The sequence below is a fragment of the Paucibacter sp. B51 genome (genome assembly GCF_027863535.1).
Taxonomy (GTDB): Bacteria; Pseudomonadota; Gammaproteobacteria; order Burkholderiales; family Burkholderiaceae_C; genus Paucibacter_A; species Paucibacter_A aquatilis.
Map to the genome: position 1 here is coordinate 4,428,824 of NZ_JAPIVN010000001.1, position 57,671 is coordinate 4,486,494.

Consider the following 57,671-nt stretch of genomic DNA (forward strand, 5'->3'; position numbering starts at 1 on the left):
TCGGCGGCGCGGGCCTTGTCGATTTCGATCTTGGCCGAATCCAGGCCCAGGCGGGCCTTGCGCACCAGGGGGTGCTGCTCTTCGGCCTGCGCCACCCAGGGGTCCACGGTCAGCGGCGTCACGGCCGGCAGGGCCACGGGCACGGCCAGGGGCTTGGGCGTCACGCCGTTGCGACCGACCAGCTGATCCAGGGTCACGCTCTTGATGCGCAGGTCGTTCTCGGCCGCGATCTCGGTGGCCAGGGCCAGGTCGTAGCGGGCTTGCGCTTCGCGGGTGTCGGTGATGGTCTGGGTGCCGACTTCGAAATTGCGCTTGGCCGAGGCCAGTTGCTCGGAAATCATGGCCTTGCTGGCGCGGGCGGTGCCCAGCGCATCTTGCGCGCCCAGCACATCAAAGTAGGCCTGGGCCACGCGCACGATCAGATCCTGCTCGGCGGTTTCCAGATCGGCCTGGGCCACGGTCAGGCCCAGCTGGGCCTGCGAGATGGTCAGCTGGTTGCTGCGGTTGTAGAGCGCGTACTTGCCCTGCAGGCCGGCACTCAGCGAGGTGGCGCCGACACGGCTGAAGTTCGGCGGATCGGTCTCATCACGCTTGGCCGTGACGCCCAAACCCAGGCTGGGGCGGGCCAGGGCGTCGGCCTGGGCGGCCTTGTACTGGGCGGAATCGGCCAGGGCGCGGGCGGACAGGTACTGGGCATCGAATGCGCGGGCCGCGTCGTAGAGCTCCTGCAGGCTTTGCGCCTGGGCGCCGCCGGCCATCAACAAGGCCAGGGCCATGCCGATGCGGCTCAGGGCACGGCCCGGGTTGGAGGAGGAGTGGCGCGAATTCATTGCACGGGGGTCACGCATGAGCTTCCTTGTCAGCGATTAGCTTTTTGATTCCTGAGCCGCGATCCTAGCGGGATGCGCACTTGTTGGGTTTGGTCATCAGTAGCGGGGCACACCAGGGTCGACCTGCAAGGACCACGCATCAATGCCACCGGCGAGGTTATAGACGGAATCGAAGCCCTGGCGCTGCAGAAATGCGACGACTTGCAGACTTCTCATGCCGTGATGGCAATAACAGACGATGGACTGCAAGCGGTCCAACTCGTCCAGGCGCTCGGGCAGCTGGCCCATGGGGATCAGGCAGCTGGCCACCCCTTCGATGTCGATCCGGGCCAGCGCCGCTTCCCAGGGCTCACGCACATCGAGCAACAAGGGCGCCGCCAGCCCCGAAGCTGGCGCCGCCCCAGGTGCGTTGCGCGCACAGAGCTCGCGCAGATCGGTGACGCTCAGAGAAGGCAGCATCTCAGTGCAGGCACTCAGAACTGGAAGCTGCTGCGCTCGGCAAAGCCTTGCAGGCGCGGGGCCACGGTGTCGAAGAGCTCGGTCGTGCGGTAGTTCTTGTCGTCCACGCGGGTGATCAGCTGGGCGCGCATCACCGGCTCCTCGCCGACGATGGCTGCCAGACGGCCGCCGACCTTGAGCTGAGCCAGCAGTGCCGACGGCACCTCGGCCACCGAACCCGAGAGCAGGATCACATCAAACGGGGCTTCCTTGGCCAGGCCTTGCGAGCCGTCTTGCTCCAGGACCGTGACATTCAGCACGCCAGCGCGCTTGAGGTTGAGCGTGGCCTGGGCGGCCAGCTCGGGGTTGATTTCCAGGCTCAGCACGCGCTGGGCGCGGTGGCCCAGCAGCGCGGCCATGAAGCCGCTGCCGGTGCCGACTTCCAGCACCTTCTCATGGCGCGCCACCTTCAGCTCTTGCAGCAGGCGGGCCTCGACGCGCGGGGCCAGCATGCGCTGACCACCGGCCAGGGCCACTTCGGTGTCCATGAAGGCCAGGCCCTTGCTGGCCGGCGGCACGAAATCTTCGCGCTTGACCACGGCCAGCAGCTGCAGCACGCCAGCGTCCAGCACGTCCCAGGGGCGGATCTGCTGTTCGATCATGTTGAAGCGGGCTTGTTCGATGTTCATCTCAGTCAGTCTTTCCGTGTTGTGCTGTCAATCCGCGGCGGCGGCGTCGGCCGTGCCCGGTACAGCGGGAATTCTATTTCCTGTCCAGCGCCGTTTCGCCCAGCCGGCCAGATCGTCCAGATAGCAATAGATCACCGGCACCACCACCAGGGTCAGCAGCGAGGAGGTGATCACCCCGCCAATCACCGCCTGCCCCATGGGCGCGCGCTGCTCGGAGCCTTCGGTCAGCGCAAAAGCCAAAGGCACCATGCCGAAGACCATGGCCAGGGTGGTCATCAGAATCGGCCGCAGCCGCACATGGGCCGCATGCAGCAAGGCCGCCTCGCGCTCCATGGGTTCCTGATCCACCCCGTTGCCATGCTGGCCGGCCCGCGAGCGGATGGCGAAGTCGATCAACAGAATCGCATTCTTGGTCACCAGCCCCATCAGCATGACGATGCCGATGACGCTGAACATATTGAGCGTGGAGCGGAACAAGAGCAGGGCCAGGAACACACCCACCAGGGTCAGTGGCAGCGAGCTCATCAGCGCCAGCGGCTGCAAAAAGCTCTTGAACTGGCTGGCCAGAATCATGTAGATGAAGACCACGGCCAGGCCCAGGGCGCCCACGGCGTACTGGAAGGACTCGTTCATGTTCTTGGTCGAGCCACCAAAGCTGTAGCGGTAGCCGGGCGGGAAGGCGGTCTCGTCCAGCACCTTCTTGATGTCGGCCGACACCTCACCCGAGCTGCGCCCCAGGGCGTTGGCGTCGATGGTGATCTCGCGCGCCATATCGCGGCGGTTGATCTGGTTGGGCCCGGTCGAGGGGCGCACCTCGGCCAGCTGGGAAAGCGCCATCACCCGCGGCGCGCCGTCCGAGGCCGCCGGCAGATTGATGGGCATGCGCTGCAAGTCGGCCAGGGAGTCGCGGCTTTGTGGCCCCAAGCGGACCAGCACGTCGTAGTTCTCACCGTCCGAGGCGCGCCAGTTGCCCACCGTGGTGCCAGCCAGCAAGGTGCGCAACGTGCCCGCCAGGGCATTGACGTTGAGGCCGGCATCGGCCGCCACATCGCGCTTGACCTCGACCGAGACGGTCGGCTTGTTGGGCTTGAGCGTGGTGTCCAGGTCGACCAGGCCGGGGATCTTCTGCAGCCGCGCCACCACCTGCTTGGAGATGCGCTCCAGCTCGCCCAGATCGCTGCCCTGGATGGAAAACTGCAGGCTCTTGCCGCCGCCCAGATCGGTCTGGCCGATGTTGGTGACGGTGATGCCGGGCACAGTGGCCAGGCGCTGGCGCATCGGCTCGGCCAGATCGGCCACGCTGCGCTGACGGTCCTTGCGGTCGACCAGGCGCACGTAGATGGCACCGTAGATCTTGCCGGCGGCAAAGCCGCTGTTGATGGTGGCCACGGTGTAGCGCACCTCGGGCAGCTCGCGCAGCAAGGCGTCGATCTGCTTGGCGCGCGCCTCGGTCACCTCCAGGGCCGAGCCCACGGGCGTGTAGAAATTGATCTGCGTCTCGGACAGGTCGGCCTTGGGCACAAACTCCTTGCCCACGCCGGCCAGCAACACAAAGCTGGACAAAAAGGTCGCCAGCGCGATCAGCAGGGTTGCGCCCTTGTGGCGCAGCGACCAGGCCAGGATGCGCTGGTAGCCCGCCGACAGCCAGTTGGTGAAGCGATCGACCGCGCCGGTCAGGCGGCCCAGGGTCTTGTCGTACAGCGTCACCGGCGGCCCCCGGTGCACGCCATGCGCCTGCGGGTCATGCCAGACGCTGGACAGCATCGGGTCCAGGGTGAAGCTGACGAACATGGAGATCAGCACCGCCGCGACGATGGTGATGCCGAACTCATGGAAGAACTTGCCGACGATGCCGCCCATGAAGCCGATGGGCAGGAACACCGCGACGATGGACAAGGTGGTGGCCAGCACCGCCAAGCCGATCTCGGCCGTGCCGTCCAGCGCCGCCTGGCGCGGCGTGGCGCCCATCTGCACATGGCGCACGATGTTCTCGCGCACGACGATGGCGTCGTCGATCAACAAGCCCACGCACAGGCTGAGCGCCATCATGGTGATGTTGTTGATGGTGAAGCCGAAGGCGTACATGAACAGAAAGGTACCGATCAAGGCGATCGGCAGGGTCAGGCCGGTGATGACGGTCGAACGCCAGCTGTTCAGGAACAGGAACACGATCAGGATGGTCAGGGCCGCACCCTCGAACAGCGTGCGTTTGACATTGGCCACCGAGACGCGGATCGCGCGCGAGTTGTCGCGGTTGACCTCGACCTTGACGCCCGGCGGGGTCAGGTCTTGCGCTTCTTTGAGCGCGCGCTGCAAGCCATCCACCACCTCGATGGTGTTCTCGCCCTGGCTCTTCTGCACGCTCAGCAGCACCGTGCGCTGGCCGTTGTAGAGCGCCAGGCTCTCCACCTCCTGCGGGCCGTCCACCACATCGGCCACCTGCCAGAGCTTGACCGAGGCGCCGCCCTTGCGCGCCACCACGATGTCGCGGAAATCCTCGGGCCGCTTGAGCCGGGCATTGATCTGCACCACCCGCTCCTGCTCCAGCGAGCGCAGATTGCCCATGGGCAGCTCCTGGTTCTCGCTCCGCACGGCGGCCAGCACCTGGTCCACCGTGATGCCCAGCGCCTCCATGGCCTGCGGGCGCAGCTGCAGCTGGATCTGGCGCTGCAAGCCGCCCACCACGCTGACCGAGCCCACGCCGCGCACATTCTCCAGGCGCTTTTGCAGCACCTGCGTGGCCCAGGTGGTCAGCTCCTGGGTGTTCTTCTTGCCGTCTTCCGAGAGGATGGCCACATTGAAGATGGGCGTGCTCTGCGGGTCGAAGCGTGAAATGCGCGGGTCCTTGACCTCGTCGCGCAACAGCGGCCGCATCAGGGCCACTTTCTCGCGCACATCCTCGGCGGCCTTGCGGCCGTCGACATCGAGGTTGAACTCGATGATGACCACCGAGCTGCCCTCATACGAGCGCGAAGTCAGGGCATTGATGCCGGCCACCGTGTTGACGGCCTCCTCCACCTTCTTGGTGACTTCGCTCTCGACGATCTCGGGCGAAGCGCCCGGATAGTCCATCTGCACCACCACGGTGGGGAAGTCGATATTGGGGAACTGATCGACCGACAGGCGCTGGTAGCTGAACAGGCCCAGCACGACAAAAGCCAGCATGACCATGACGGCCATGACGGGGTTCTGGATGGAAACGCGGGTGAACCACATGGCGGCGGCCCGATCAGCGTGAGGCCGCTGAAGACGCTACAGCCGGTAAAGCCGGTACAGCTGGCGCAGCGGCCAAGCTCACCGCCGTGCCCTCCGGCACCTGGCCGGCCGACAAGGACAGCAGCAGCGCGCCGTCCGCCACGCCCGAGCGCAGCTCCTGCACCGCCACGCCGCGGCCCTGGATCAGCGCCTCGCCGCTGGCGCCCAGCTCCACCGTCTGGGCCTTGACCCGGCCATCAGCGATCTGCAGCACATAGGGCTTGGCCTTGTCCAGACGCAGGCTGGAGGCCGGCGCGACCAGGGCCTCACGTTCGTCCAGCAAGATGCGGCCGCGGGCAAACATGCCCTGGCGCAAGCCCGGCCGGCCCTCCAGGCGCAGGTAGACCATGACCGAGCGCGAGCCGCTCTGCGTGGCCGGGTTGATGCGTGCCACCGTGGCCGGCACTGGCTCGGCCAGGCCCTCCACCTGCAGCTGGGCCGCTGCGCCCGGCTTGAGGCCGACGCTGAGCTCGGGCGCCACGGCCGCTTCCAGCTCCAGCTGGCTCAGGTTGACGATTTCCAGCACCCGCGCATCCAAGGGCAGGCGCTCGCCCGGCTGGGCCAGGCGCTGCGCCACCTGGCCGGCAATCGGCGAGACCAGCTGGGCATCTGCCCGCGCCTTGCGGGCCAGGCCCACGGCGGCCTCGGCCGCTTGCAGGGTGGCACGGGCTCCGGCCGCACTGGCACTGGCGGTCTCCATGGCGGTGGAAGAAATAAAGCCCTGGGCCACCAGGGCGCGGTTGTTGTCGAGGTTGCGCTGCGCGATGTCCAGCTGCGATTTGGCGGCGGCGGCGTTCTCCTGGGCCTGGCGCAGGCGCAGGTCCACTTCGACCGGGTCGATCTGGCCCAGGGCCTGGCCAGCGCGCACGCTGTCGCCCTCGCGCACATCCAGGCGCTGCAGCTCACCGGCGACTTTAGCCTTGATCACCACCGACTCGCGGGCTTTCAAGCTGCCGCTAAGTTCCAGGGTTTGCGCAAAACGCAGGCGCTGCACCCGCGCCAGGTCGATCTCGGCCAGGGCCAGGGACACCGGCGCCTTGCTGGCTGCAGCCGGGGCAGATGCTGAAGCGGACGACCCCGCGGACCCACGCCCCTTCATCCAGGAGCCCGCCAGGCCCAGCAACACCAAGACACCCAGCACGGGAACGGCGATCTTCAACCAAAGCTTCATGCGATGAACACTCTTCTTTTCAGGCCTGATGCGGCCAGGACGCGCCAGGGGATGAACACAACAAGCGCCGCGCGCAAAGACAGCGGGCCCGAAGCGCCCTGCCCGCACACGCACTCATGTCGGACAAGCCACAGCCGGCGCCAGGAGCCCGCGCAGCATCAGATCAAGCTGCACTTCCAGGACCGCGGCGGGCTCGATTGTGGGCCCGCCACAGGCACAGGCCGCGAAGGAATGTTGGTAAAGAATCATGTGCAGGATGGGCCCGATCAGCACATGCACCGTCGCTTCCACCGGCACCGGGCGGAACTCGCCGCGCGCCACGCCGCGCTCGATCAGCCCCACCAGCAGGGCCTGGATGGGCAGGATCACCTCCTCGGTGTAGAAGGCCGCCAGCTCCGGGAAGTTGCGCGCCTCGGCCACCATGATCTTGGCGATGCCGCCGGCCGTGCTCTGCCCCACACGCTGCCACCAGGCCTGCAGCACCTGGCCCAAAAGCTCGGCCACGGGGCCCTGGTGCAGGGCACTGAGCGCGGCGGCCTCGTGAATCTGGGCCACCAGGCACTCGCGCACCACGGCCTTGAACAAATCCTGCTTGCTCGGGTAGTAAAGATAGAGCGTGCCTTTGGAGACGCCCGCGCGGGCCGCCACTTCCTCGGTGCGGGTCGCGGCAAAGCCTTTTTCCACGAACAACTCGAGCGCCGCGGCCAGCAGTTCCTGCGGACGCGATTGCTTGCGGCGCTGGCGCGCAGCCGGGCTCACCACGGCTGGCTCGGAACGCGAAACAGGAGGCGAAGATGGCGCAGCCATGGGGTGTAAACAGAGCGTTACTGACCAATGGGTCAGCAATATAGGCGGCGGCATCGAGCCAGGTCAATCGGGGCCGGCGAGCGGCACGCTCAGCGGGCCGTCATGACCCACCAGCTATCATCCGGCCCGTTTTTCCGACATTTTTGAGACTTTTAGCGACAGAGGGAGTGCCCTGCGTGGACATCGTTTTGCTGATCAAGGCCGCCATCATGGGCATCGTCGAGGGGCTGACCGAGTTCCTACCCATCTCGTCCACAGGCCATTTGATCCTGGCCGGCGCTTTGCTGGGCTTCGACGATGCCAAGAGCAAGGTCTTCGACATCGCCATCCAGACCGGCGCCATCTTCGCCGTCATCCTGGTCTACTGGCAACGTCTGCGTGAAGTGGCCACCGGCCTGGGCTCGGATGCCCGCGCCCGTCGCTTCACCCTCAATGTCGCCATAGGCTTTTTGCCGGCCGTGATCCTGGGCCTGCTGTTTGGCAAGGCCATCAAGGCGCATCTGTTCACGCCCACCGTGGTGGCCAGCACCTTCATCATCGGCGGCTTCATCATCCTCTGGGCCGAGCGCCGTCAACAAGCGGCCGTGCGCATCGCCCATGTGGACGATATGACGTCGCTGGACGCGCTCAAGGTCGGCCTGATCCAGTGTCTGGCCATGGTGCCGGGCACCAGCCGCTCGGGCTCCACCATCATCGGCGGCATGCTCATGGGCCTGTCGCGCAAGGCCGCAACCGATTTCTCCTTCTTCCTGGCCATCCCGACCCTGATCGGCGCCGGCGCCTACAGCCTGCTCAAGGAGCGCGCCCTGCTCAGCATGGACGATGTGCCCATGTTCGCGGTCGGCCTGCTGTTCTCCTTCATCAGCGCCTGGATCTGCGTGCGCTGGCTGCTGCGCTACATCTCCAGCCACAGCTTTGTGCCCTTCGCCTACTACCGCATCGTGTTCGGCGTGATCGTGCTGGTCACCTCTTACTTCGGCATCATCGTCTGGAAGGACTGAGCCCGACTCCGCTTCCAGCGGCTCCAGGCGCGACACAGCACCCACATCAGGCCCAGCACGCCCAGCCAGGCGCCATAGCAAACCCACAGCGAGGGCGCATAGCCGGCCGGCATGTGCGCCCCGTCGCTGGGCAAGGCGCCGTAGCGCAGCCAGTACCAGGCGCCCGCCAGCCCATGGATCAGGGCGATGTGCAACAGGTAGAAGAACTGCGCGTGGCGGCCGAACAGCATCAGCGCTGCGGGTGGCTGCAAGCGCCCACCCTCCATCGCGCGCTCCAGAAGGGCCAGCGCAGCCAAGGTGAAGGCCCCGGTGATGGCCAGGTAGAGCAGCGAGGGCGGGTATTTGTGCACGTCGATGAAGGCCAGGGCCTCGTGCCAGAACGGCCGCCCCTGGGCCACCCAGGGATGCGGGTCGCCGTAAAGACCCGTGGCACGCAGCAGCACAAAGCCCAACAGCAAGCCCAGGGCCGCCCGCAGCAGAAAGCGTTGACGCGGCGCCGCCGGCGCGCGCAGCAGCGGCCCGAGCGCATAGCCGGCCGCCATCCAGCCGATCCAGGGCATCAGCGGATACACCACCATCACCCCCGGCCCGGCGGCGGCCGGCTTGAAGTAGCCACCCTGGTGCCAGAGCATGAAGGCCCAGCTGGCGCCCTCGTCATGCCAGGCATCGAGCAGGTTGTGCGGCAGGATCAGGCCGGCGGCCACGGCGATCACGGCCCAGCGCGGCAGCCAGATCAGCAGGCCCAGCGCCATCATGGACACACCGATGGCCCAGATCACCTGCAAGATCAGGGTCTCGAAACCAAACTGCCAGCTGAAGCTGACCCAGCTCAGCTCCAGCAGCACGAGCATGGCGCCGCGGCTCAGCAGATAGCGGCTCATGTCCGCGCGGCTGTGGCGCTGGCCGCGCAGCCAGGCCGACAGCCCCGCCAGCAGCACAAAGGTCGGCGCGCACAGATGCGTGATCCAGCGCGTCAAGAACCAGGCCGGGCTGCTCTGACTCAGATCCAGCGGGTTGAAGTTCAGGGGCGCGAAAAAGTCACGCGTGTGGTCCAGCGCCATCAGCGCCACCACCAGGCCGCGCAAGAGATCGATGGCACCGAGCCGGTGGGCCGAGGGCCGGGCACTCCGCTCCAGGGGGTCTGATCCTGCGCCGCCCGAGCCCGCTTCGCTTGCCTGTGTCATCCCTGCTGCCCCTCCCGCCCGTCGCCGCAGGCCCAACCCAGAACCGAGAGCCCGGACCCAAGAGCCCAGAACCAATTAGCCGCGATGGTAGGCAGGGCAAGCCGGCGGCGCAGCACGTAAAATCCCGCCCCATGACGATCACGATCAAATCCGGCGCCGACATCCCGGCCTTGCGCATTGCCGGGCGCCTGGCCTCCGAGGTGCTGGACATGCTGACCCCGCATGTCAAACCGGGCATCACCACCGAACAACTCGACAAGCTGGCGCATGACTACATCGTCAACGTCCAGCAGGCCATCCCCGCGCCGCTGAACTACACGCCGGCCGGCTACATCCCCTACCCCAAGTCCATCTGCACCTCGGTCAACCACCAGGTCTGCCACGGCATCCCCAATGACCGGGCGCTGAAGAACGGCGACATCGTCAACATCGACGTCACCGTCATCAAGGATGGCTGGCATGGCGACACCAGCCGCATGTTTGTGGTCGGCGAGGGCTCCATCGCCGCCAAGCGCCTGTGCGCCTTCACCTACGAGGCCATGTGGAAAGGAATCGCCAAGGTCAAGCCGGGCGCACGCCTGGGCGACATCGGCCATGCCATCCAGAGCTTTGCCGAGAGCAATGGCTTTTCCATCGTGCGCGAGTTCTGCGGCCACGGCATCGGCCAGGTCTTCCACGAAGAGCCGCAGGTGCTGCACTACGGCCGCCCTGGCACGCTGGAAGAGCTGGTGCCCGGCATGGTCTTCACCATCGAGCCCATGATCAACGCCGGCCGCCGCGAGATCAAGGAAACCGGCGATGGCTGGACCATCGTCACCAAGGACCGCTCCCTGTCCGCCCAGTGGGAACACACGCTGATGGTGACCGAGACCGGCTACGAGGTCTTCACCCTGTCCGAGGGCAGCCCCGCCCTGCCCGCCTTCATCAGCAGCACCCGCACCTGAGGGCGCCGCCATGGCCAGCAGCAGCAGCGCCAACCCTGTGGTCGAGCTGCGCCAGCAGCTCAAGAGCGGCAAGCAGGCGCTGATCGACGCCTTCCGCGCCGGCCCGCCCACGCAGCGCGCCGCCCAGCGCCTGCTGCGCCAGCTGGCGCGCCATGTCGACGGCATCCTGCAGCAGCTCTGGGCCCAGGCGGCCATGCCGCCGGGCTTCTGCCTGGTGGCCGTGGGCGGCTATGGCCGCGGCGAGCTCTTCCCCTTCTCCGATGTCGATGTGCTGCTGCTGCTGCCCGACGGCGTTGAGGCGCACCAGCCGGGCGCCGTCAAGCAAAGCATCGAGGCCTTCATCACCGCCTGCTGGGACATCGGTCTGGAGCTGGGCTCCTCGGTGCGCACCCTGGGCGAATGCCTGCAAGAGGCCGCCGGCGATGTGACGGTGCAGACCGCTCTGCTGGAAGCTCGCCCCCTGGCCGGCGCGCGGCCGCTGTTCAAGCAGCTGGTGCAGCGCCAGCACGAGCATCTGGATGTCAGCGCCTTCTTGCGCGCCAAGACACTGGAAGCGCAACAGCGCCACACCAAGTTCGACGACACGCCCTACTCGCTGGAACCCAACTGCAAGGAAAGCCCGGGCGGCCTGCGCGATCTGCAGGTGCTGATCTGGATCGCCCGCGCCGCTGGCCTGGGCCACACCTGGAAGGCCCTGGCCACGCGCGGCCTGATCACGGCCTTTGAGAGCCGCCAGCTGCAGCGCAACGAAGGCCTGCTCAAGCTGATCCGCGCGCGCCTGCATGCGGTGGCGGGGCGGCGCGAGGATCGCCTGGTTTTCGATCTGCAAACCGCCGTGGCCGAGAGCTTTGGCTATCAGTCCACCAAGGAACAGCGTGCCTCCGAGGTGCTGATGCGGCGCTTCTACTGGGCGGCCAAAGCCGTGACCCAGCTGAACCAGATCCTGCTGCTCAATCTGGAGGAGCAGATCAACGGCTCGCAACAAGGGCTGATGCGCCCCATCCCCGGCCACGAGGCGCAGTTCCTGGACCGGGCCGGCATGCTCGAGGTGGCCAGCGACGAGCTCTACCAGCGCGAGCCTCATGCCATCCTGCGCACCTTTCTGGTCTACCAGCAGACGCCCGGCATCAAGGGCCTGTCGGCCCGCACCCTGCGCGCGCTCTACAACGCCCGCGAGCAGATGGACGCGGCCTTCCGCCGCGACCCGGTGAACCGCGCCACCTTCATGCAGATCCTGCGCCAGCCCGAGGGGCAGACGCATGCCTTCCGGCTGATGAACCAGACCTCGGTGCTGGGCCGTTATCTCTGGGTGTTCCGCGGCATCGTCGGCCAGATGCAGCACGACCTGTTCCACGTCTACACCGTGGACCAGCACATCCTGATGGTGCTGCGCAATGTGCGCCGTTTCTTCATCCCCGAGCATGCGCACGAGTACGCCTTCTGCTCGCAGCTGGCCTCGCAGTGGGACAAGCCCGAGCTACTCTACATCGCCGCACTCTTCCACGATGTGGCCAAGGGCCGCGGCGGCGACCACTCCGACCTCGGCGCCGACGACGCGCGGCGCTTCTGCCGCGACCACGGCCTGAGCAAGGAAGACAGCGAGCTGGTGGTCTTCCTGGTGCGCCACCACCTGACCCACTCGCGCGTGGCGCAGAAAGAAGACCTCTCCGACCCCGAGGTGATCCAGAGTTATGTGGCCAAGGTCGGCGACGCCCGCCACCTGACCGCCCTCTACCTGCTGACCGTGGCCGACATCCGCGGCACCAGCCCCAAGGTCTGGAATGCCTGGAAGGGCAAGCTGCTGGAAGACCTCTACCGCTTGGCCCTGCGCGCCCTGGGCGGCGCCCAGCCCAATCTGGCTGCCGAGATCGAGGCGCGCAAGAACGAGGCCCGCCACAGCCTGGCCCTGCACTCCATGCTGCCCGGCACCGAGACCGCGCTTTGGGAGACCCTGGCCATCAGCTATTTCGCGCGCCACGAGGCGGGCGAGCTGGCCTGGCATGCGCGCTCGCTCTGGCGCCATGTTCAAACGGCCACGCCGGTGGTCCAGGCCCGGCCCTCGCCAATTGGCGAAGGTCTGCAGGTGCTGGTCTACGCGCCCGACCGCCAGGACCTGTTCGCCCGCATCTGCGGTTATTTCGACGGCGCCGGTTTCAACATCCTGGACGCCAAGGTGCACACCACCAAGCGCGGTTTCGCCCTGGACACCTTCCAGGTCATCAGCCCCGACTTGGAGCTCAACCACCGTGACCTCGTGCCCCTGGTGGAGAACAAGCTGAGCCAGGCGCTCAAGGCCGAGGGCCCGCTGCCCGAGCCGCGCCGTGGCCGACTCTCGCGCCGCGTCAAGAGCTTCCCCTACACCCCGCGCATTGCCCTGCGGCCCGACGAGCGCGGCCAGGCCTGGCTGCTGTCCATCAGCACCAGCGACCGCGCCGGCCTGCTCTACGCCATCGCCCGCGTGCTGGCCCGTCACGGCATCAATCTGCAGCTGGCCAAGATCTCCACCCTGGGCGAGCGGGTGGAAGACACCTTCCTCGTCGATGGCCCGGCCCTGCAGCACAACCGGGCACAGCTGCAGATCGAAAGTGAATTGCTCGACGCGGTGAGCCTGCCGGCTTGATACCCGGCGCACGCCGCTCCGCCGCGCCGCGCGCATGCAGACCTGCACCCGTGTTTGTCTTGATGGGCATCAAGGACCGCGACATGCGAGCATGTCATCATCTTCCCTGAGCTCGCACCGCACCCCATGCCCTTTCTGGACACCGAAAAAGCCCTGGCGCAGTCACGCAAATTTGGCGTGAAGCCCATCCCCGCCTTGCGCCCCCTGGGCTGGCTGGCCCGCGGCTGGCGCGACATCTGGCGTTGCCCGGGTGCCTCGCTGGCCCATGGCATGGCCATGGCCATCGCCGGCGCGGTGATCGTGCTGCTGGCGCGCCATCATTTCTGGCTGCTGGTCGGTGCCTTCAGCGGCTTCTTGCTGGTGGCCCCCATCCTGGCCACAGGCCTCTACGTGATCAGCCGTGATCTGGAGCTGGGCCGCTCACCCAACCTGCACACCGTGCTGCACACCTGGTGGCCGCGCGATGGGCGGCTGGTGGTGTTCGGCGTGCTGCTGGCCTTTGCCGGCACCGGCTGGGTGATGACCTCGGCCTCGCTGATCACCGGTTTCAGCGGCCACGCCATTCGCGAGCCGATTGATTTCATCCGCCATGTGGTGCTGAACGAAGAGACACCGTTGTTCGAAGCCTGGCTGGCCCTGGGCGCCCTGCTGGCTGCGCCGGTGTTTGCCTCCACCCTGGTCGCCGTGCCCCTGCTGCTGGACCGCGACATCGGCGTGCTCGGTGCTGTCTTCACCAGCTGGCGCGTGGTCATGGAGTACCCGGCACCGGTGGCCTTGTGGGCCGCCATCATCATGCTGCTGACCCTGCTGGGCATGGCCAGCTTCATGATCGGCCTGGTGCTGGTCGTGCCCTTGCTGGGCCATGCCAGCTGGCATGCCTACCGCGATCTGGTCAGCGTGCACGACTGAACGAACGCCAAACCACAGACGCCAAGACCGGACCGGACCGAAAGACACCAGGATGTTTGGATACAGCGAACAGGAGCTCGCCCAGTTTTGCCTCACCTGGGGCGTGGGCGGTTTCATGGCCTATATGGTGTTCATCATCCTGCAGCTGGCCCGCGAGTCCAAGGCCGGCCGCTTCGGCACCTTCATCCTGCTGCTGGGCCTGGGCTTCGGCCTGGTCGGTTTTCTGGCCAAGGGCGTGATCAAGTACTTCATGTCGGGCATCACCGGATGAGCTTGCGCGAGACCCTGAGCCGCAGCTTCCGCCACTCGCCGCTGGAGGATGTGCAGGCCATCGTCACCGGCACCTTGTTCGTGGCCCTGGGCGTGGCGCTGTTCAAGCAGGCCGGCATGCTGACCGGCGGCACGGTGGGCATCGCCTTCTTGCTGCACTACGCCTCGGGCCTGCCCTTCGGCGCCCTGTTCTTCTGCATCAATCTGCCGTTTTACTGGCTGGCCTACCGGCGCATGGGCCTGCCCTTCACCCTGCGCACCATCGCCGCGGTCAGCCTGATGGCCCTGCTGGCCGAGGTGCTGCCGCACTGGCTGAAATTCGCCGAGCTCAACATCTGGTTCGCCGCCATCACCGGCGGCCTCTTGATCGGCGCCGGCATGCTGATCCTGTTCCGCCACCGCGCCTCGCTGGGGGGGCTCAATGTGCTGGTGCTCTACCTGCAGGAAAAGCGCGGCTGGCGCGCCGGCTATGTGCAGGCCGGCCTCGATGGCCTGATCTTGCTCAGCGCCCTGGCCTTTGTCGCCCCCGAGCGCGTGGGCCTGTCCTTGGTCGGTATGGTGGCCATCAATGCGGCCCTGGCCATCAACCACCGACCCGGGCGCTACGTCGGCATGTCCTGAGCCTCGCCCGGGCTCAGTTGCTGAAATCGCCCAGCAGGCTGCTCAAGGTGGCCGCAGGGATCTCGGCATCGACCGGATAGGCCGGATGTTCACAGCCCACGGCGACCGAGGCGCCGGTGCGCAAGGCGTCGCGCTGCTCGGGGCTGAAATCGAATCGCAGAAAATGAATCGAGCTCACCGCCGCGGGCGCGGCCGGCGCGGCGCCATCGGGCGAGCCAGCTTTGGGCTCCGGCGGCATGTCCTCATTGGCCACGGCGTAGACCCGGCCCAGGCCTTGAATCTCCACGAAAAAGCGCTGCTCGACGCCGGCCAGCTGGGGCAACTCCTGCTCGCGCTGGCGGGCGTCGGCAAACTCGATCATCAGCGTGGCCCGCCAGTCGCTGCCGCGCGGTGCCAAGGCCGCGTAGAGCACGCGCTCGCGTTCCACATCCTCAGGGTCGACCAAGCGCTCGGCCAGCAAGACCTCCTGCAGCTGGTAGCGCAGGGTCTGCTCGCTCTCGAACTGCAGACGCATGTGCTCGCCCAGCAGCACCGATCGGCGCTGCCGGTGCTCCAGGATGTCCTCGTGGTGGGCTCGCCGGTAGTCGCTGTAAGCCTCGAGGCTCAACACGCTGTCTGCGCTGATGCTCATGAATCTCCTTCGCGCTCCACCATCTCTGGGCGCGACCGCATGGTAGCGCGCCAATCCAACGGCACGGCGGAGCTTGACCTCAGAGCAAGGCGCTGTACCAGCGCAGATCGAGCAGCTTGCGCGCCAGCTGGTGGCTGCGGCCTTGCGGATCGGCCAGGTCATGCAGGATGTCGAAGTGGTTGCAGCCGGCAATCTCCTCGCAGATGGGCACGGCGCGCCGGCCCCAGGCCTGGCGGATCAAGCGGTTCTGGCGCCGAAATTCCTCGCTCTCCTCGCTGCCGCAGACCGCATACAGCGGCGTGTCCGGTGCAGGGAAATGCACCGGACTGAGGCGCCGCACGCTGTCGGCATCGAGCTTCAAGTCGCCCTGCAGAAACGGCGTCTGCCGGATCGGGGCCAGGTCATGCAGGCCCGAGATCGAGAGCACACCCTTGACCAGATGGCGCGGCAGATCGGGCGCCACCGATTTCCAGTCGCAGCAGCTCAGCATGGCGGCCAGATGCGCCCCGGCCGAATGCCCGACCAGCACGATGCGGTTGGGATCGCCCCCATGCTGGGCGGCATGGCGCCAGACCCAGGCTAGGCTGTGCACCAGCTGCAGCGGAATGCGCTCCATGCTGACCGAGGGGCAGAGCGCGTAATTGGGCACCACCACCATCGCGCCCTCGTCGGTGAAGGCGCTGGCGACAAAGGAATGGTCCGATTTATCGAGGGCACGCCAGTAACCGCCGTGCAGAAACACCAGCACGGGCGCCTGCGCCGCTTCGGTCGGAAACACATCGAGCCGCTCGCTGGGCGCGGCGCCATAGGCGATGTCGAGGACGCAAGGTGCCTGATCCCGCACCAGCTGCGAGGCGCGCGTCCAACGATCGAGCAGCACCGCACTGTCGGGCACACGCGCCCGGTTGTTGTACTGGGCATCGAACCATTCGGCGCTGCGTCGAAGCATGGAGGAATCCTCAAAGAGCTGGGGCCTTGGCAGCATGCCAAGCCACTCCGGTGCTGTCCACTGCGACAGGCTTGCCCAGCCCCGCGAGACAGGCCTGGGAGCCTAACTGTCGGCATGGGCGCAACAGCGGGTGCAGGCCCAGGCACAAGCGGGCAAGAAAAAAGCCCAGCGAACTTTCGTTCACTGGGCTTGATCTGGTGGGCGGTGCAGGGTTCGAACCTGCGACCCCTGCCGTGTGAAGGCAGTGCTCTACCGCTGAGCTAACCGCCCGGTAATCTGAGGCGGGCGACGACGATCAGGATTCTTGGGTGGGCTCGATACGATTGCCGAGCTCCGTTCAAAAAACCTGGTGGGCGGTGCAGGGTTCGAACCTGCGACCCCTGCCGTGTGAAGGCAGTGCTCTACCGCTGAGCTAACCGCCCGGTTGTCTTGGTCGCCTGTGCGTCATTTGCTTGTCTTTCAACCTGCAAACTTCGCTAACCGGGAAGCCCTCTATTATGCCACGTGTTTTTGAAGCTCGGCAAGGTTTGCGCTGAAAAACTTCAAAAAGGCGACTGAGAAGCGGCTCAGACGCCGTCTTGCCAGACCCGCTTGCCGCCGCTGCTCTTGTCCAGCTCGCCCAGCACCTTGGTATGTGCGGCCAGCTCGGCCTCGTCGGCGCGCAACACAGGCAGCTCGAAGCTGCGCAGGTCCACCGCAGCCAGCTTGAACTCGGCCGAGTCGGTGTCCCCGCCGGCGTCGTCGATCAAGAGCGCGTCCTGGCCGCGCGTCATATTGATGTAGACGTCGGCCAGCAGCTCCGCATCGAGCAAAGCGCCGTGCAGCGTCCGGCCCGAGTTGTCCACTTCCAGGCGGCGGCACAGCGCGTCCAGGGAATTGGCCTTGCCCGGGAACATCTCGCGTGCCATCAGCAACGTGTCGCGCACGCTGCCGACGACATCTGTGATGGGCGGCTTGCGCAGGCGCTTCAGCTCGGCGTTGACGAAGCCGATGTCGAAGGGCGCGTTGTGAATGACCAGCTCGGCGCCAGCCAGGAACTCCAGCAACTCGTCGACGATTTCGGCGAACTTGGGCTTGTCGGCCAAAAAGGCCTCGGTCAGGCCGTGCACCCGCAGCGCGTCTTCATGGCTGGCCCGCTCGGGGTTGATGTAGAGGTGCAGGTTGTTGCCGGTCAGCTGGCGGTTGATCATCTCAACGCAGCCGATTTCGATGATGCGGTCACCGCCCTCGGCCAGCAGGCCGGTGGTTTCGGTGTCGAAGAAAATTTGACGCATGGGTCAGTCGGTCACTCGTTCTGTCAGTCGTTCAATGTTGGCACGGCCGGGCGCAGGAGCCAGCCCGCTGCACCACTGCGCCCCTGCTCCAATCAGGCCGCAGGGCGGCGGCTGGCCCAGAGCCAGATGGCCAGGCCGGCCACGATCATGGGCAGGCTCAGCCATTGTCCCTGACTCAGCTGCAGGGCCCGCAGGCCCAGGAAATCATCGGGCTGGCGGAAGAACTCGGTGACGAAACGCTGCGCGCCGTAGCCGATCAGGAACAGGCCTGAAACCTGGCCTGTCAGGCGCGGCCTGCGGGTGTAGAGCCACAGCAAGGTGAACAGGAACAAGCCTTCGCCCAGGAACTGGTAGAGCTGGGAGGGGTGGCGCGGCTCGGGCGAGCCCGATTGCGGAAACACCATGGCCCAGGGCAGGCTGGGATCGGCAAAGCGGCCCCAGAGTTCCCCGTTGATGAAGTTGCCGAGGCGCCCCGCGGCCAGGCCGGTGGGCACACAGGGCGCGATCAGATCGGTCACCTCGAAGAAGCGGCGGCCGCGCAGCTTGGCAAACAGCGCCATCGCCACGATCACGCCCAGCAGACCGCCGTGAAAAGCCATGCCGCCCTTCCAGACCGCAAACACCTCCAGCAGGTGGTCGATGTAGTAATCGGGCTTGTAAAAGAGCACATAGCCCAGGCGCCCGCCCAGCACCACGCCCAGCACGCCGAAGAACAGCAGGTCATCGACATCGCGCCGGCTCCAGCCGGCTTGCGCATACTGCGGCTGCTGCACGCGGCGGCCGGCCAAATACAGAAACATGCCGAAGGCGGCCAGGTACATCAGCCCGTACCAATGGATGGCCACAGGGCCGAGACGAAGGGCAATCGGGTCAAACTGGGGATGAACCCACATGGCGGCAATCCTGAAACGGTGAGGCACACAAGAACAGCGAGCGCGGACGGCCATGACTCGACCCCGCGCCTCAGGCCGGCATCATAGCCAGCAGGCCCGCAACAAGCCGCAGCGCCCGGCCCTACGGCAGGAACTGGCGCGGTCCGGCGCGGGCCGCGATACCGTCGAGTTCACGCGATACTCCCGGCCATGTCTGCCCTGCCCGCCCCCGCGCTTGCGGCCTCCGTGGCCCTGAGGCCAGCCCCACGCCTGGCGCGTGCGCGCTGGCGCCGGGTGCTGTCGGCCTGCCTGGGCTTGGGGCTGGGCCTGGGGCTTGGTCTGCATCTGGCCGCCAACACCGGGCCCGGGCCGGAGGCGCTGCACGCCGCCCGCGCACCGCGCCTGGCCGGCTTTGGCGAGGCCACCCAGCGCCGCATCGTCAGCCGCTCACCCGAGGCCCAAGCCTGGTTCAACCAGGGCTTGCAACTGGCCTATGCCTTTGATGAGATCGAGGCGCGGCGCGCCTTTCGCGCCGCCCTCGCGGCTGACCCGCGCTGCACCCTGTGCGCCTGGGGCCTGGCCTGGCAATACGCCCCCACCTACAACGCCCGGCTGCGCGAGGACCCGCGCAACGATCTGGCGCAGGCCCGCCACTACGCCCGCCTGGCCCAGCGCCTGTCCCTGGCCAATCGCGAAGCGCCGCTGGAGCGCGCACTGGCCGAGGCCATGCTGGAGCGACTGCAACTCGGCGACGTCAGCCAGATGCCCGCCGCCACCCTGGCCGTACTCGAAGCCTGCGGGCCGGACACCGACGAAACCCGCCAGGTCCACCCGCTCGACCGCGTGTTCGAGCGCCGCATGCGCATCCTCAGCGAAATGTTCCCGCAGGACCCCGATCTGCTGTCCTGGTGGGCCGAGGCCTTGTTCGTCGTCCACCCCGACCCCTCGGGCCTGGAGATCCTGTGGGCCGGCCTGAGCAGCCGCCTGCTGGAGGCCCTGAGCCAGCACCCGCAGCACACCGGCGTGATCCACTACCTGAGCCATGCGGCCGACACCGTCGAAGATGCGCCGCGCGCCATCAACGCGGTGCAGAACCTGCAACACCTGGCCCCCGCCTCGCCGCATCTGCAGCACATGAGCTCGCATCTGCTCGTCAAGCTGGGCCGTTATGGCGAGGCCGTGCAGGCCAACCAGCGCGGTCTGGCGGCGCAAGCCGCGCTGGACCGCCAGCTGCACACCCAAGGCTTCAGTCCGGGCACAAACTGGAATCCGCACAACCAACGCTTTCTGTGGGTTGCCGCCCAGCTCGGCGGCGATTTCAAAACCGCCCTGGCCATGGCCGAGCAGCTGGCGGCCGAAGCCCCGGCCGGCGAATGGGGCGATTTCCTGCGCGGCCTGCCCTGGCTGACCTTGGTGCATTTCGAGCGCTGGCGCGACATCCTCGCGCGCTCGACTTCCGCGGGCATCGAACCGACGCTGCTGGCCCATGCTCGCGGCTTGGCACGGCTGCGCCTGAGTCTGATCCAGGATGCGCAATCCGATCTGGCGCTGCTGCAATCCCATCTGGACGCACAAACGGCCAGCGACAACCCACGCAAGCCCGCCCGCATCGCCTGGGCCCGCCTGCTGCTGGCGCCGCTGCAGGCCGAGCAAGCCTGGGCCCGCGGCGATCGGGCTGCCGCACTGTCCACTCTGAAAGAAGCGGTGGACCGCGAGGCTGAGTTAAGCCCCAGCGAGCCGCCGCTCTGGGCCGCCAGCGCCCAGCGCTGGCTGGCTCAGATGCTCTTGCGGGCGCAGGATAGACCCGGTGCCCTCGCCGCCTTCGAGGCAGACCTGAAGACCTCCCCGGGCAACCGAGCCGCCCTGGACGGCCTGGCCGCTGCGCAGCGCCTGCCGCGCTGAAGCGTCAGTCGGCCGGCACTTCCGCCTTGAAGTTCAACCCAGCTCGGCCAGGCGCTTGCGCACCTCGTCCAGATTGCGTGGGTTGGCTTTCTTGTTGCCGAGGAAACGCTCCAGCACGGACTTGCCCTGGGCCTTATCGCCCTTGGCCAGCAGGGCAAAACCGAGGCGATGGTCGACGGGATAGCGCTCGGCGCCCTCGGCCGTGCGGGCGCGCTCCAGCGACTTGATGGCCTCGTCGATCTGGCCGGTTTCGCTGAGCAGGCGGCCCATGCCGTAGTGGCCGGCCGCGTGGCCGGGGAAGTCACGCTGCAGGCGCTCGAAGATCGGCCTGGCCTTGGCGAACTGCTTGTCGGAGAAGAGCTGGATGGCTAGCTGATACAAGCCGGCGCGCTGGCCGGCGAGCAGATCCTTGTCCTCGCCGGGCTTGATGGCGCTGAGCTCGCGCTCGGCCTCGGCCCAGCGTTCCTCCTTCATTTCCACGCGGGCACGCAGCAGCTTGGCATGTTCGGGTTGGCGGGCCTGGGCAGCCTGGGCCAGATCGCGCGCCTTGGCGACGCTGCCACCGGCAATGCCGGGCGCCATCAGATAGAACTGCTGCAAGGCATCGCGGGCGTCAAACAGCAGAGGATCGAGTTCCACCGCCCGGCTCAGGTTGTCCTTGATCTTGCCGCTGAGGCTGATGGCTTTCATCATGCCGCCGTTCATGGCCTGCACACCTTGCAGGGAGCCCAGCACATAGAAACACGCCGCCTGGGCCGGCTGCCGATCGGCGCAGGCCTGCACCGGCTTGACGGCAGCCTCCAGCCGTTTGGCGTCACCCGACTCCAGCGCCAGCAGGCCCAGGGCCAGCACGGCCTGGCTGTCCTCCGGGTCGGCCTTGAGCCGGGTCTGTGCGGCCTGCTCCAGTTCAGCACTTTTGCCCGCCTCCAGCCAATCGCGCCACTGCGGGTCTTTCAGCACCTCGGCCTGGGCCAGGCTTGCGCTCAAGCTCAGACCCACGCTCAGGGCCAACACGGCAATTCGAACAGTCTTCACGCGCATCACGGGCACTCTCCTTTTTTGGGGCCTGCGCATTAGAACGAGGCCGCAGGCCCGCGGTTGGCGGGGTATTCACCGAGGGCCGGAGGTGGCTTCCGACACTTGCTGCGGAGGCAACTGCGGCGCCGCCAGCTGAGCCGCCACATGCTCGACAAAACGCCAGACGGCCGGCGCCGCGTCGCGCCGCCAGATCAACCGCGTCTCGCCGCGCGGCAGCGGCACCTGCTCCCCGGCCGGCGCCTGCAGCGCACGGTAGACCACGCCCGGGCGCTGAAAGCCCTGCATGCTGGCCGGCACCCAGGCCGCACCGATGCCGGCCGAGACCAGGTTGACGATGGTCTGCATCTGGATGGCCTCTTGCTCGATGCGCGGCTCGCAGCCCTGCGCCCGGTACACGGCCACCACGGCATCGAAAAGCGAGGGCGCAATTGCCCGCGGGAACATCACCAGCGGCAAACCCAGAACCTCGGCCAGGGGCAGCTGATCGAAGCGGGCCAGCGGCGAATCGGCACTCAGCGCCAGCAGCAAGGGCTCGTCCGCCACCTGCAGCGACTCAAAGCCCGGCGGCACGGCGCCGCGGGCATGCAGCACAAAGCCGGCATCGATCTCGCCGGCCTCGAAGGCCTGCAGCTGCACATCGAGCGTGGCCTCGCGCAGGCTCAGTGCCACATCGGGCACCTGCTCGCGAAAACCCTTGAGCCAGCGCGGCAGCTCGCCAAAACCCAGGGTGGACACAAAGGCCAGGCGCAAGCGCCCGGCCGTGCCCCGCGCTGCCGCCTGGGCCAGGGCCGGCAGCTCGGCCGCCTGGGCCAGCAGGCCCTGGGCCAGGGGCAGCAAGGCCGCACCGGCAGGGCTCAGGCCCACCGAACGGCTGCTGCGAACGAAGAGGCTGGCGCCCAGCTCGGCCTCCAGTTTCTGGATGGCCTGGGTCAGCGGTGGCTGGGTCATGTGCAGGCGCTCGGCCGCGCGGCCGAAATGCAGCTCTTCGGCCACGGCAACAAACTGGCGCAGGCTGCGCAGATCCAGGCTCATTGATTCACTCAACGTATTAATTCAACATGAATAATATATTTGAAAACCAACCGACCCTTCGAGATACTGAAGCCATCCCAGCAGGAGACCCCAGACCATGAGCCAGGACAGCCAGCCGCCCATCCGTTTCGACCGCCGTTCGCGCAACATCACCGAGGGCGTGGCCCGTGCGCCCAACCGCTCCATGTACTACGGCATGGGCTATCAGGAGACGGATTTCGGCAAGCCCATGATCGGCGTGGCCAACGGCCACTCGACCATCACGCCCTGCAACTCGGGCCTGCAAAAGCTGGCCGATGCGGCCGTGATCGGCCTCAAGGCTGCGGGCGCGAATGCCCAGCTCTTCGGCACGCCCACCATCAGCGACGGCATGGCCATGGGCACCGAAGGCATGAAGTACAGCCTGGTCTCGCGCGAGGTGATCTCGGACTGCGTGGAAACCTGCGTCGGCGGCCAATGGCTGGACGGCGTGATGGTGATCGGCGGCTGTGACAAGAACATGCCTGGCGGCATGATGGGCATGCTGCGCGCCAATGTGCCGGCCATCTACATCTACGGCGGCACCATCAAGCCGGGCCACTACAAGGGCCAGGACCTGAACATCGTCTCGGTCTTCGAAGCCGTGGGCCAATTCAGCGCCGGCAAGATGAGCGAAGAGGACTTCTGCCAGATCGAGAAGCGCGCCATCCCCGGCAGCGGCTCCTGCGGCGGCATGTACACCGCCAACACCATGAGCTCGGCCTTTGAAGCCCTGGGCATGAGCCTGCCCTACTCCTCGTCCATGTCCAATGTCGAGGACGAGGTGGTCGAGAACACCAAGAAGGCCGCTGCCGTGCTGGTCGAGGCCGTCAAGGCCGACCTGAAACCGCGCGACATCGTCACCAAGAAGGCGATCGAGAACGCCGTGGCCGTGATCATGGCCACCGGTGGCTCGACCAATGCCGTGCTGCACTTCCTGGCCATCGCCCACGCGGCCGAGGTGGACTGGACCATCGACGACTTCGAGCGCATGCGCAAGAAGATCCCGGTGCTTTGCGACCTCAAGCCCAGCGGCCGCTTCCTGGCCGTGGACCTGCACAAGGCCGGCGGCATCCCGGCCGTGATGAAGGTGCTGCTGCAAGCCGGCCTGCTGCACGGCGACTGCATCACCATCACCGGCAAGACCGTGGCCGAGAACCTGGCCGAAGTGCCCGAGCTCTCGCCCACGCAAGAGGTCATCCGCCGGGTGGACCAACCCCTCTATGCCCAAGGCCATCTGGCCATCCTGCGCGGCAACCTCTCGCCCGAAGGCTGCGTGGCCAAGATCACCGGTCTGAAGAGCCCCGTGATGACCGGCCCGGCCCGCGTGTTCGAGGACGAGCAATCGGCCCTGGCCGCCATCATGGCCGGCAAGATCGTGGCGGGCGACATCATGGTCTTGCGCTATCTGGGACCCAAGGGCGGCCCCGGCATGCCCGAAATGCTGGCGCCCACCGGTGCCCTGATCGGCCAGGGCCTGGGCGAAAGCGTGGGTCTCATCACCGATGGCCGCTTCTCTGGCGGCACCTGGGGCATGGTGGTCGGCCATGTGGCACCCGAGGCCTACGAGGGCGGCGTGATCGCCCTGGTGCACGAAGGCGACCGCATCACCATCGACGCGCATCAGCTGAAACTGGAGCTGCATGTCGACGAGGCCGAGCTGGCCCGCCGCAAGGCCGCCTGGGTCAAGCCGGCACCGCGCTACACCCGCGGCGTGCTGGCCAAGTTCGCCAAGAACGCCTCCAGCGCCAGCTCAGGCGCGGTGCTGGATCGCTTCGAGTGAGTTTCGAGTGAGCTGCCCCGGCCACGGCCGGTCAAGCCGAAGACCGCCCGCTCAGCGCAGCAGCGGCGCAATCACCCGCTGACGCACCAGCGGATGCCAAAGTCGGCCGTCCTGGCGCAGGGCGGCCGGCGGCAGCTCGGGGTTGCTCAGGCTCAGCCAGCGGCGCGAGCCCAGCTGGGCCTGCGCCACCTCGGCGCCAACCAGCTTCTCGTGCAGGGCCTCGAAACTGCCATCGGCCTGCACCACACGCCAGCCCTGACGCAGGCGCTCGGCCAGCTCGGGCCGGGCCTGGTTGACGATGAAGCTGAAGGTGGACGGGTAGGCCAGCAGCCAGTCACTCAGCACCACCACGCCGGGCAAGGCATTGACGATGCCAAAGGCCTCGTCGGCGGCCAGGGCGAACAGATCAAAGCGGTCGCGTTTGAGCATGGCCTCGAAGACATCGAGGCGCGGGATGGGCAGCACCGTCATGCCATTGGCCCGCATCACCGAGGCGTCGGGCCAATGCGCCACCTGCGCCACGCGCAGCTGACGCACCTGTTCCAGGCTGCGCACCTCCTCCAGCTCACGGCGGCGGCTGGCCAGGGCAATCGGCAGGCGCAGGCCGTTGAGGCCGCGGCGCATGCAGGTGTGCACGGGGATGCCATCGGCCTCGCGGGTCTTGGAGGTCATGGTGGCCATCAGGTCCAGCGCGCCGATGCGCAGATCCAACATCTGCCGGCTCTGCGTGAGGTTCTCGCGCGGCGGCATGGTTTCCAGACGGAAGGGGCCATGGCTGGCTTCGGTCTTGCTGAGCAGGAGGTGCAGCACGGCCAGTTCCAGCGAAGGCGTGCCGTCGGCGGCACGGCGCATCTCGTGGCGGATCACCCAGTCCTTGTGGCGACCAGACGGGCTGGCGGCTGCGGGTCCTCCCAAGGAGGGCAGGCCCATGCTGGCGGCCAGGCCCAGGGTCTTGAGCAACTGTCGGCGCGGACCGAGCGCCTGAGCATCCACGCCTGCTGCCATATCGGTCACTGCCGTGCTGTCTGCCAACCCAAGCCCCATCGTCCGCCCTGCTTACCGGCCGCAGAACGCCTGCCACCACAGCCTTCGATTGTGGCGCATGCAGCCTGGGAATCAGGGTTCTCACGCCGAGCTGCGGACCGGGTCCTGCCACATAATCCTCAAGCCCCCCGAACTTGGCGGGCCGCGCAGGAGAGATTCGCATGGATTCGAACGCGTCCTCGACAGCAACTGCCCGCCTCGGGTCGCCCGACCCGGTCATCCTCATCGTGGATGACACACCGCCCAATATCGGCCTGCTGCACACCATGCTGCGCCCCCAGGGCTACCGCATTTACGCGGCCAGCTCGGGCCTGCAGGCGCTGGAGCTGGTCGAACGCATCCAGCCCGATCTGATCCTGCTGGACGTGATGATGCCGGGCATGGACGGCTTCGCCACCTGCCGCGCCCTCAAAGCCCGATCCGCCACCACCGACGTGCCCGTCATCTTCATCACCGCCTGCACCGAAAGCGAGGATGTGGTGCTGGGCTTCCAGGCCGGCGCGGCGGACTACATCGCCAAGCCCATCCGTGTCGAGGAGGTGCTGGCCCGTGTGCAGACCCAGCTGGCGCTGCGCCGCTGCGCCCAGCAGGAACGCGCCGAACAGCAACAGCTGCGCGCCATCGTCGAGTCCATGCGCGAAGGCCTGTTGCTGCTCGACCCTCAAGGCAGCGTTCGCTACAGCAACCCGGCCCTGCAAGAGCAGCTGGGCCGCAGCGCCGTCGAAATCCAATCGCCCGAGCTCGGCCGCCTGCTCCGTCAGGCCCTGCCCGCCAGCGGCCAGGGTCAGGTGCATCTGGCCCAGGGTCTGTGCGGCAGTGTGCCACTTGACCTGACCCTGGCCCCCTGGCCCGGTGATGAAGCCGGCAGCGTGGCCCTGCTGCGCCCTGCCGGAGTGCATTCATGAGCCACACCCTCACGGCATTCAAGCGGACCTGGGTCCACCCGCCTTGATCCACGGGGCCTGACGCAGGCCACCCGGTCCGAGGCGCGAGCGATGTCATCTCGCCTGCGCCACCCGGGCCCCAATCCAGAACTCAAGACGCCGAGAGCGCGCCGCAGGCAGCACACCCACAACACCGCCGCCGCCACGCATCGAGGCCCGCACAGGGAGTGCCCCATGAAACCGAGCTGCCAGACCGACGCTGCGTCGGACACCCGGAGCCGAGACGAGCCTTCGGACCTCGATGAGCTCCAGATCTTTGCCGACGAGGACGAGCCTGCCCCCTCGCGCCTGCCGCCCCATGCCGACAGCGAGGCGACGGGGGGTTCCAATTCCGCCGCGGCGCCCTTGCCGCCCTGGCGCATCCTGATCGTTGACGACGACGAAGGCATCCACCAAGCCACCCTGCTGGCCCTGGGCCTGCAGAGCTTTCGCGGCCGCAGCTTTCAGTTTCTGAGCGCCTACAGCGCTGCCGAGGCCTGCACCCTGCTGGCCAGCACGCCCGACATCGCCCTGGTGCTGCTCGACGTGGTGATGGAGACCGACGACGCTGGCCTGCGTCTGGTGCACACGATCCGACATGGCCTCAATTGCCACCTGACCCGCATCCTGCTGCGCACCGGCCAGCCCGGCATGGCACCGCAGCACCAGGTCATCGTCGATTACTACATCGATGACTACCGCAACAAGGCCGAGTTGACCGGCGCCAAGCTGTTTGCGGCCGTGGTCAGCGCCTTGCGCGCTTACGACACCTTGCGTGCCATGGCCGATCAGCAGGCCGAGCTGCGCGCCACGCTCAAGAAAGTGCAGCATCTGGAGCAGGCCTTGAACGAGCACGCCATCGTCGCGGTCAGCGACGGCCTGGGGCGGCTCAGCGCGGCGAACGAGCGCTTCTGCGCCCTGGCCGGCGCCCCGGCCGAGCACTTGCTGGCACAGCAGCACCAACCCCTGCGCGGCCACGGTGGAGCGCTGGGCCACGAGGGCCTGAGCCTGCAGCAATGCCTGGCACAAGGTCGGGTCTGGCATGGCGAGCTCATCCACCCGCAGGCCGACGGCAGCCACCGCTGGGCCGAGACCACCGTGCTGCCTCTGGCCGACGATGCCGGCCGGCCCAGCCAGCACATCATCGTCGCCACCGAGGTGACGGAGGCGCGCCTGGCCCGCCAGCAAATCCTGGACCTGAACCGCGACCTGGAGCTGCGCGTGCAGCGCCGCACCACCGAGCTGGAAGAGGCCAAACGCGCGGCGGAAGCGGCCAACCATGCCAAGTCCATCTTCCTGGCCAATATGTCGCATGAGATCCGCACACCGCTCAATGCCGTGCTCGGCTATGCCCAACTGCTCAGCCGCGACCCGCGCCTGCCCCCTGCTTTGCGCAGCATCGTCGCGCCGATTGAAAAATCGGGCACCCATCTGCTGACCCTGATCAACGACATCCTCGACCTCTCCAAGATCGAGGCCGGCGGCATGAGCCTGGACCTGGTCGACCTGGACCTGGCCGCCTTGGCCAGCGAAATGGGCGATATGTTTGCGCTGCGCTGTGCGCAGAAAGGCATTGGTTGGCGCTGCGAACTGGAGCTGCCCAGCCCCTGCGTGCTGCGCGGTGATGCCGGCAAGCTGCGCCAGGTGCTGCTCAATCTGCTCAGCAATGCGGTCAAGTTCACCGATTGCGGCGAGGTGGTGCTGCGCATCCGCGCGCGGGCCGAGGCCGGAGCGGCCGGCATGCAGCTCTGCTTCGAGGTCAGTGACACCGGCCTGGGCATCCCGCAGGCCCAGCAGGACCTGGTGTTCGCACCCTTCCACCAAGCGGACGCCGGCGCCCAGCGCGGTGGCACGGGCTTGGGCCTGGCCATCTCCTCGCGCCAGGTCGAGCTGATGGGCGGGCAGCTGCAGCTGCAATCCACCGAAGGCCAGGGCTCGCGCTTTTCATTCCGCCTGCATCTGGCCGCCGGCGACCGCAGCAGCCTGCCTCAAGACTCGGGCTTTGGCGCCCTGGTCAGCCTCAGCGAGGGTCAGGTCTTGCGGGTGCTGGTGGTGGACGATATCGAGGCCAACCGCGATGTGCTGGCGCGCATGCTGAGCGGCCTGGGTGCCGAGGTGCAGCAGGCCGAGCATGGGCTGCAGGCCTTGCAGATGCTGCAGGAGTCACCAGCGCGCTTTGACATCGTCTTTCTCGACATCCGCATGCCGGTGCTGGACGGCATCGAAACCCTCAAGCGCCTGCGCCGCGAGCTGCCCCAGCCCCAACCGGTGGTGGTGGCGCTGACCGCCTCGGCCCTGATGCACGAACGCCAGAGCTATATGCGCGAAGGCTTCGACGACTTCATCGGCAAGCCTTTTCTTTTCGAGACCGTGCACCAGTTGCTGCGCCAGCACCTGGGGCCGCTGTTCCGCCCTGGCGCTACCGGCGCAGACGCAGCGGCCGCCTCGGTGGAGGGCCACCCGCAGGCCTCGCCGGCCGGCCAACACACCGCGGCCATGCAGCGCCTGCCAAGCGAACTCTTGCAACTGCTGCAGTCCGCCGCCGAAACCGGCTGGATCAGCGAACTGGAGCGCGGCATTGAACAGCTGCTGCAGGACTGCCCCGCCGAGCAGGCCCTGGGCGAGCGCCTGCTGGACTGCCTGCGGCAGTACGACATGGCCCGGCTGCAGCGCGAGCTGCATGCCCTGGCCGCCAGCGACGAGCTGCCCGCATGAGCGCAAGCACTGCCATGATCCAGCAGCCCCTCGGGCCCGAGGCCGATCTCTTCGATCTGCCCGGTCCGCGGCCCCTGCCCAGCGCCCTGCTCATCGTCGATGACACGCCGGCCAATATCGGCGTGCTGCGCACCCTGCTCAAGCCCCGGGGCCACCAGATCTACGCCGCCACCTCAGGCCAGGCGGCGCTGGAGATCGCCGAACGGGTGCCGCTGGATCTGATCCTGCTGGATGTCTGCATGCCTGAAATGGACGGCTTCGAGACCTGCCGCCGCCTCAAGGCCAGCCCGCACAGCCGCGCCGTGCCGGTGATCTTCGTCAGCGCGCGCACCGACAGCTGCGATGTGGTCGAGGGCTTCAGTCTCGGGGCGGCCGACTACATCCACAAGCCGGTGCGTGTGGAAGAGGCCCTGGCCCGCATCGATTCGCAGCTGCAGCTGCGCCATCACCTGCGCGTGCAGCGCGAGCAGGCCGAGCGCATGCAGGCCATCGTCAATCACATGGCCGAGGGTCTGCTGCTGGTCGACCCTGCGCTGTGCATTCGCAAAGCCAACCCGGCGGCCGAACGCCTGTTCGGCGCTGGCCCCGTGTCCTTGTGCGGCCGCTCGCTGCGCGAGCTGCTGACGCCCGACTCGGCCGACCGCTTGCGAGCCGGCCGGCAGGAGCTGTGCGCGCAAACCCTGCAAGGCGAGCCGCTGCACATCGAGCTGACCCTGAGCCCCCTGCCCGGCCAAGCCGAGCTGCAGATCGCGCTGCTGCACGACATCAGCCAGTACAAGCATTCCGAGCAGGTGCTGCGCCGTCTGGCTGAAATCGATGAGCTGACCCAGCTCGCCAACCGCCGCCAGTTCGACTGCGGTCTGGCCCAGGCTTGGCGAACGGCCGCAGAAGCCGGCCAGCCCCTGAGCCTGCTGCTGCTCGATGTTGACCATTTCAAGCAGTACAACGACCGGCTCGGCCACCAGGCCGGGGACGAATGCCTGCAGGCGCTGGGCCAGTTGCTGCAAGCGCTGGCCCAGCGGCCCGAGGCGCCACCCGGCTGCCTGGCCGCGCGCTATGGCGGCGAGGAGTTCGCCCTCATCCTGCCCGGCGATGCCGAGCAAGCCCAAGCCTGGGCCGAGTCCTTGCGAGCAGACCTGCTGGCGCGCCAGTTGTCCCACCCGGCCTCATCGGCCGGGCCCTGGGTCACGGTCAGCATCGGCAGTGCCACCCTTGTGCCCAAGCCTCAGGATTCACAGAGCGAACTGTTCCAGGCCGCTGACGCGGCCATGTACCGGGCCAAGGCCGAGGGGCGCAACCGTCTGGTACAGGCCGAGACCGATTGAGAAATGAAGCGTCGCTCAGGCGCGCAGCAATCGCAGCCCACCGGGCGTACCCGCCCACGCGGGCAGTTGGGGGAACACCGCCGCCAGCCCCGCGTCCTGCACACCCAGGTGGCGCTGCAGCAGCGGCGCCAGCACATGGCGGTAGTCGGTGACCACGGCCAAATCGCGGCCCTCGGCCAGGGCGGCCGTATCCAGGCCGGGCCACTCACCCAGCACCCGGCCGCCGGCCACCGCGCCGCCCAGCAGCCACATCACATTGCCGCGGCCATGGTCGGTGCCGCCGGTGCCGTTCTCGCGCACCGTGCGGCCGAACTCGCTCATCACCACCACCACGCTGTCGCGCCAGCTGTCGCCCAGACCTTGCGCCAGCGCCTCCAGCCCCTGGGCCAGGCTGGCCAGCTTGTTGGCCAGCTGACCCTGGGCCGCGCCCTGGTTGACGTGGGTGTCCCAACCGCCGACCGAGGTGAAGGCCAGCTGGGTCTTGGGGTCGCGGCGGATCAGCTGCCCCAGGCGCCGAGCATCGGCGGCAAAGCTGCGGGCCGAGGCGGCGCCGCGGTCGGCGCTCTCGGCGCTCGGGGGGTGGGTGGCCGACATCGCCATCACAGGCGTGGCCGTCGGGTCCGGTACCGACTCGCTGCCGGCCGCCATGCTGCGCTGCATTTGACCGCGGCCCTCGGCGGTGCTCTGAAAGGTGCGAGCCAGGGCCGGGTCTTCGGCATACAGCCGGGCCAGGCCGGCCTGCATGGCAGGCTGGTCGATGGCCTTGCGATCCAGGGCCCGCGGCCCCAGGCCCAGCGTGGCCACCGGCGCCGGACCGGCCAGGATGCGCGGCGGCGTGGCGCCCATGTTCAGCGCTCGGGTGGGGCCGGCCGAACCCGGCAACTGTGCGACCAGGCGGTTCATCCAGCCATCCGGCGTGCTCTTGCGGCCCGGGGTGCCGGATTCCAGATAGTCCTGTGCATCGAAGTGCGAGCGCGTTGGGTCCGGCGAGCCGCTGGCATGGACGAAGCCAAGGCTGCCCTCCGACCAGAAGGGCATCAGCGGCGCCAGCGCCGGGTGCAGCCCGAACAGCGAATCCAAGCGGAGCACCCCGCCCTCGGTGCCCGGGCTGCCCAAGGCCAGGCTGGGCCGGGCCGCCGCGTAGGCCGGGTCACCCCATGGCGCGACCACGCTCAGGCCGTCGACGGCGCCACGCAGCAGGATCACCACCAGCTTGCGGCGGCTGCTGGCGGGCTGGGCCATGGCCCTGGGGCTCAGGCCGGCCAGGCTCAGGCCCGCCAAACCGTGGCGCAGAACAAAGTGACGTCGACTCAGTTCAGTCATGGTGCGTGCATCCTCTTGCAGCAAAGCGATCCAACGACAGCGCGCTCAGCGCCGCATCCATTCAGGGCTGCCCAGCAGCAGGGCCAGCTGCAGCTCCGCCGGCTCCTGGGCCAACACGCTGCGCGTGTGTTCGCTGAGCAAAGGCGCCAGGGTCTTGAGCAGGCTGCCGCCCTGCCGGGACCCGCGCTCCACCCCAGCTATGCGCTCGTTCAAACGGCTCAGCCACTGGACCCGCTGGGACAAGGCCTCCGGGTTCATCCAGGCCGAGGCAACGTTCTTGTAGCCATCGGGCGTGGCGGCGCCGTACAGCGGCATGCCGCTCTGCGCCAGCGCACCCAGCAGGGGCTGCATGTCCTGGGGCTGGGCGTCGAGCACGCGCAAGCTGGAGAGCAGAAACTGGTAGGGCGTCTTGAACTTGCTGCGCAGATGCTCGCGCTGCCAGAAATGCTCGCTGCCGAGCAAGGTTTGCACCCAGGCCCGCAGATCACCGCCGCTGGCCAGAAAGCTGCGGCTCAGCTGGGCGACCAGCGCCTCGGGCGGATCGTCGGCGACAAAGGCCTGGGCCAGCTTGAAGCTCAGATGGCGGGCGGTGGCCGGATGGCTGGCCAGCACATCGAGCGCCCATTCGCCCTCGGCCTGACCGCGCGCCGTGACCGGCCGGCCCAGCCACTGCTTGGAGCCGTTGTCGTGGCGGCGCGGGGCGAACTCGAACAGATCGCCACTGCCCTGCCGCCCCAGCGCCCCCCGCACGTCCACCGTCCAGCCGGTCAGCATGCGGGCCAGCTCGGTGACATCCGCCTGGCTGTACCCACCGTCCACGCCCAGGGTGTGCAGCTCCATCAGCTCGCGGGCATAGTTTTCATTGAGGCCGCGCGGCCGCGCCACTTGTTCGTCACCCAGACGAGCAGGCGGGCGGAAACCCGGTGCCACGCTCTGGGCGTTGTCCAGATAAAACAGCATGGCCGGGTGCTTGGCCGTGGCGCCCAGCATCTGGCGGAAGCGCCCCCAGATATAAGGCCGAATCGCCTCGCGCTCATAACTGCCGACCAGGGCGGCCACCGGCCCCTTGCCGGCGAAGACATTGAAGTGGTTGAACCAGAACTCCAGCAGCTGCTCCTCCAGCTGGGCCGAGCTGTGCAGGGCGCGCAGCAGGCGTTGCTCGGCCGCCTGAGCCAGGATGGGGCGCACCAGCTCGCGGCGGGCCTCCTGGGCGCTGACCACACCTGCCGCGCCATTCGCCGCTGCATCGCCGGCCTTGTCCAGGCGCGCCAGGCGCCGCGCCTCCTGGTAGCGCTGCAACAGGGCAGCCTGGCTGAGCGACACCGTGTCCAGCCCCTGCAGCCGGACTTGCACCGCCTCAGGCAAGACTTGACCCCCTGCGCTGCCGCGCAGTTGCGTGGCCAGGAAACTCTCGAGCCAGGCCTCGGCGCCCAGGCGCTGCAGCGCAGCCAGATCGGCCGACCGCGGCCCGTAGCTCAGGCGGCACAGCGCGTGGACGGCCCGCTCCTGGGCCGTCAGGGGCTGCGCCAGCGGCTCGGACGGGCGGGCTTGTGCGAACACCGACCGCCATGTACCCGCCCAGGCGGCCAGGCCGCCCCAGGCCGCCGCTTGCAATCCAGATCGTCGAGACATCAACACGGCACGCTCCATCGGCCCAGACCCAGGCCCGGCTGCCATCATCTGGCACATGAGGCTGCGCCAGCGTGTCTGATTTGCAAAGATGTGCAAGCGAATGGCGCCGGCTTGGGCCTGCGCCCACTGGCATAGGATGAGCCACCGCGATTCAGGCCCCGCCGCCCGCTGCCATGTTCGAACCTGCTGCCCCAACCGTCGTCCCCACGCCCAGCCCAACCCAGCGCCTGCACGCCTTGTTCGAGGCCTGCTGGGAACGCGAGCTGGCCGAGAACCCGCTGCAGGCCAGCTATATCGGCGACCCGCGTTTCAATGCGCTTTGGCCCGATCTGTCCGAGGAGGCGCAGGCGCGCAGCGAGGCCGCCAACCGCGCGGCCCTGGCCGAGCTCGAGGCCATCGAGGCGGCAGGCCTGCCCGAGAGCGAGCGGCTCAATGCGGAGCTGTTCCGCCACGAGTTGCGCACCCGGCTCGATGTCCTGCCCTTCCATCCGCTCGCCTGGGCGATCTCCGCGCGCGAGGGCCCGCAGGCCCTCAACGAAGTGGCCGAGCTGATGCCGCTGGACACAGCGGCCGACTTCGAGGTTTGGGTGCAGCGCCTGCGCGGCCTGCCCAACTACCTGCAGCAGTACGGCGAGTTGCTGGAGCGCGCCGCCGCCAACGGCCGCACCCAGCCGCGCCTGCTGATGGAGCGCGTGCTGCCCCAGCTGGACGGCCAGTGCGTCAGCGAACCCAAGCTGAGCCCCTTCTTCAGCGCCTTCCGCCAGCTGCCCGCACGCATCGCGCCCGAGGAGGTCGAGGCCCTGCAGGCCGAAGCGCTCCAGGTGATCGCCGAGGCCGTGCTGCCGGCCTACCAGCGCTTTCGCAGTCTGTTTGCCGAACGCTATCTGCCGGCCTGCCGCGAGAGCGTGGGCATCTGGGACAGCCCGGACGGCGAGGCCTACTACGCCAACCGCATCGCCTTCCACACCAGCACCACGCTCAGCGCCGAGGACATCCACGCCATCGGCCTGGCCGAGGTGGGCCGCATCCAGGCCGAGATGCAGGCGGTGATGGACGAGCTGGGTTTCGAAGGCAGCCAGCCCGAGTTCTTCGAGCAGCTGCGCAGCGACCCGCGCCACTACTGCGGCAGCGAAGACGAGCTCTTCTGCGCCTATGTGATGGCGGCCAAAAAGATCGAGCCCGAGCTGCCCAAGCTCTTCGGCCGGCTGCCACGCATGCCTTACGGTGTGCGGCCGATTCCCATGAGCAGCGCTCCCAACACCACGGCGGCCTACTACAGCGCCCCGTCCGATGACGGCCGCCGCGCCGGTTACTACTACGTCAACCTCTACCGGCCGGAGATGCGGCCCAAGTTCGAGATCGAGGTGCTGACCAGCCACGAGGCCATGCCCGGCCATCACCTGCAACTGGCCCTGGCTCAGGAGCTGGGCGAGCTGCCCAAGTTCCGCCGCTTTGCCGGCTACAACGCCTACCTGGAGGGCTGGGCGCTCTACAGCGAGCGCCTGGGCTATGAGCTGGGGCTCTACCAAGACCCCTACTCGCGCTTCGGCCAGCTCAGCTACGACATGTGGCGCGCCGTGCGCCTGGTGCTGGACACCGGCCTGCATGCCATGGGCTGGAGCCGCGAGCAGGCGATCGACTACTTCCGCGCCCAAGCCCCCAAGAGCGAGCTGGACATCGTCAACGAGGTAGACCGCTACATCGGCTGGCCCGGCCAGGCCCTGTCCTACAAGATCGGCCAGCTGCACATGCTGGCCCTGCGGGCGCGGGCCGAGCGGGCCTTGGGCGAAGGCTTCGATCTGCGTGCCTTCCACGACATGCTGCTGGACAGCGGCGCCCTGCCCCTGGATCTGCTGGAGCGCAAGGTCAGCGACTGGCTGGCCGGCCTGCAGTTTTCCAGCGAAACGCCGAAAACCCTGAAGTCCGTCTGAGCCGGCAAGGCCTGACCCTGCGTCTTCTCAAACCGAGAAGCCTCGCTTGCTGGTTAAATGGCTGTCGCAATGCCCGGGCACACTGGACACACAAGCATCCTTCCAAGGAGACAAGAGCAATGACCGACCCCCAAGAAGCGCTGCAAAGCGAACGCATCGACACCGTGCTGGCCCTGGCCGCCAGCCGCCCGCTGGCCGCCGAGCACAAGGGCTTGATCGAGAGCTTTGGCCGCGAATATTTCGCCCGCCTCGACCCGGAAGACCTGCTGGCCCGCACGCCCGAGGATTTGCTCGGCGCCCTGCTTTCGCATCTGCAGTTCGGCGCCAAGCGCCTGCCCGGTCAGACCCTGGTGCGGGTGCAGAGCCCGGCAGTCGCCGAGCATGGCTGGGCCTCGCGCCACTCGGTCATCGACATCGTCAATGACGACATGCCCTTTCTGGTCGACACCACGACCATGGAGATCAATCGGCAAGGCCTGACCCTGCACCTGATCATCCACCCGATTTTTGCCGTCGAGCGCGACGCCGCCGGCCAGCTCAAGGCCATCGGGCCGCGCCGCGAAGGCGCCGAGGCCAGCGGCCAGCGCGAATCCTGGATGCATATCGAGGTGGACCGCATCATTGACGCCCAGCAGCGCCAGGAGCTGGTCGCCGGCATCGAGCGCGTGCTGGCCGATGTGCGCACCGCCGTCGAGGACTGGAAGCCCATGGTCGGCCGCCTGCGCCAGGTGATCGAGGAGCTGAACCAGGCCCCGGCCAGTCTGCGCGCCGCCCACATCAAGGAAAGCGTGGCTTTTCTGGAATGGCTGGCCGATGACCACATCACCCTGCTGGGCTACCGCTGCCACGACCTGGTGTTCGACCAGGATGGCAAGGAAGCCCTGAGCCTGCAGCCCGGCAGTGGCCTGGGCCTGCTGCGAGAAACCGAGCAAGAGAAACTCTCGACCGGCTACTCCCTGCTGCCGGCCAATGCCCGCGCCATGGCGCGGGCGCCCGAACCGACCGTCATGGTCACCAAGGCCAACACCCGCTCCACCGTGCACCGCGCCGGCTACACCGATTACGTCGGCATCAAGCGCTACAACGCGGCCGGCGAGGTGATCGGCGAGCACCGCTTCATCGGCCTCTTCACCTCCACCGCCTACAGCGCCCGCGTCTCCGAGACGCCCATCCTGCGCAGCCGCGTTGGCGCCATCACCACGCGCGCCGGCCTGCCGCCGGGCGGCCATCTGGCCAAGGCCTTGCAACACATCCTGGAGACCTACCCGCGCGACGACCTCTACCAGATCTCGGACGACGAGCTCTACGAAACCGCTCTGGGCATCCTGGCCCTGGGCGAGCGCCAGCGCCTGCGCCTGTTCGTCTGCCGCGACCCCTTCGAGCGCTTCTTCAGCTGCCTGGTCTATGTGCCACGCGAGGCCTACTCGACCGATATGCGCATCAAGTTCCAGCGCATCCTGATGCAGGTCTTCAGCGGCACCAGTGCCGAGTTCGATGTGCAGCTCAGCGATGCCGTGCTGGCCCGCATCCACTTCACCGTGCGCACCACGCCTGGGCAAGTGCCGCTGTACGAGCGCCGTGACATCGAGGCCAAGCTGACCGCCGCCGCCCGCCGCTGGGACGACGACCTGCGCGACGCCCTGATCGATGCCGAGGGCGAGGCCCGTGGCCTGGAGCTGTTCAAACGCTGGGGCGCCGGCTTCCCGGCCGGCTACCGCGAGCGCGTCAGCGCCCGCGCCGCCGTGCCCGATGTGCTGAAGATCGCCGGTCTGAACGGCGACAACCCGCTGGCCCTGGCCCTCTACCGCCCCTTGGGCGGCGAGGCCGGCAGCCTGGGCTTCAAGGTCTATCGCCGCGGTGCCTCGGTGGTGCTGTCCGACAGCCTGCCCATGCTGGAGCACATGGGCGTGCGCGTGCTCGGCGAGCACAACCACCGCATCGCGGATGCAGCCGGCGCCGATGCCGCGGACGGCAGCGACAGCGTGTCCCTGCACGATTTCCAGCTGCAGGCCGCCGTGTCCGACGAGATCGAGCCCGAGGCCTTGTCCAAGCTGTTCGAGGACACCTTCGCCCGGGTCTTCCGCGGCGAGGTCGAGAACGACGACTTCAACCGCCTGGTGCTGCGCGCGGGCTTGGCCAGCGACGAGATCGTGGTGCTGCGCGCCTACGCCAAATACCTGCGCCAGATCGGCTTTGCGCTTTCGCAGGCCAGCATCGAGGCCACGCTGGCGGCGCACCCGCGCATCGCCCGCATGCTGGTGGGCCTGTTCAAGCTGCGCTTCGACCCCGAGGCCCATGACGCCGCAGGCGCCACCGCCCAGGTCAACGCCATCGAGAAGGCGCTGGAGAAGGTCTCCAATCTGCAGGAAGACCGGGTGCTGCGCCAGCTGCTGGCCCTGATCCTGGCCACGCTGCGCACCAATTTCTGGCGCACCGGCATCGGCCACTCGGGCGCGCCCGGCGCCCGCCGCAGCTTCGTCAGCTTCAAGCTCGATTCGGCCAAGGTGCCGGGCCTGCCCGAGCCGCGGCCGTTGTACGAAATCTTTGCCTACTCGCCACGCTTCGAAGGCATCCACCTGCGCGGCGGCAAGGTCGCCCGTGGCGGCCTGCGCTGGTCTGACCGGCCGGAAGACTTCCGCACCGAGGTGCTGGGCCTGGTCAAGGCGCAGATGGTCAAGAACACCGTCATCGTGCCGGTGGGCAGCAAGGGCGGTTTCGTGCTGAAGAAGGCGCCACCGTCCAGCGACCGCGAGGCCTTCATGAAGGAAGGCGTGGCCTGCTACCAGGACTATCTGCGTGCCCTGCTCGACCTGACCGACAACTACGCCGGGGGTCAGGTCGTGCCACCGCCCCAGGTGGTGCGCATGGACGAGGATGACCCCTACCTCGTGGTTGCCGCCGACAAGGGCACGGCCACCTTCTCCGACTACGCCAACGCCGTCAGCGCCGAGTACGGCCACTGGCTGGGCGACGCCTTTGCCTCGGGCGGCTCCATCGGTTACGACCACAAGGCCATGGGCATCACCGCCCGCGGCGCCTGGGAATCGGTCAAGCGCCACTTCCGCGAGATGGGCCTGGACACGCAGAGCCAGGAGTTCACCGTGGTCGGCGTGGGCGATATGTCGGGCGATGTGTTCGGCAACGGCATGCTGCTGTCGCCGCACATCCGCCTGGTGGCCGCTTTTGACCACCGCCATGTCTTCATCGACCCCAATCCCGATGCAGCCAAGAGCTTTGCCGAGCGCGAGCGCCTGTTCAAGCTGCCGCGCTCCAGCTGGGCCGACTACGACGCCAGCCTGATCTCGGACGGTGGCGGTGTCTGGGCCCGCTCGGAAAAGTCGATCCCGATCTCGCCGCAAGCCCGCGCCGTGCTGGGCATCGAGGCCGAGCGTCTGACGCCCACTGAGCTGCTCAGCGCCATCCTCAAGGCGCCAGTCGATCTGCTCTACAACGGCGGCATCGGCACCTACATCAAGAGCAGCGGCGAGAGTCATGCCGAGGTGGGCGACCGCGCCAACGACGCGCTGCGCATCAACGGCGCCGAGCTGCGCTGCAAGGTGGTGGCCGAAGGTGGCAATCTGGGCTGCACCCAGCGCGGCCGGGTCGAGGCGGCGCTGCATGGCGTGCGCATCAACACCGACGCGATCGACAACTCGGCCGGCGTGGACACCTCGGACCATGAGGTCAACATCAAGATCTTGCTGGGCCTGGCCACCGGCGATGGCGAGATGACGGCCAAGCAGCGCAATGCCCTGCTGCCGCAGATGACGGACGATGTCGCCGCCCTGGTGCTGCGTGACAACTACTTCCAGACCCAAGCCCTGTCGATTGCCCGACGCCAAGGCGTCAGTCTGATCGACTCGCAGGCGCGCTTCATCCGCTTCCTGGAGCGCAATGGCCAGCTCAACCGCGCCATCGAGTTCCTGCCCACCGACGATGAGATCAAGGAACGCAAAGCCCGCGGCGTGGGCCTGACCAGCCCCGAGCTGGCCGTGCTGCTGGCCTACAGCAAGATGTGGCTGTCCGATCAGCTGATGAGTTCGGACCTGCCCGAGGACGCCTGGATTGGCACTGCCCTGGCGCGCTATTTCCCGCCCCTGCTGCGCGAGAAGTTCGCGGCCCTGATTCCGCGCCACCCGCTCAAGCGCGAAATCATCGTCACCCATGTGCTGAACAGCATGCTCAACCGCGTGGGCGCGACCTTTGTGCACCGCCTGAGCGAATCGACCGGCGCCAAGCCGGCGCAGATCGTGCGCGCCTACCTGGCCACCCGCGAGGTCTTCGGCTTTGTGCCTCTGTGGCTGCAGATCGAGGCTCTGGACAACAAGGTGCCCGATGAGGTGCAGGCCGAGCTGATCAACGAGCTGGGCCGCCTGGGCAGCCATGCCACCACCTGGTTCCTGCGCTCACGCCGCCTGGCCGAGCCCATGGAGCAGGTGTTCCAGCGCTTCACGCCGGCGGTGGATGCCTTACGTGCCCGCGTGCAAGCCCAGGCCCTGCAATCGCCACGCGCCGAAGCCTGGGTGGCCGCCGGTGTGCCGAGCGAGTTGGCGCAGGCCGTGATCACGGCCGAGGCCTTGTTCGCCGCCCTGGACATTGCCGAGATTGCCGACGCAACGCAACAGCCCCTGGGCGAAGTGGCCGATGTGCATGCCAGCCTGGGCGAACGCCTGGGCCTGGCCCGCCTGCGCCAGCAGATCGACGCCCTGCCGACCGACAGCTACTGGCAAACCCAAGCCAAGGCCGCGCTGGGCGACGATCTGGCCGGCCTGCAACGCCAGATCGCCCACGATGTGCTGAGCCATGCCGGCGAGCACAAGCTGAGCGCCTGGGAGCAAAGCAACCAGGCCGCGCTGGAACGCGCCCAACGCCTGCTGGCCGAACTCAGCGAGGCCAAGGGCGTGGACCTGGCCATGCTGTCGGTCGCCCTGCGAGAACTGCGCAACCTGGCCTGAGCTTTCTTGCGGCCATGACAAAGCCCCGCCCGGGCAAGCAGCCTGGGCGGAGTTTGTTTCTGTACCGTCAGGTTGGATCGACGGGCCGTTTTGCTCGCTGCACAGAGCAGCCACTCGGTGTTCTCGTGAGGCCCTGCAGCCCGTGCCGCTGCCGGGCTCATGGTTCCGGGGTCGGCCCTGGCGGGCCGACTTCCCTGCGCTGCTCGCGCCTCGGGGCTGGCGCATAACTCACTTCGCTCCCTGCGTTCGCTTCGTTCAGACAGAAGCGCCAAGTCAGAACTTGAAGCGCGCGTACCCGCGCGCGCCCCGAGGCGCTGTGCTGCTCGGCCCGGCACAAATCGCCCGGCAGCGGCACGGGCTGCAGAGCGCTTGCATTCGCGGTCTATGTGCCCCTCGTCGGTGGAGAACGCCATCTTCGGAGGCGGCTCGGCCCGCCGACGGGCGATTTGTGCGCGGCCGAGGGCGCAGCGGAGCGGCTCAGGCGCGCGCCGAAGCTTGCTTCAAGCGCGCTTCAAGCTCTGACTCGGCGCCACTGTCTGACCACAGTGAGCGCAGCGAACGGAGGGAGTTTGGCGCCGCTGAGCCGCGCAGTGAGCACCGAGGGGAGTCGGCTCGAAGAGCCGACCCGCGAACCATGAGCCCGGCGGCGGGCCGGGCCACCGCAGCGAGAAAGATCAATCAAGACAGCGAAGGTCCGCAACGTGCCGATTGCTGCCTCCAAACTCGCTTCTCAACGCCCCGGCGTGAAGATCTGATCGAACACACCACCGTCGGCAAAATGGGTCTTCTGCGCCGTGCGCCAGCCGCCGAAAACCTCATCGACCGTGATCAGCTTGCTTTGCTTGAATTGCTTGGCATAACGCGCAGCCACCTTGACATCGCGCGGGCGGTAGAAATGGCGTGCTGCAATATCCTGGCCTTCCGGCGTGTAGAGAAATTCCAGATAAGCCTGCGCCTGCTTGCGTGTGCCGCGCTTGTCCACCACCTTGTCCACCACGGACACCGGCGGCTCGGCCAGGATGCTGAGGCTGGGCGTCACGATCTCGAACTTGTCAGCACCCAGCTCCTTCTGCGCCAGACAGGCCTCGTTCTCCCAGAAGATCAGCACATCGCCAATGCCACGTTCCGTGAAGGTGGTCAGCGAGCCGCGCGCGCCCGAGTCCAACACCTTGGTATTGGCATAAATGCGTTTGACGAAGGCCTTGGCCGATTCGGCATTGCCGCCCGGCTGGCTCAGGGCAAAAGCCCAGGCTGCCAGATAGTTCCAGCGCGCGCCGCCCGAGGTCTTGGGATTGGGGGTGATCACATCCACGCCGCAGCGAGCCAGGTCCGGCCAGTTGCTGATGTGCTTGGGGTTGCCCTTGCGCACCAGGAAGACAATGGTCGAGGTGTGAGGGCTGGCATTGTTGGGCAGGCGCTTCTGCCAATCCACAGGCAGCAGTTTGCCCGCGTCATGCAGAGCGTCGATGCCATAGGCCAGGGACAGGGTCACGACGTCGGCTTCGAGGCCGTCAATCACCGAGCGCGCCTGCTTGCCCGAACCACCATGCGATTGCTTGACCGTCAAGGTCTCGCCGGTCTTGGCTTTCCAGTGCTTGGCAAAGGCGTTGTTGAATTCCTGATACAGCTCACGGGTCGGGTCGTAGGACACATTGAGCAGGGTGGTTTGAGCCTGAGCCAAGCCAGCGCCGCCCAGTGCGGCAGCGGCAGCCCAAACGGAAAGAGTACGACGCAAGAGGTTCATGGCAGGCAAAGGGCTGCAAGGCAGCGCAAAGAGGTGAAGGGATGCGCCGGACTGTAGGTAGGGGGCCCCGGGCCGCAAACAAGAAGAATCGGTTTGCTTATGCAAAAAACGAGCAAGCTCTGAATGTGCCGATAGCCAGCGAATAAGCCGAGGAACGATCCTGGGGTTGGGCCTGATGCAAGCTCTTACAGGCTCCAGCCCGTTCGGTGGCTTCAGCGGGAATTCACCGCCGTTTTTCAGGGTTAGCACCATGCCCGAACGCGGCCCCTGAACGCACCATCGCCAGCCGCAAGAACAGCGATCGATCCGCAGCTCTTGCAAGCCCTGACCCTCTGCACAGCCCCATGAACAGGGACTTCAGCTCGGATCAGGCTGTTCATCCCCAACCGGAGATCTGCGATGACCTACCGCCGTACCCCCCGCAACACCCCACACCCAGTTTCACTCGCCAGCCTCAGCGCGCGCCTGACCCTGGCCGCCAGCCTCGGGCTGCTCGCGGGCGGAAGCTTCGCCCAAACGGCCGCCAGCGGCGTCGCGGCCAAACCCGACGAAGCCACGCCCCAGATCGTGGGCGGCACCGTGACCACGCCCTACTCCCGCCCCTACCAAGTGGCGCTGCTCATGAACGGCCGCCAGGGTTGCGGCGGCACCCTGATCAGCCCGAACTGGGTGCTGACGGCTGCGCACTGCGTGGACGGCGCATCCACCGCCAGCCTGACGGTGCAGGTCGGCGCGCACAGCATCAGCCGGCGCGATGGGCAGAACATCCGGGTCAGCCAGATCATCAGCCACGAGAACTGGCGCGGCGCGCAAGGCATCCGCTCCGGCTGGGACATTGCCGTGCTTCGCCTGGCCAGCCCCGCACCGGCCAACATCACGCCGGCCAAGCTGCCCACCGCGGCGATCGAATCGCAAATCGCGGGCGTGGGCCGCTATGTCACCGTGTCTGGCTGGGGCCTGACCAGCAACGGCGGCAGCCCCAGCGATGTGCTGCGTGAGGTCAACTTGCCGGTGCTGAGCAACTCCGCCTGCAGCAGCGAGATGGCCTTCAACCTGCCGGCCTCGGTGATCTGCGGCGGCGGCACCGGCGGCGTGTCGGCCTGCAACGGTGACAGCGGCGGTCCGTTTGCGGCCAGCGCCAACGGCAAGTTCTACAGCATCGGCACGGTCAGCTGGGGCAACTCCTGCCGTGGCGCGACGGTGTTCACACGAACCAGCAGCTATCTCGACTGGATCGCCCAGCGAACCGGCGTGCGCCCGGACACCGATGTGCCGCCCGACCAGGCACCTGTGGCCCGCTTCAACGCCACCGTCACCGGGCTCAACGTTGTCTTCACCGATGCCTCCACCGACGACAAGGGCATCAGCCGCTGGGCATGGAACTTCGGTGATGGCAGCAGCTCCACCCAGGCCTCGCCCAACCATGCCTACGCAAGCGCAGGCAGCTATACCGTGACCTTGACGGTCACGGACACGGCCAACCAAAGCAACACCAGCTCGCAAGTGCTGCGCGTGGGCGGTGGCGGAGACACAGGCTGCGGCGGTGTGGCGGCCTGGAGCGCCACCAAGCTGTACGCCATTCGCGATGTGGTCAGCTACAAGGGCAAAAAGTACCAGGCCATCTGGTGGTCGCAAGCCGCGCAACCGGACATCTACAGCAACGTCTGGTCCGCGCAAGGCAGCTGCAACTGAGCGGGCCTCGCCTTTGGCGAGCTGCCCCTGGCATTGAGCCCCGCCACGCTGCGTGAGCCGGGGCTCGTGCGCCACGGGGCCAGGAGGCCGCCTGCTTGCGGGGCGGCCTCCTGCGCTTTGAAGGGCTACTCGCTGCTGTCATCAAGACAGGCTCACAATCAGCCTCCATCTCCCAGGAGGCATTGATGACCGAATCCACGCCCATCGAGCAGCAAGCAGCGCCCGGATCCGCACAAACGGCACATCCCTTCGCCCACACCCTGCGCCACTTCGAGTTCGGCAAGGCTCGCAGTGGCCGCTTGTTCTCGCTGCCGGCCTTGAGCGTGCAGTACCCGCAGATCACGCGGCTGCCGGTCAGCCTGCGCATCATGCTGGAGTCCCTGCTGCGCCACTGCGGCGAGCCGGGCGTGACGCCCGAGCATGTGGCCCAGCTGGCGCAATGGCAGCCGGTGTCGGCCGAGCCGCGCAGCCTGGAGATCCCCTTCCCCGTGGCCCGCGTGGTGCTGCAGGATTTCACCGGCGTGCCCCTGCTGGCCGACCTGGCCGCCATGCGCGATGTCGCCACCAGCCTCGGCCTGCCCGCCAAGAACATCGAGCCCCTGGTGCCGGTGGACCTGGTGGTGGACCACTCGGTGATGATTGACCACTACGGCAGCGCCGACGCGCTGGACCTGAACATGAAACTGGAATTCCAGCGCAACCGCGAGCGTTACCAGTTCATGAAATGGGGCATGCAGGCCTTTGACACCTTCCGCGTCGTGCCGCCCGGCTTCGGCATCGTCCACCAGGTGAACCTGGAGTATCTGGCGCGCGGCGTGCACAAGAGCGGCCCCAAGGACGACAAGGGCGCCAAGCTCTACTACCCCGACAGCCTGGTCGGCACCGACAGCCACACCACCATGATCAACGGCATTGGCGTGGTCGGCTGGGGCGTGGGCGGCATCGAGGCGGAAGCTGCCATGCTGGGCCAACCGGTCTATGTGCTGACGCCCGATGTGGTCGGCTTCGAGCTGCGCGGCGAGCTGCGCGAGGGCGTCACCGCCACCGACCTGGTGCTCAGCGTCACCGAGATCTTGCGGCGCGAGAAAGTGGTCGGCCAGTTCGTCGAGTTCTACGGCCCTGGTGTGGCCCGCCTGAGCGTGCCTGACCGCGCCACCATCGCCAATATGGCGCCCGAGTACGGCGCCACCATGGGCTTCTTCCCGGTGGACGAGAAAACCCTGGACTACTTCCGCGGCACCGGCCGCACCGGCCGCGAAATCGCCGCCTTCGAGGCCTATTTCCGCGCCCAGGGCCTGTTCGGCATCCCTGGCACGCCCGAGGCCTCACCCGAGCTGCAACAGATCGAATACAGCCGCCGCATCGTGCTCGATCTGGGCCAGGTCACGCCCTCGCTGGCCGGCCCCAAGCGGCCGCAGGATCGCATCGAGATCACCCACCTGAGCCAGCGCTTTGCCGAACTCTTCAGCTCGACGGACAGCGCCAGCGGTTTCAACCAGCCGGCCGAAAAGCTCACGCAGAGCTTCCCCACCCGCAGCGGCCTGGCCCTGCGCAATGGCGATGTGCTGATCGCCGCCATCACCTCCTGCACCAACACCTCCAACCCCAGCGTGATGCTGGCCGCCGGCCTGCTGGCCAAGAAGGCGGTGGAGGCCGGCCTGCGCGTGGCCCCGCACATCAAGACCTCGCTGGCTCCGGGCTCGCGCGTGGTCACCGAGTACTTGCAAGTGACCGGCCTGCTGCCCTATCTGGAGCAGCTGGGCTTCAATGTGGCGGCCTATGGCTGCACCACCTGCATCGGCAATGCCGGCGACCTGACGGCCGAGATCAAAGAAACCATCACGGCCAATCAGCTCATCTGCGCCGCCGTGCTCTCGGGCAACCGCAACTTCGAGGCCCGCATCCACCCCAACCTCAAGGCCAACTTCCTGGCCTCGCCGCCCCTGGTGCTGGCCTATGCCCTGGCCGGCAATGTGCAGGTGGACCTGATGACCGAACCGGTGGGCCGCAACAGCGAAGGCCGCGAGATCTTCCTGGGCGACATCTGGCCGCACAGCGATGAAGTCCATGCCCTACTCAGCCAGGCCATGAACCCCAAGACCTTCCGCGCCAACTACGAGCAGGTGGAGCGCAAGCCCGGCAAGCTCTGGAAGCAGATCGAAGGCGTCAGCGGCGACAGCTACGACTGGCCCAGCAGCAGCTACATCGCCCGCCCGCCCTTCTTCGCCGGCTTCGAGATGCAGCCCCCGCAAAGCGGCGCAGCTGGCGCAGGCAGCGCAGGCGGCGTGCAGGGCGCCCGCATCATGGCCTTGTTCGGCGACTCCATCACCACCGACCACATCTCGCCCGCCGGCTCCATCAAGGCCAGCTCACCGGCCGGGCTCTACCTGCAGGCCCAAGGCATCAAGGCCGTTGACTTCAACAGTTACGGCAGCCGCCGCGGCCACCACGAGGTGATGATGCGCGGCACCTTTGCCAACGTCCGCATCAAGAACCTGATGCTGCCACCCGGCCCCGACGGCCAGCGCATCGAAGGCGGCCTGACCCTGCAGCAGCCCGGCGGCGAGCCCCGCCCCATCTACGACGCCGCCATGGCCTACCAGGCGGCCGGCGTGCCGACCGTGATCTTTGCCGGCGAGGAATACGGCACCGGCTCCAGCCGCGACTGGGCAGCCAAGGGCACGGCGCTGCTGGGCATCAAGGCCGTGGTGGCTCGCTCCTTCGAGCGCATCCACCGCGCCAACCTGGTCGGCATGGGCGTGCTGCCCCTGCAGTTCCTGCCCGGCGAGAGCTGGCAAAGCCTGGGCCTGCGCGGCGATGAAGTCATCGATATCGTCATCGACGGCGAGCTGACACCGCAGCGCCAGGCCGAGCTGCGCATCCACCGCGCCGATGGCACACAGCGCAGCGCCCCGCTGCTGCTGCGCATCGACACACCGATCGAGGTGCTGTACTACCAGCACGGCGGCATCCTGCCCTTTGTGCTGCGCGACTTGCTGCGGGCTTGAAAAAAGGACGGGCGCAAGACGCCCGTCCGTCCGTCCGCCCGTCCGCTCGCTCGCCCAGCCGGGCTCAGCCGCCCAGCACGCCGTCCAGGCTTTGGCCTTGCGAGGCCAGCCAAGCCTCCAGCGCCGGCAGCAACGGGCCCAGACGCTCGTCCACCGCGGCGCGCACCGTGTCCACCATGACCTGGGTCTGGCGCTCGATCTCGATGTGCAGGGCTGCGCCCACGCCCTTTTCGGCGAAGGTGGTCATGCGCAGGGTTTCGGGGATCAGCCAGACCTCGAACCAGCCCGAGCCGTCGCGCTCGCGGCCGGCTTCGGCCACGGTCAGGCTGGCGCCGTTCACCGCGATGTAACCCTTGGCGAAGATGTAGCGCATCCACGGCGCGGGCACGCCGATGCGGATCACATGGTTGTTCTCGGGCTGGCGGATGGCCTGCACCGTGGCCATGAAATCGACGTGGCCGGACAGCGGGTGACCGCCGATCTCGGCGCCGTCGCGCGCGGCGCGCTCGACATTGAGCCGGCTGCCCGGCTGCAGCGCGCCCAGCGTGGTGAGGTTCAGGCTCTGCTGCATCACATCGAAGTCGGCGCGGTCGGCCGCCTCGTCCAGCGCCGTCACCGTCAGGCAGACGCCGTCTGAGGCCACGCTGGCGCCGATCTCCAGGCCCTGGCAAAAGCCGGGCGGGAACTGCAGCGTGAAGCTGCGCAGACCGGGACGGTCTTGCAAGGCGGCCACCTGGGCCACGGCTTGAACAATGCCTGTGAACATCGTGATTGAACTGCGGTGAATGAAGAAGACCCTGGGCCCAAAACGCCACCACCGCCCGAAGGCGGTGGAAGACAGGCTGCCCAATTGGAGGAAAGCGCTGGCCTGAGCTTACCAGCTGACCTCGCGCTCCGGCGTGGCACCGATTTTGTGGATGGACAGGTCGGCACCGTCGAACTCTTCTTCCTGGCTCAGACGCAGGCCGACAAAGCGCTTCAGCAGGCCGTAGACCACAAAGCCGCCGGCCAAGGCCCAGGCCACGCCGGCCAGGGTGCCGATCAGCTGTGACCAGAAACTCACCCCGCCCACGCCGCCGCCGGCCTGGCTGCCGAAGATGCCGCAGGCAATGCCGCCCCAGGCACCGCAGAGGCCATGCAGAGGCCAGACGCCCAGCACATCGTCGATCTTCCAGCGGTTCTGCGTCAGGGTGAACATCTTGACGAAGATGTAGCCGGCCACCGCGCCGGTGATCAGCGCGCCATGCGGGTGCATCACGTCCGAGCCCGCGCACACGGCCACCAGGCCGGCCAGCGGGCCGTTGTAGGCAAAGCCGGGGTCGTTGCGGCCGGCCAGCACGGCGGCCAGGGTGCCGCCCACCATGGCCATCAGCGAGTTGACGGCCACCAGGCCCGAGATCTTGTCCAGGGTCTGCGCGCTCATCACATTGAAGCCGAACCAGCCCACCGCCAGCACCCAGGCGCCCAGGGCCAGGAAGGGAATGCTGGACGGCGGATGCGCGCTGATGGCGCCGTCCTTGCGATAGCGGTTCATGCGCGGGCCGAGCAAGAGCACGGCGGCCAGCGCGATCCAGCCGCCCACCGCATGCACGACCACCGAGCCGGCAAAGTCATGAAACTCGGCGCCGAACTGGGCTTTGAGCCAGGATTGAAAACCAAAGCCCTGGTTCCAGACCAGGCCCTCGAACAGCGGGTAGATCAGGCCCACGATCACGGCCGTAGCCGCCAGCTGCGGGCCAAAGCGGGCCCGCTCGGCAATGCCGCCGCTGATGATGGCCGGAATCGCCGCCGCAAAGGTCAGCAGGAAGAAGAACTTCACCAGCTCATAGCCATTGCGCGCCGCCAGGCTTTCGGCCCCGGTGAAGAAGTGCACGCCGTAGGCCACGCTGTAGCCCACCAGAAAGTAGGCCACCGTGGACACCGCGAAATCCACCAGGATCTTGACCAGAGCATTGACCTGGTTCTTCTTGCGCACCGTGCCCAGCTCCAGAAAGGCAAAGCCCGCATGCATGGCCAGCACCATGATGGCGCCGAGCAAGATGAACAGCGCGTCTGCGCCTTGCTTGAGTGATGACAGAGAGGAAGTAGTGTCCATGGGGCGGGCGGGCTGGCTTGTTGTCGGGTCTGGTGGCCGGCCCTTCCTCTTTTCTTTGCACCATCGGAGGGCCAGACGCACCAGATCAGCAAGAACAGTGCCCAAATTGGCGCAGGACTAATCGGGAACGCGCGCACCAAACCAATGCATCAAGCTTCATTTCGGGGCACGAACGCACCAGGGATGAGCACCAGAGCCGGCGACCGTGGCTGGCCCTTCAGGTCCCAACAGCCCCGATTTTTGAGCAGGCCAAGCCGAGCAAAAGCCACGAATGGCCGGATGCCTCTCCTGCAAGCAGCAGGGCGAGCCTCACGGCTCGCCCTGCTGTGGGCGACAAGGCTTCTGCTGACCGAGCAGCTGACGCGAACACTTAGGTCAGCAAGCAAACATTCCCTCGACTGCTAGGACGATACAACTCCACCCGATACTCCTCCTGTGACGGAGCGCTTGAAGTCCACGCGGAGTCGCCTGCGGTGGCAGGGCGCGGACGGGCCCAAAAGAAATGATGGTTTGGAATGGCATGCCACTGCGGGTCGGATCGAGCAGGGGGCCAAGTGTCATCGTTTTAGTACAGGCGAACAACATCGCCGCGAATCTCTTCCTTGCCAACAACCTCATTGATTTGATAGCCAGCATGAACGTAACCCTGGCTTTCCTTCACAACCGCACCATCAGCGAGCACAGCGCGAACTGTGTATCCGCCCTCACCCGGAATATGGATACGAGCGACTGCGCGCTCTCCGATCGCCAAAGGCTTCAACTGCCACGTGGCGTCTGACACTGAGTTCTTGAAACGTACTTCGAGGTAGCGCAAAGCTTGACCGCTTTGGTTCTCGATGTTGATTGTGGCCAGCGGTAGAAACCACTGCTTCACTCCTGCAGTAGCAGCGCCAGCGGCGAAGCCGACCGCCAATAGCAGGAACGCAGCCAAAACAAATTGGATTGAGCGCTTCATATGATGAACCACGGCATGCTATGAAACTTAACGTTTGAGCTAACTGGCCTGCGACGGCAGGACGCCGAAGGGCCAGAATGAAATGAGGCCCGAAGGTGGCATGCCGTTGCAGGTCCGGTTGAGCGAAAGGTTGGGCGTCGTTGCACGCAACGGCATTTAGCACCCAATAAACGATGGCTTAGCCTTCGCGATGACTTGTGAACTCACCGGTCTGATAGATGCAACCTCGGCCGTGTAGCTCCTGTGATCGCATTCGACCCAGGAGGAAAAAGACTTGATCGTGAGTGAGGCTGGCAATTCATACCTGGGCATGACTCCGTTCAACAGCGCATCGGTCCTTTTTCGACCAAGCAAAGGCAGAAGCAGTACCCGAGGTTTCTTGTCCAAAGCGATGGAGGAGACGGGCCGCGGATAGAAGCGGCCCACGGCAGCTGGCAACTTCCGGCGAGACGAATCGTCGGGAACAAAGAAGGCTTCTCCGTCCGTGTCTCGGTCGTCGGTAATGTCGGGGAGTCGGTCAAACTCAATCACCAAAGTACCGGTGAGGCGGACCGTACCAACAAATCTCGCAAAGTATCCATCCTCGCCGCCATCAGAGCGGCTAATGAGCTTAAGCGACAAAGCACCGTCCGAATACTCAGATCGCTCAGGACGGTCCGATGCGCTTGCCTGCGGCGAGGCCGTCGCAGCGAGCGAGAGGAACAATAGAGATACACGAAGGACTTTCATGACGCCCAACTTTGTTACCAAGTCTGCTCAGTTTGGGTATCCAACGCGAAACGCTTGAGTGCCCGCGAGCCACCCGGAAGAAAAAGCCCACTCACCCGCCCCCCGCCACCTTCTCCCCAAACACCTCCACGGCGAACCCCACCGTGAAGCTGCCATCCGACCAGCGCACCAGCGGGCGCTTGATGACGCTGGGCTGGGCCAGGGCGAGTTGGGTGGCGCTGCTGGCGTCGACGGCGGCGGCTTTGGTCGCTTCGTCGAGCTTGCGCCAGGTGGTGCCGGCGCGGTTGATCACCTTGTCCCAGCCCAGGGCCGCCATCCAGAGTGGCAGCTGGTCGGCGGGAACGCCGGCTTTCTTGAAGTCGTGGAATTCAACCGTCAGACCGGGCTGTTCTTGCAGCCAGGTACGGGCGCGTTTGACGGTGTCGCAGTTGGGGATGCCATAAACGGTAATCATGGGTCGCACGCTACCATGACCACATGATCGATTGGTTGGATGAACGCAGCCTGGACTTCCCCCCGACGCAGCGCGCGCTGGGGCCCGAGTCCGACGCCCCGGGCCTGCTGGCCGCCGGCGGCGACCTCCGCCCCGAGCGCCTGGCCGCCGCTTATGCGCGCGGCATCTTTCCCTGGTACGGGCCCAATCAACCGCCGCTGTGGTGGGCGCCGGACCCGCGCATGGTGCTGCAGACCGCCCATTTCAAGCTCTCCCGTTCGCTGCGCAAGACCTTGCAGCACTTCATCCGCACGCCGGGCTGCGAGATCCGGGTGGACAGCGCCCTGCCCGAGGTGCTGCGCGCCTGCGCCCAGGCGCCGCGCGAGGGACAGAGTGGCACCTGGATCCTGCCCGAGATGCAGGCCGCCTACCTGGCCTGGTCGCGGGCGCGGGGCGCCGTGCACAGCATCGAAACCTGGATGGACGGGGAGCTGGCGGGCGGGCTCTACGGTATCAACCTCGGCGGTATGTTTTTCGGCGAATCGATGTTCATGCGCCGCACCGATGCCTCCAAGATCGCCCTGGCCGCCCTGATCTGCCTGTGCCGCCGGCACGGCATTCCCTGGATCGATTGCCAGCAGAACACCCGCCACCTGGCCTCGCTGGGCGCCGCCGAAGTGCCGCGTCAGCAGTTCGAAGCGCATCTGCAGCAAGCCCTGCAACAGCCCAGGCCGCAGGATTGGACCTATCATCCAGCGCTGTGGGCACAGCTGGGCCCGGCGTTTGACCGGGATGCTGGATTCGAGCCCTGATCGGGAGCGTTCGCCCGACGCTCTCCCCCACCTTCTTCCACCCAATTTGCCGCCACCGAGCCGACGACCGTGACCCATCTGAAAGAGCTTCCGCTGGCCCAGCTGCAGTTCTACGCCACGGCCGCCTACCCCTGCAGCTACCTGGCCGACCGCCAGGCGCGCTCCCAGGTGGCCACGCCCAGCCATCTGATCCACGCCGACGCTTACTCCAGCCTGGTGGCGGCCGGATTTCGGCGCAGCGGCCTGTTCACCTACCGGCCCTTCTGCGACGGCTGCAAGGCCTGCGTGCCCATGCGCATCCCGGTGGCCAGCTTCAAGCCCAGCCGCAGCCAGCGCCGCGCCCTGCGCCAGCACCAGCATCTGCAGGCCAAGGTCATGCGCCTGGGCTACAGCCAGGAGCATTACGAGCTCTACCTGCGCTACCAGGCCTCGCGCCACTCGGGCGGCGGCATGGACCACGACAGTGTCGAGCAGTACAGCCAGTTCCTGCTGCAAAGCCGCATCAACTCACGCCTCGTGGAGTTCCGCGAGCGCCGCGACGATGGCGAGATGGTGCTCAAGATGGTGTCCATCCTGGACATCCTCAGCGACGGGCTCTCGGCCGTCTACACCTTCTACGAGCCCGAGGTGCGCTGCAGTTACGGCACCTACAACGTGCTCTGGCAGATCCAGCAAACGCGCGATCTGCAGCTGGCCCACCTCTACCTCGGCTACTGGATCGCCGAGAGCGGCAAGATGGCCTACAAGGCCGATTTCCGCCCGCACCAGCTGCTGCAGCAAGGCCAGTGGCAGTGGGCAGAGGACGGCGAGGGCGGCGTGGGCAGCACAGAGCGCGGGCGCCGCACCTGACTCAATCCAGGAGCGCTGACACCCGCTCGGCCACCGCCAGGCAGCTGGTCAGCCCGGGAGACTCCAGGCCCAGCAGCTGCACCAGGCCAGGCAGGCCATGCTCGGCCGGCCCTTCGATGCGGAAATCGGCGGCTGGCTCGCTCGGAGCGCTGATCTTGGGCCGCACGCCGGCATAGTCGGCTTGCAGGCGCCCCTCGGGCAGATCGGGCCAGTAACGGCGCACCTCGGCGGCAAAGCGCACTCCGCGCGCGGGGTCGACGCGGTAGTCCAGCGCGTCCGGGTCGCTGACGCCGTCCAGCCATTCCACATCAGGCCCGAAGCGGGCCTGACCGCCCAGATCCAGGGTCAGGTGCACGCCCAGGCCCGCGGCTTGGGGCATGGGATAGATCAGGTGCGAAAACGGCGCGCGGCCCGAGAGCGAGAAATAGCTGCCCTTGCAATAACGCGGCGCCGGCTGATGGCGGGCGGCCAGGCCCTCGGTGGCCCGGGCCAAGGCCGGTGCCCACAGGCCGGCGGCATTGACCACGCGCGGGCTCAAGACGGCATAGGGCTCAGCACCGGCCTCGGCCTGCAACTCCACCCGCCAGAGCTCTCCCTGGCGGCGCAGGGCGCGCACCGGGCTGCCCAGGGCCACGCAGCCGCCCGCGGCCTCCAGCTCGCCCTGCAGGGCCAGCATCAGGGCATGGCTGTCGACGATGCCGGTCGAGGGCGAGAGCAAGGCCGCCTCGCAGCGCAGCGCCGGCTCCAGGGCCCGCGCCTGCGCAGCACTCAAGGCTTGCACATCGTCCACGCCATTGCGCCGCGCCTGCTCGGCCAGCGCCTGCAAGGCCGGCAGCTGGGCCGGCTCGGTGGCCACCAGCAGCTTGCCGCAGCGGCGGTGCGGCACGGCATGCGAGGCGCAGAAGTCGTAGAGCAGCTCGCGGCCGCGCACGCACAGCTCGGCCTTGAGCGAGCCGCTGGGGTAGTAGAGCCCGGCATGGATCACCTCGCTGCTGCGCGAGCTGATGCCGCTGCCGATCTGGCCGGCACGCTCCAGCACCAGGGTTTCCAGGCCTCGCTGGGCCAAGGCCCGGCCCACGGCCAGGCCCAGCACGCCGGCGCCCACCACCACGGCGTCCACGCGGTCCAAAGCCGCCTCAGGCCACAGCTCACTCATGCAGGGGACTCGCTTTCCTTTGTTTGACTCGTCTTGCTCCGGCGTCATGCCGGGGCCACACGGCTGCCCATTGTGCGGTGGCCGCCACAAACGCCAGCCCGCCCTGCGGCACGGAAGCCCACCCCGGAGCGCGCTCTGCGCCCCAACGCCCGGCGCGGCGCAGAAATGCACCACTTTGCCCGCCCTGTTCAGGCTTTGACTGGGCGCAGCTCGCCCCGAAACTCCGCAGCCAAGAAGCCCAGGCGCTGCGCGCGTGGATGGAACACCCATCCCGGTGCCCGCGCCAACACGGGCTCACACACCGGCATCAGCACGGCCCAGGGAGCCACCCGCTTGCCCGCGAAGACACGCCCCACCCGGGCGCGATATGCGGCGCGAGCAGATCAGACCGCCGAGAGCGCGCACAACAGCGCTCCGGCCGAGACCGAGCGAGGGATGGCGATGACGGCGCACACCCAGGAGCTGGCGGCTGCCGCTCACCCCAACAACGACCACGACAGAGACCACGGCGGCGGCAGCCAGGCCATACGGCGCACGCGCCGCATCTTGATCGTGGACGACAGCCGCGCCATCCAGGCCTTGATCCGCCGCTGCCTGGACTGCGAAGAGTTGGGCCCTCTGCAGATCGAAACCGCCAGCGATGGCCTGGACGCCCTGACCCAGGTGGCGCGCTTCCGGCCCGATCTGGTGCTGGCCGACTGGCACATGCCCGGCGCCTCAGGCCTGGAAATGCTGCAACGCCTGCGCCAAGCGGGCTTTGAGCAGCTGCCCGTGGGCTTCATCACCATGGACCGGGGCAGCGATTGCCAACGCCGCGCGCAGCAATATGGCGCCCTGTTCCTGCTGCACAAACCGTTTGCTGCGGGCGAGCTGCGCCAGGCCGTGGCGCAGGGCTTGGGGCTGACGCTGACACCGGGCGGCCAGGAGCGGGTCGCGCAGCCAGCCTAAAATGCGCGCCCTTTCCCGTTTGTTACCCGATCAGCCCAATAGGGCGGCTTCCTCGCGGAAGCCCTGCCCCTCCCCAGCCCATGAACATCACCGTCCTTGACGAACTGCGCGCCTACATCGACCCGCTGACCCCCGAAGAACACCAGGCGCTGGAGCGCAGCATCCTGGCCGAGGGCTGCCGCGACGCGCTGGTGCTCTGGGGCGAAATCCTGGTCGACGGCCACAACCGCTACGGCATCTGCCAGAAGCACGGCATCCCCTTCCAGACGGTGCAAAACCCGCGCTTCAAATCCATGGAAGACGTGCATCTGTGGATGATCGACCAGCACCTGGGCCGGCGCAGCGTGTCGGATTTCCAGCGCGGCATCCTGGCCCTGCGCAAAAAGGAAATCGTCGCCGCGCGCGCCAAGGAGGCGGTGGCCCGCCTGGCCGAAGCCGGCTCGGCGGGCGCGGTGGAGTTCCCGCCCGACCTGGCCGATGGCCTGCCCACCGGCCCGGACAGCAGCGCCCTGCCCCCGCCCGAGCCGCTGACCAGCCGCGAGGCCATCGCCAAGGCCGCGCGCATCAGCAGCAACACCGTGGTGCAGATCGAGAAGATCCAGAAAAGCGCCGCGCCCGAGCTGGTCGAGGCGGTCAAGGCCGGCACCATCTCCATCAACGCCGCCGCCGCCGTGGCCAGCCTGGCGCCGGAAGAACAGATCGCCGCGGTGGCCGGCGGCAAGAAAGAGCTGCAACAAGCCGCCAAGCGCGTGCGCGAGGGCAAGAGCGGCAACCGCGCCCCCAAGGCCGCCGAGGCCGGCACTGAGGCCAGTGGCGAAGCCGGCAGCGCCGCCGAGAGCGCCAGCGACGCCGACCTGCGCAACCGTGAAACCCAGCTCAAGCTGCTGCAGGACACCGTGGCCGAGCTGACGGCCGAGAACAAGCAGCTCAAGGATGAGGTGCTGCGGCTCAAGGATCAACTCGCGCTGCTGCAGCAACAGCAGTAGCAGCTGCAACAGCCACAGCAAGCAGGCAGCGGCACCTGATCGCGAAACTCGGCTGAATCGCCCCACGGAGCGGCTACAGTGAGGCCCACCGCGGCCTCCACCCCTTCCCTCAGCAAGCACCCGATGGACAGCGATCTCCAGGCAGAAAACCAGGCCCTGCGCCGGCAGCTGGACAGCCTTTTGCGCGAAGCGCGCAACAACGAAGAGAAGATGCGCCGTTTCGACCAGCTGGAACACCGGCTGATCGGCGCCCGCTCCATGGCCGAGCTGCTGAGCCTGCTGCTCAATGACTACCGCCAGGCCTTTGGCATCGATGCCGTGTCCATGGTGCTGCTGGACCGTGACGACGAAGCCAGCCGCATGCTGGACGCTGAGCGCCACCGCCACGAGGGCCCCAATCACCACGAACCCGCGCCGCTGGACGGCCTGACCCTGCTGCCCAGCATCGCCCCGATCGCGCCGCTGTTCCAGGGCCAGTTGCACCAGCCCTGGCTGGGCCCCTTCAACGAGCAGCGCCACCGCCCGCTGTTTGGCGCGCCCCATGCTGCGCCCCATCGCGCACGTCAAGCCACCCTGGCCTCGGTGGCCCTGCTGCCCCTGTCACGCCACGGCGAGCTGATCGGCAGCCTGCATTTCGGCAGCAGCGACCCGGCCCGCTACGAACGCGGCGCCGGCACCCAGCTGCTGGAGCGCCTGGCCGCCATCGTCTCGGTCTGTCTGGACAGCGCGCTCAACCAGGAGCGGCTTAAGCTGGCCGGCCTGACCGACATGCTGACCGGCGTGCACAACCGCCGCTATTTCGAGCACCGCTGCTTGATCGAGATCGCGCAAGCGCGCCGCTACCGCCACGACCTGGCCTGCCTGTTTCTGGACCTCGATCACTTCAAGGCCATCAACGACCGCCACGGCCACCCGGCCGGCGACGAGGTGCTGCGCAGCATCGGCCACCTGATCCAGTCGCAGCTGCGCCTGGGCGACACGATTGCCCGCTTTGGCGGTGAAGAGTTTGTGGTGCTGCTGCCGCAGGCGCCGCTGCTGCACGCGCGCGAGATCGCCGAGCGCATCCGCGCCAGCATCGCCGCCCGTGCCCTGCTGCTGCCCAGCGGCGAGTTCATCCCGGCCACCGTCTCGGTGGGCCTGGCCATGCTGGAGCGCGCGCCCGAAGGCAGCCGCGAGCCCGACGACAAACAAGCCCTGGCCCTGCGCCTGGTGGACGCGGCCGATCAGGCGCTCTACCGCGCCAAGGCTGAGGGTCGCAACCGGGTGGTGCTGAGCAGCGAGCCGCGCATACAGGCGCTGTCGGCCTGAAGTTCAGGCGCTAGGTCTTGTGATCGCGTGGCTGGCGCCAGCTTGGTTTTGCAGGCGACTTCTTGCGATCCCGCCCCCAGCCATCGCAGCCGCAATCACAGCAGCTGCAGCCATCGATCAGGCGGCTGAAGATGCGAGAGCCATCACCGGCGTCGCAGCTGTTGCATCCGCCCAGGTCGCCGAGATCGCAGCCGCAATCGCAGTCCCCGCGCTGGGCGGCCAGCGGCCGACGCCCGCCGCCGGCCACTCCGGCCACCTCGGCCATCTCGGCCTGACAACGCCGGTGCAAGTCACCACAAGCCGCCAGACGCAGGCGCAAGACACCCAGGCCGCGCCACACGCCGAGGCGGCGAATGGCCCGGTAGCCCAGGGCCGAGCAGCCCGCTGCATGCCGGCGATGCACGCGGTAGGCGCAGACAAAGCCTTTGTGCGGCGACAGAAAACGCTGGTAGCCCCGGATCAGGGCCAGGGCCAGCCATCGCAGCCCACCCAAGCGCCGGCTTGGCATCGACAAGGGATCAGCCGCCCGGCGGGGTGAAGCGCAGCGCGCCGGCGATGCGATTCCAGGCATTGATGGCGGCGATGGCCGCGGTCAGGTTGGCGATCTCGCCTTCGCTGAACTGGGCTTGCAGATCGGCATACAGGCTGCCCTCCACCGGGGCGGCGGCCATGCGGGTCAGGGCCTCGGTCCAGGCCAGTGCGGCACGCTCGCGGGCGCTGAAGGCATGCGAATCGCGCCAGGCGGCCAGCTGGTCGAGCTGGCGCTGCGCCAGGCCCAGCTTGCGCGCCAGGTTCAGATGGAACTGCAGGCAGAACGCGCAGCCATTGATCTGCGAGGCGCGCAGCTTGAGCAGTTCGACCAGGCCCTTG

At 67.4% G+C, this 57,671-nt stretch carries 45 protein-coding genes and 2 tRNA genes (2 of these 47 running past the window's edge); 20 read left to right on the forward strand and 27 right to left on the reverse strand.

From position 1 onward, the window contains the following. From OOB33_RS18695 to OOB33_RS18720, 6 genes are all read right to left on the reverse strand, one after another. Positions 1 to 848: the 5' portion of a TolC family outer membrane protein gene (locus tag OOB33_RS18695; protein WP_243392720.1), read on the reverse strand. Its footprint begins 508 nt before the window's first position; 848 of the gene's 1,356 nt are visible here — the first part of the coding sequence; it begins with the start codon at positions 846 to 848; the stop codon falls past the left edge of the window. A gap of 78 nt (positions 849 to 926) precedes the next feature. Further along, positions 927 to 1,289, reverse strand: coding sequence for a rhodanese-like domain-containing protein (locus OOB33_RS18700; RefSeq protein ID WP_271009751.1), 363 nt, complete (start codon positions 1,287 to 1,289; stop codon positions 927 to 929). Between the two features lie 14 nt (positions 1,290 to 1,303). Beyond that, a complete protein-coding gene (locus OOB33_RS18705; protein ID WP_271009752.1) occupies positions 1,304 to 1,957 on the reverse strand; it encodes a protein-L-isoaspartate O-methyltransferase family protein in 654 nt (217 codons plus the stop codon). A 27-nt stretch (positions 1,958 to 1,984) separates the two neighbouring features. After that, on the reverse strand, positions 1,985 to 5,173 hold the full coding sequence (locus tag OOB33_RS18710; protein WP_271009753.1) for an efflux RND transporter permease subunit: 3,189 nt from the start codon (positions 5,171 to 5,173) through the stop codon (positions 1,985 to 1,987). Positions 5,174 to 5,186: 13 nt separating this feature from the next. Next, on the reverse strand, positions 5,187 to 6,383 hold the full coding sequence (locus tag OOB33_RS18715; RefSeq protein ID WP_271009754.1) for an efflux RND transporter periplasmic adaptor subunit: 1,197 nt from the start codon (positions 6,381 to 6,383) through the stop codon (positions 5,187 to 5,189). 114 nt (positions 6,384 to 6,497) lie between these two features. Then, the gene (locus OOB33_RS18720; protein WP_271009755.1) at positions 6,498 to 7,142 is read right to left on the reverse strand and encodes a TetR/AcrR family transcriptional regulator; all 645 of its coding nucleotides are present in this window, start codon (positions 7,140 to 7,142) and stop codon (positions 6,498 to 6,500) included. Positions 7,143 to 7,366: 224 nt separating this feature from the next. Between OOB33_RS18720 and OOB33_RS18725 the strand changes: the two genes are divergently transcribed. Beyond that, positions 7,367 to 8,191 (forward strand): undecaprenyl-diphosphate phosphatase, encoded by an 825-nt coding sequence (locus OOB33_RS18725; protein ID WP_271009756.1) that lies wholly within the window; start codon positions 7,367 to 7,369, stop codon positions 8,189 to 8,191. Here OOB33_RS18725 and OOB33_RS18730 read toward each other — a convergent pair. Beyond that, entirely contained in the window at positions 8,161 to 9,375 is a 1,215-nt protein-coding gene (locus OOB33_RS18730; RefSeq protein WP_271009757.1) for a DUF1624 domain-containing protein, read from the reverse strand. The two genes, OOB33_RS18725 and OOB33_RS18730, sit on opposite strands and share 31 nt — an antisense overlap. Positions 9,376 to 9,506: 131 nt before the next feature. Between OOB33_RS18730 and map the strand changes: the two genes are divergently transcribed. The 5 genes from map to OOB33_RS18755 all read left to right on the forward strand — a co-directional run bounded on the left by map (position 9,507) and on the right by OOB33_RS18755 (position 14,739). Continuing rightward, positions 9,507 to 10,319 carry a type I methionyl aminopeptidase gene (gene map, locus OOB33_RS18735; protein ID WP_271009758.1) on the forward strand — a complete coding sequence of 271 codons (813 nt, stop codon included), beginning with the start codon at positions 9,507 to 9,509 and terminating at the stop codon, positions 10,317 to 10,319. A gap of 10 nt (positions 10,320 to 10,329) precedes the next feature. Next, positions 10,330 to 12,939, forward strand: a complete 2,610-nt coding sequence (locus tag OOB33_RS18740; RefSeq protein WP_271009759.1) for a [protein-PII] uridylyltransferase — start codon at positions 10,330 to 10,332, stop codon at positions 12,937 to 12,939. A 126-nt stretch (positions 12,940 to 13,065) separates the two neighbouring features. After that, entirely contained in the window at positions 13,066 to 13,848 is a 783-nt protein-coding gene (locus OOB33_RS18745) for a DUF2189 domain-containing protein (protein WP_271009760.1), read from the forward strand. 52 nt (positions 13,849 to 13,900) lie between these two features. Further along, the gene (locus tag OOB33_RS18750) at positions 13,901 to 14,119 is read left to right on the forward strand and encodes a DUF2788 domain-containing protein (protein ID WP_102767082.1); all 219 of its coding nucleotides are present in this window, start codon (positions 13,901 to 13,903) and stop codon (positions 14,117 to 14,119) included. Continuing rightward, positions 14,116 to 14,739 carry a YitT family protein gene (locus tag OOB33_RS18755; RefSeq protein WP_102767083.1) on the forward strand — a complete coding sequence of 208 codons (624 nt, stop codon included), beginning with the start codon at positions 14,116 to 14,118 and terminating at the stop codon, positions 14,737 to 14,739. The genes OOB33_RS18750 and OOB33_RS18755 overlap by 4 nt, the downstream gene beginning before the upstream one ends. 13 nt (positions 14,740 to 14,752) lie before the next feature. Here the strand turns inward: OOB33_RS18755 and OOB33_RS18760 are convergent, their stop codons facing one another. From OOB33_RS18760 to lgt, 6 genes are all read right to left on the reverse strand, one after another. Then, the gene (locus tag OOB33_RS18760) at positions 14,753 to 15,370 is read right to left on the reverse strand and encodes a DUF3501 family protein (RefSeq protein WP_271009761.1); all 618 of its coding nucleotides are present in this window, start codon (positions 15,368 to 15,370) and stop codon (positions 14,753 to 14,755) included. A gap of 79 nt (positions 15,371 to 15,449) precedes the next feature. Continuing rightward, positions 15,450 to 16,319 (reverse strand): alpha/beta hydrolase, encoded by an 870-nt coding sequence (locus OOB33_RS18765; protein WP_271009762.1) that lies wholly within the window; start codon positions 16,317 to 16,319, stop codon positions 15,450 to 15,452. Positions 16,320 to 16,514: 195 nt separating this feature from the next. Continuing rightward, positions 16,515 to 16,589, reverse strand: a tRNA-Val gene (locus OOB33_RS18770). A gap of 77 nt (positions 16,590 to 16,666) precedes the next feature. Continuing rightward, positions 16,667 to 16,741, reverse strand: a tRNA-Val gene (locus tag OOB33_RS18775). A gap of 144 nt (positions 16,742 to 16,885) precedes the next feature. Continuing rightward, on the reverse strand, positions 16,886 to 17,593 hold the full coding sequence (dnaQ, locus tag OOB33_RS18780) for a DNA polymerase III subunit epsilon (RefSeq protein ID WP_271009763.1): 708 nt from the start codon (positions 17,591 to 17,593) through the stop codon (positions 16,886 to 16,888). Positions 17,594 to 17,685: 92 nt separating this feature from the next. Continuing rightward, positions 17,686 to 18,486 (reverse strand): prolipoprotein diacylglyceryl transferase, encoded by an 801-nt coding sequence (gene lgt, locus OOB33_RS18785; RefSeq protein ID WP_102767087.1) that lies wholly within the window; start codon positions 18,484 to 18,486, stop codon positions 17,686 to 17,688. Positions 18,487 to 18,675: 189 nt separating this feature from the next. On the opposite strand from lgt, the gene OOB33_RS18790 reads away from it, so the two are divergent. Beyond that, positions 18,676 to 20,367 carry a hypothetical protein gene (locus tag OOB33_RS18790; RefSeq protein ID WP_271009764.1) on the forward strand — a complete coding sequence of 564 codons (1,692 nt, stop codon included), beginning with the start codon at positions 18,676 to 18,678 and terminating at the stop codon, positions 20,365 to 20,367. Between the two features lie 33 nt (positions 20,368 to 20,400). Here OOB33_RS18790 and OOB33_RS18795 read toward each other — a convergent pair whose 3' ends face one another. Then, positions 20,401 to 21,408 (reverse strand): tetratricopeptide repeat protein, encoded by a 1,008-nt coding sequence (locus OOB33_RS18795; RefSeq protein WP_271009765.1) that lies wholly within the window; start codon positions 21,406 to 21,408, stop codon positions 20,401 to 20,403. A 69-nt stretch (positions 21,409 to 21,477) separates the two neighbouring features. After that, entirely contained in the window at positions 21,478 to 22,437 is a 960-nt protein-coding gene (locus OOB33_RS18800) for a LysR family transcriptional regulator (protein WP_271009766.1), read from the reverse strand. Between the two features lie 97 nt (positions 22,438 to 22,534). On the opposite strand from OOB33_RS18800, the gene ilvD reads away from it, so the two are divergent. Next, positions 22,535 to 24,238 (forward strand): dihydroxy-acid dehydratase, encoded by a 1,704-nt coding sequence (ilvD, locus tag OOB33_RS18805; protein ID WP_102767091.1) that lies wholly within the window; start codon positions 22,535 to 22,537, stop codon positions 24,236 to 24,238. A gap of 51 nt (positions 24,239 to 24,289) precedes the next feature. Here ilvD and OOB33_RS18810 read toward each other — a convergent pair whose 3' ends face one another. Next, positions 24,290 to 25,243 (reverse strand): hypothetical protein, encoded by a 954-nt coding sequence (locus tag OOB33_RS18810; protein WP_271009767.1) that lies wholly within the window; start codon positions 25,241 to 25,243, stop codon positions 24,290 to 24,292. A 200-nt stretch (positions 25,244 to 25,443) separates the two neighbouring features. Between OOB33_RS18810 and OOB33_RS18815 the strand changes: the two genes are divergently transcribed. The 3 genes from OOB33_RS18815 (at position 25,444) to OOB33_RS18825 (ending at position 30,245) form a co-directional block, all read left to right on the forward strand. Continuing rightward, positions 25,444 to 26,187, forward strand: a complete 744-nt coding sequence (locus OOB33_RS18815) for a response regulator (protein WP_102767093.1) — start codon at positions 25,444 to 25,446, stop codon at positions 26,185 to 26,187. A gap of 213 nt (positions 26,188 to 26,400) precedes the next feature. Continuing rightward, positions 26,401 to 28,920: a response regulator gene (locus OOB33_RS18820; RefSeq protein WP_271009768.1), complete on the forward strand. Its 2,520-nt coding sequence runs from the start codon at positions 26,401 to 26,403 to the stop codon at positions 28,918 to 28,920. After that, entirely contained in the window at positions 28,917 to 30,245 is a 1,329-nt protein-coding gene (locus OOB33_RS18825) for a diguanylate cyclase domain-containing protein (RefSeq protein WP_271009769.1), read from the forward strand. Before OOB33_RS18820 ends, OOB33_RS18825 begins: the two co-directional genes overlap by 4 nt. Before the next feature lie 15 nt (positions 30,246 to 30,260). On the opposite strand, the gene OOB33_RS18830 is transcribed toward OOB33_RS18825, so the two are convergent. Beyond that, positions 30,261 to 31,568, reverse strand: coding sequence for a DUF1501 domain-containing protein (locus tag OOB33_RS18830; protein ID WP_271009770.1), 1,308 nt, complete (start codon positions 31,566 to 31,568; stop codon positions 30,261 to 30,263). Positions 31,569 to 31,613: 45 nt separating this feature from the next. Beyond that, positions 31,614 to 33,200, reverse strand: coding sequence for a DUF1800 domain-containing protein (locus OOB33_RS18835; RefSeq protein WP_271009771.1), 1,587 nt, complete (start codon positions 33,198 to 33,200; stop codon positions 31,614 to 31,616). Positions 33,201 to 33,373: 173 nt separating this feature from the next. Here OOB33_RS18835 and OOB33_RS18840 point away from each other — a divergent pair, with 173 nt between their 5' ends. After that, positions 33,374 to 35,131, forward strand: a complete 1,758-nt coding sequence (locus OOB33_RS18840) for a DUF885 domain-containing protein (RefSeq protein ID WP_271009772.1) — start codon at positions 33,374 to 33,376, stop codon at positions 35,129 to 35,131. A 119-nt stretch (positions 35,132 to 35,250) separates the two neighbouring features. Continuing rightward, complete coding sequence (locus OOB33_RS18845) at positions 35,251 to 40,086, forward strand: NAD-glutamate dehydrogenase (RefSeq protein ID WP_171828081.1); 4,836 nt, start codon at positions 35,251 to 35,253, stop codon at positions 40,084 to 40,086. A gap of 730 nt (positions 40,087 to 40,816) precedes the next feature. Here OOB33_RS18845 and OOB33_RS18850 read toward each other — a convergent pair. Further along, positions 40,817 to 41,830, reverse strand: a complete 1,014-nt coding sequence (locus tag OOB33_RS18850) for a sulfate ABC transporter substrate-binding protein (protein ID WP_102767098.1) — start codon at positions 41,828 to 41,830, stop codon at positions 40,817 to 40,819. A 399-nt stretch (positions 41,831 to 42,229) separates the two neighbouring features. Here OOB33_RS18850 and OOB33_RS18855 point away from each other — a divergent pair, with 399 nt between their 5' ends. After that, the gene (locus OOB33_RS18855) at positions 42,230 to 43,522 is read left to right on the forward strand and encodes a trypsin-like serine protease (protein ID WP_271009773.1); all 1,293 of its coding nucleotides are present in this window, start codon (positions 42,230 to 42,232) and stop codon (positions 43,520 to 43,522) included. Between the two features lie 185 nt (positions 43,523 to 43,707). Next, the gene (gene acnA / locus OOB33_RS18860; protein ID WP_271009774.1) at positions 43,708 to 46,530 is read left to right on the forward strand and encodes an aconitate hydratase AcnA; all 2,823 of its coding nucleotides are present in this window, start codon (positions 43,708 to 43,710) and stop codon (positions 46,528 to 46,530) included. A gap of 64 nt (positions 46,531 to 46,594) precedes the next feature. Here acnA and OOB33_RS18865 read toward each other — a convergent pair whose 3' ends face one another. The 5 genes from OOB33_RS18865 to OOB33_RS18885 all read right to left on the reverse strand — a co-directional run bounded on the left by OOB33_RS18865 (position 46,595) and on the right by OOB33_RS18885 (position 50,763). Then, complete coding sequence (locus OOB33_RS18865; protein ID WP_102767101.1) at positions 46,595 to 47,296, reverse strand: riboflavin synthase subunit alpha; 702 nt, start codon at positions 47,294 to 47,296, stop codon at positions 46,595 to 46,597. A gap of 108 nt (positions 47,297 to 47,404) precedes the next feature. Continuing rightward, complete coding sequence (locus tag OOB33_RS18870) at positions 47,405 to 48,607, reverse strand: ammonium transporter (RefSeq protein ID WP_271010084.1); 1,203 nt, start codon at positions 48,605 to 48,607, stop codon at positions 47,405 to 47,407. A gap of 583 nt (positions 48,608 to 49,190) precedes the next feature. Further along, complete coding sequence (locus OOB33_RS18875; protein WP_271009775.1) at positions 49,191 to 49,580, reverse strand: hypothetical protein; 390 nt, start codon at positions 49,578 to 49,580, stop codon at positions 49,191 to 49,193. Positions 49,581 to 49,736: 156 nt separating this feature from the next. Next, positions 49,737 to 50,309 (reverse strand): hypothetical protein, encoded by a 573-nt coding sequence (locus tag OOB33_RS18880; protein WP_271009776.1) that lies wholly within the window; start codon positions 50,307 to 50,309, stop codon positions 49,737 to 49,739. 91 nt (positions 50,310 to 50,400) lie between these two features. Then, complete coding sequence (locus tag OOB33_RS18885) at positions 50,401 to 50,763, reverse strand: arsenate reductase (RefSeq protein WP_271009777.1); 363 nt, start codon at positions 50,761 to 50,763, stop codon at positions 50,401 to 50,403. Positions 50,764 to 50,786: 23 nt separating this feature from the next. On the opposite strand from OOB33_RS18885, the gene aat reads away from it, so the two are divergent. Next, the gene (gene aat / locus OOB33_RS18890; RefSeq protein ID WP_271009778.1) at positions 50,787 to 51,554 is read left to right on the forward strand and encodes a leucyl/phenylalanyl-tRNA--protein transferase; all 768 of its coding nucleotides are present in this window, start codon (positions 50,787 to 50,789) and stop codon (positions 51,552 to 51,554) included. Positions 51,555 to 51,623: 69 nt separating this feature from the next. Next, complete coding sequence (locus OOB33_RS18895) at positions 51,624 to 52,403, forward strand: arginyltransferase (RefSeq protein WP_271009779.1); 780 nt, start codon at positions 51,624 to 51,626, stop codon at positions 52,401 to 52,403. Position 52,404: 1 nt separating this feature from the next. Here OOB33_RS18895 and OOB33_RS18900 read toward each other — a convergent pair whose 3' ends face one another. Then, on the reverse strand, positions 52,405 to 53,559 hold the full coding sequence (locus OOB33_RS18900) for an NAD(P)/FAD-dependent oxidoreductase (protein WP_271009780.1): 1,155 nt from the start codon (positions 53,557 to 53,559) through the stop codon (positions 52,405 to 52,407). A gap of 441 nt (positions 53,560 to 54,000) precedes the next feature. On the opposite strand from OOB33_RS18900, the gene OOB33_RS18905 reads away from it, so the two are divergent. The 3 genes from OOB33_RS18905 to OOB33_RS18915 all read left to right on the forward strand — a co-directional run bounded on the left by OOB33_RS18905 (position 54,001) and on the right by OOB33_RS18915 (position 56,801). Then, on the forward strand, positions 54,001 to 54,507 hold the full coding sequence (locus tag OOB33_RS18905; protein WP_271009781.1) for a response regulator: 507 nt from the start codon (positions 54,001 to 54,003) through the stop codon (positions 54,505 to 54,507). Between the two features lie 80 nt (positions 54,508 to 54,587). Next, positions 54,588 to 55,493, forward strand: coding sequence for a plasmid replication/partition related protein (locus tag OOB33_RS18910; protein ID WP_271009782.1), 906 nt, complete (start codon positions 54,588 to 54,590; stop codon positions 55,491 to 55,493). A 78-nt stretch (positions 55,494 to 55,571) separates the two neighbouring features. After that, positions 55,572 to 56,801: a GGDEF domain-containing protein gene (locus tag OOB33_RS18915; RefSeq protein ID WP_271009783.1), complete on the forward strand. Its 1,230-nt coding sequence runs from the start codon at positions 55,572 to 55,574 to the stop codon at positions 56,799 to 56,801. Between the two features lie 10 nt (positions 56,802 to 56,811). Here the strand turns inward: OOB33_RS18915 and yidD are convergent, their stop codons facing one another. Further along, positions 56,812 to 57,309 (reverse strand): membrane protein insertion efficiency factor YidD, encoded by a 498-nt coding sequence (gene yidD, locus OOB33_RS18920; protein ID WP_271010085.1) that lies wholly within the window; start codon positions 57,307 to 57,309, stop codon positions 56,812 to 56,814. A 10-nt stretch (positions 57,310 to 57,319) separates the two neighbouring features. Further along, positions 57,320 to 57,671 carry the 3' portion of a carboxymuconolactone decarboxylase family protein gene (locus OOB33_RS18925; protein WP_271009784.1) on the reverse strand. It continues 167 nt past the right edge of the window, so the window shows 352 of its 519 coding nt (coding positions 168-519); its start codon lies beyond the right edge, outside the window — the gene reads right to left on this strand; it ends in the stop codon at positions 57,320 to 57,322.

Bases quoted from the DNA above. Each gene is read 5' to 3' on its own strand.
- map (WP_271009758.1), top strand. From the start codon at position 9,507: ATGACGATCACGATCAAATCCGGCGCCGACATCCCGGCCTTGCGCATT.
- OOB33_RS18910 (WP_271009782.1), top strand. From the start codon at position 54,588: ATGAACATCACCGTCCTTGACGAACTGCGCGCCTACATCGACCCGCTG.
- OOB33_RS18830 (WP_271009770.1), bottom strand. From the start codon at position 31,568: ATGACTGAACTGAGTCGACGTCACTTTGTTCTGCGCCACGGTTTGGCG.
- OOB33_RS18710 (WP_271009753.1), bottom strand. From the start codon at position 5,173: ATGTGGTTCACCCGCGTTTCCATCCAGAACCCCGTCATGGCCGTCATG.
- OOB33_RS18865 (WP_102767101.1), bottom strand. From the start codon at position 47,296: ATGTTCACAGGCATTGTTCAAGCCGTGGCCCAGGTGGCCGCCTTGCAA.
- OOB33_RS18760 (WP_271009761.1), bottom strand. From the start codon at position 15,370: ATGAGCATCAGCGCAGACAGCGTGTTGAGCCTCGAGGCTTACAGCGAC.
- OOB33_RS18810 (WP_271009767.1), bottom strand. From the start codon at position 25,243: ATGGCAGCAGGCGTGGATGCTCAGGCGCTCGGTCCGCGCCGACAGTTG.
- OOB33_RS18765 (WP_271009762.1), bottom strand. From the start codon at position 16,319: ATGCTTCGACGCAGCGCCGAATGGTTCGATGCCCAGTACAACAACCGG.
- OOB33_RS18795 (WP_271009765.1), bottom strand. From the start codon at position 21,408: ATGCGCGTGAAGACTGTTCGAATTGCCGTGTTGGCCCTGAGCGTGGGT.
- lgt (WP_102767087.1), bottom strand. From the start codon at position 18,486: ATGTGGGTTCATCCCCAGTTTGACCCGATTGCCCTTCGTCTCGGCCCT.
- ilvD (WP_102767091.1), top strand. From the start codon at position 22,535: ATGAGCCAGGACAGCCAGCCGCCCATCCGTTTCGACCGCCGTTCGCGC.
- dnaQ (WP_271009763.1), bottom strand. From the start codon at position 17,593: ATGCGTCAAATTTTCTTCGACACCGAAACCACCGGCCTGCTGGCCGAG.
- OOB33_RS18885 (WP_271009777.1), bottom strand. From the start codon at position 50,763: ATGATTACCGTTTATGGCATCCCCAACTGCGACACCGTCAAACGCGCC.
- OOB33_RS18800 (WP_271009766.1), bottom strand. From the start codon at position 22,437: ATGAGCCTGGATCTGCGCAGCCTGCGCCAGTTTGTTGCCGTGGCCGAA.
- OOB33_RS18745 (WP_271009760.1), top strand. From the start codon at position 13,066: ATGCCCTTTCTGGACACCGAAAAAGCCCTGGCGCAGTCACGCAAATTT.
- OOB33_RS18750 (WP_102767082.1), top strand. From the start codon at position 13,901: ATGTTTGGATACAGCGAACAGGAGCTCGCCCAGTTTTGCCTCACCTGG.
- OOB33_RS18875 (WP_271009775.1), bottom strand. From the start codon at position 49,580: ATGAAGCGCTCAATCCAATTTGTTTTGGCTGCGTTCCTGCTATTGGCG.
- OOB33_RS18715 (WP_271009754.1), bottom strand. From the start codon at position 6,383: ATGAAGCTTTGGTTGAAGATCGCCGTTCCCGTGCTGGGTGTCTTGGTG.
- aat (WP_271009778.1), top strand. From the start codon at position 50,787: ATGATCGATTGGTTGGATGAACGCAGCCTGGACTTCCCCCCGACGCAG.
- OOB33_RS18705 (WP_271009752.1), bottom strand. From the start codon at position 1,957: ATGAACATCGAACAAGCCCGCTTCAACATGATCGAACAGCAGATCCGC.
- OOB33_RS18815 (WP_102767093.1), top strand. From the start codon at position 25,444: ATGGATTCGAACGCGTCCTCGACAGCAACTGCCCGCCTCGGGTCGCCC.
- OOB33_RS18840 (WP_271009772.1), top strand. From the start codon at position 33,374: ATGTTCGAACCTGCTGCCCCAACCGTCGTCCCCACGCCCAGCCCAACC.
- yidD (WP_271010085.1), bottom strand. From the start codon at position 57,309: ATGCCAAGCCGGCGCTTGGGTGGGCTGCGATGGCTGGCCCTGGCCCTG.
- OOB33_RS18835 (WP_271009771.1), bottom strand. From the start codon at position 33,200: ATGTCTCGACGATCTGGATTGCAAGCGGCGGCCTGGGGCGGCCTGGCC.
- OOB33_RS18845 (WP_171828081.1), top strand. From the start codon at position 35,251: ATGACCGACCCCCAAGAAGCGCTGCAAAGCGAACGCATCGACACCGTG.
- OOB33_RS18880 (WP_271009776.1), bottom strand. From the start codon at position 50,309: ATGAAAGTCCTTCGTGTATCTCTATTGTTCCTCTCGCTCGCTGCGACG.
- OOB33_RS18905 (WP_271009781.1), top strand. From the start codon at position 54,001: ATGACGGCGCACACCCAGGAGCTGGCGGCTGCCGCTCACCCCAACAAC.
- OOB33_RS18730 (WP_271009757.1), bottom strand. From the start codon at position 9,375: ATGACACAGGCAAGCGAAGCGGGCTCGGGCGGCGCAGGATCAGACCCC.
- OOB33_RS18755 (WP_102767083.1), top strand. From the start codon at position 14,116: ATGAGCTTGCGCGAGACCCTGAGCCGCAGCTTCCGCCACTCGCCGCTG.
- OOB33_RS18820 (WP_271009768.1), top strand. From the start codon at position 26,401: ATGAAACCGAGCTGCCAGACCGACGCTGCGTCGGACACCCGGAGCCGA.
- OOB33_RS18850 (WP_102767098.1), bottom strand. From the start codon at position 41,830: ATGAACCTCTTGCGTCGTACTCTTTCCGTTTGGGCTGCCGCTGCCGCA.
- OOB33_RS18790 (WP_271009764.1), top strand. From the start codon at position 18,676: ATGTCTGCCCTGCCCGCCCCCGCGCTTGCGGCCTCCGTGGCCCTGAGG.
- OOB33_RS18700 (WP_271009751.1), bottom strand. From the start codon at position 1,289: ATGCTGCCTTCTCTGAGCGTCACCGATCTGCGCGAGCTCTGTGCGCGC.
- acnA (WP_271009774.1), top strand. From the start codon at position 43,708: ATGACCGAATCCACGCCCATCGAGCAGCAAGCAGCGCCCGGATCCGCA.
- OOB33_RS18825 (WP_271009769.1), top strand. From the start codon at position 28,917: ATGAGCGCAAGCACTGCCATGATCCAGCAGCCCCTCGGGCCCGAGGCC.
- OOB33_RS18855 (WP_271009773.1), top strand. From the start codon at position 42,230: ATGACCTACCGCCGTACCCCCCGCAACACCCCACACCCAGTTTCACTC.
- OOB33_RS18900 (WP_271009780.1), bottom strand. From the start codon at position 53,559: ATGAGTGAGCTGTGGCCTGAGGCGGCTTTGGACCGCGTGGACGCCGTG.
- OOB33_RS18740 (WP_271009759.1), top strand. From the start codon at position 10,330: ATGGCCAGCAGCAGCAGCGCCAACCCTGTGGTCGAGCTGCGCCAGCAG.